48 protein-coding genes and 7 pseudogenes (1 of these 55 only partly in view) are annotated in these 57,401 nt (G+C 70.1%); 24 read left to right on the top strand and 31 right to left on the bottom strand.

Annotation, left to right across the window (positions count from 1 at the left end):
- Positions 1–1,509: the 3' portion of a serine/threonine-protein kinase gene (locus OG259_RS40150; RefSeq protein ID WP_328946767.1), read on the top strand. It extends 204 nt beyond the left edge of the window; only the last 1,509 of its 1,713 coding nucleotides appear in the window; its start codon lies beyond the left edge, outside the window; its stop codon occupies positions 1,507–1,509.
- On the top strand, positions 1,506–2,111 hold the full coding sequence (locus OG259_RS40145; protein ID WP_328946766.1) for a hypothetical protein: 606 nt from the start codon (positions 1,506–1,508) through the stop codon (positions 2,109–2,111). The genes OG259_RS40150 and OG259_RS40145 overlap by 4 nt, the downstream gene beginning before the upstream one ends.
- 178 nt (positions 2,112–2,289) lie before the next feature.
- Here the strand turns inward: OG259_RS40145 and OG259_RS40140 are convergent, their stop codons facing one another.
- The 3 genes and pseudogenes from OG259_RS40140 to OG259_RS40130 form a co-directional block, all read right to left on the bottom strand.
- Positions 2,290–2,727: a hypothetical protein gene (locus tag OG259_RS40140; RefSeq protein ID WP_328946765.1), complete on the bottom strand. Its 438-nt coding sequence runs from the start codon at positions 2,725–2,727 to the stop codon at positions 2,290–2,292.
- Between the two features lie 913 nt (positions 2,728–3,640).
- Positions 3,641–3,997 (bottom strand): annotated as a pseudogene (locus tag OG259_RS40135) (helix-turn-helix domain-containing protein); the annotation flags it as partial.
- A 71-nt stretch (positions 3,998–4,068) separates the two neighbouring features.
- Entirely contained in the window at positions 4,069–4,932 is an 864-nt protein-coding gene (locus OG259_RS40130) for an NAD(P)-dependent oxidoreductase (RefSeq protein WP_328946764.1), read from the bottom strand.
- Positions 4,933–4,985: 53 nt separating this feature from the next.
- On the opposite strand from OG259_RS40130, the gene OG259_RS40125 reads away from it, so the two are divergent.
- Positions 4,986–5,603 (top strand): CGNR zinc finger domain-containing protein, encoded by a 618-nt coding sequence (locus OG259_RS40125; protein ID WP_328946763.1) that lies wholly within the window; start codon positions 4,986–4,988, stop codon positions 5,601–5,603.
- 143 nt (positions 5,604–5,746) lie between these two features.
- Here OG259_RS40125 and OG259_RS40120 read toward each other — a convergent pair.
- The 4 genes and pseudogenes from OG259_RS40120 to OG259_RS40100 all read right to left on the bottom strand — a co-directional run.
- Positions 5,747–6,063 (bottom strand): annotated as a pseudogene (locus tag OG259_RS40120) (transposase); the annotation flags it as partial.
- A gap of 399 nt (positions 6,064–6,462) precedes the next feature.
- A complete protein-coding gene (locus OG259_RS40115) occupies positions 6,463–7,197 on the bottom strand; it encodes an SOS response-associated peptidase (RefSeq protein ID WP_328946762.1) in 735 nt (244 codons plus the stop codon).
- Between the two features lie 224 nt (positions 7,198–7,421).
- Positions 7,422–8,441 (bottom strand): annotated as a pseudogene (locus OG259_RS41910) (IS5 family transposase).
- Positions 8,442–8,504: 63 nt separating this feature from the next.
- Complete coding sequence (locus OG259_RS40100; protein ID WP_328946760.1) at positions 8,505–9,029, bottom strand: NUDIX domain-containing protein; 525 nt, start codon at positions 9,027–9,029, stop codon at positions 8,505–8,507.
- 105 nt (positions 9,030–9,134) lie between these two features.
- On the opposite strand from OG259_RS40100, the pseudogene OG259_RS40095 reads away from it, so the two are divergent.
- Positions 9,135–9,775 (top strand): annotated as a pseudogene (locus OG259_RS40095) (transposase).
- A 106-nt stretch (positions 9,776–9,881) separates the two neighbouring features.
- On the opposite strand, the gene OG259_RS40090 reads toward OG259_RS40095, so the two are convergent.
- The 8 genes and pseudogenes from OG259_RS40090 to OG259_RS40055 all read right to left on the bottom strand — a co-directional run bounded on the left by OG259_RS40090 (position 9,882) and on the right by OG259_RS40055 (position 15,599).
- Positions 9,882–10,331, bottom strand: coding sequence for a hypothetical protein (locus OG259_RS40090; protein WP_328946759.1), 450 nt, complete (start codon positions 10,329–10,331; stop codon positions 9,882–9,884).
- A gap of 228 nt (positions 10,332–10,559) precedes the next feature.
- Positions 10,560–11,210, bottom strand: coding sequence for an IS5 family transposase (locus OG259_RS40085; protein WP_328946758.1), 651 nt, complete (start codon positions 11,208–11,210; stop codon positions 10,560–10,562).
- Between the two features lie 38 nt (positions 11,211–11,248).
- Positions 11,249–11,350 (bottom strand): annotated as a pseudogene (locus tag OG259_RS40080) (IS5 family transposase); the annotation flags it as partial.
- A gap of 433 nt (positions 11,351–11,783) precedes the next feature.
- Positions 11,784–12,584 carry a maleylpyruvate isomerase family mycothiol-dependent enzyme gene (locus tag OG259_RS40075; RefSeq protein WP_328946757.1) on the bottom strand — a complete coding sequence of 267 codons (801 nt, stop codon included), beginning with the start codon at positions 12,582–12,584 and terminating at the stop codon, positions 11,784–11,786.
- Between the two features lie 501 nt (positions 12,585–13,085).
- Positions 13,086–13,313 (bottom strand): hypothetical protein, encoded by a 228-nt coding sequence (locus tag OG259_RS40070; RefSeq protein WP_328946756.1) that lies wholly within the window; start codon positions 13,311–13,313, stop codon positions 13,086–13,088.
- A 317-nt stretch (positions 13,314–13,630) separates the two neighbouring features.
- A complete protein-coding gene (locus OG259_RS40065; RefSeq protein WP_328946755.1) occupies positions 13,631–14,095 on the bottom strand; it encodes a hypothetical protein in 465 nt (154 codons plus the stop codon).
- 337 nt (positions 14,096–14,432) lie between these two features.
- A complete protein-coding gene (locus OG259_RS40060) occupies positions 14,433–15,131 on the bottom strand; it encodes a hypothetical protein (protein ID WP_328946754.1) in 699 nt (232 codons plus the stop codon).
- A gap of 300 nt (positions 15,132–15,431) precedes the next feature.
- Positions 15,432–15,599 carry a hypothetical protein gene (locus tag OG259_RS40055; protein WP_328946753.1) on the bottom strand — a complete coding sequence of 56 codons (168 nt, stop codon included), beginning with the start codon at positions 15,597–15,599 and terminating at the stop codon, positions 15,432–15,434.
- A 272-nt stretch (positions 15,600–15,871) separates the two neighbouring features.
- Here OG259_RS40055 and OG259_RS40050 point away from each other — a divergent pair, with 272 nt between their 5' ends.
- Positions 15,872–17,611 (top strand): helix-turn-helix domain-containing protein, encoded by a 1,740-nt coding sequence (locus OG259_RS40050; RefSeq protein WP_328946752.1) that lies wholly within the window; start codon positions 15,872–15,874, stop codon positions 17,609–17,611.
- A gap of 67 nt (positions 17,612–17,678) precedes the next feature.
- Here the strand turns inward: OG259_RS40050 and OG259_RS40045 are convergent, their stop codons facing one another.
- Complete coding sequence (locus OG259_RS40045) at positions 17,679–18,020, bottom strand: DUF5713 family protein (protein WP_328946751.1); 342 nt, start codon at positions 18,018–18,020, stop codon at positions 17,679–17,681.
- Between the two features lie 378 nt (positions 18,021–18,398).
- Here OG259_RS40045 and OG259_RS40040 point away from each other — a divergent pair, with 378 nt between their 5' ends.
- A complete protein-coding gene (locus OG259_RS40040) occupies positions 18,399–20,060 on the top strand; it encodes a phosphodiester glycosidase family protein (protein ID WP_328946750.1) in 1,662 nt (553 codons plus the stop codon).
- A 141-nt stretch (positions 20,061–20,201) separates the two neighbouring features.
- Here OG259_RS40040 and OG259_RS40035 read toward each other — a convergent pair whose 3' ends face one another.
- Both OG259_RS40035 and OG259_RS40030 read right to left on the bottom strand, forming a co-directional pair.
- Positions 20,202–20,600: a hypothetical protein gene (locus OG259_RS40035; protein WP_328946749.1), complete on the bottom strand. Its 399-nt coding sequence runs from the start codon at positions 20,598–20,600 to the stop codon at positions 20,202–20,204.
- 121 nt (positions 20,601–20,721) lie between these two features.
- On the bottom strand, positions 20,722–23,628 hold the full coding sequence (locus tag OG259_RS40030) for an AfsR/SARP family transcriptional regulator (RefSeq protein ID WP_328946748.1): 2,907 nt from the start codon (positions 23,626–23,628) through the stop codon (positions 20,722–20,724).
- Positions 23,629–23,708: 80 nt separating this feature from the next.
- Between OG259_RS40030 and OG259_RS40025 the strand changes: the two genes are divergently transcribed.
- The 4 genes from OG259_RS40025 to OG259_RS40010 all read left to right on the top strand — a co-directional run bounded on the left by OG259_RS40025 (position 23,709) and on the right by OG259_RS40010 (position 27,429).
- On the top strand, positions 23,709–24,254 hold the full coding sequence (locus OG259_RS40025) for a carboxymuconolactone decarboxylase family protein (protein ID WP_328946747.1): 546 nt from the start codon (positions 23,709–23,711) through the stop codon (positions 24,252–24,254).
- Between the two features lie 28 nt (positions 24,255–24,282).
- Positions 24,283–25,350 (top strand): GNAT family N-acetyltransferase, encoded by a 1,068-nt coding sequence (locus tag OG259_RS40020; RefSeq protein WP_328946746.1) that lies wholly within the window; start codon positions 24,283–24,285, stop codon positions 25,348–25,350.
- Positions 25,351–25,437: 87 nt separating this feature from the next.
- Entirely contained in the window at positions 25,438–26,103 is a 666-nt protein-coding gene (locus OG259_RS40015) for a DUF4097 family beta strand repeat-containing protein (RefSeq protein ID WP_328946745.1), read from the top strand.
- A 108-nt stretch (positions 26,104–26,211) separates the two neighbouring features.
- Entirely contained in the window at positions 26,212–27,429 is a 1,218-nt protein-coding gene (locus OG259_RS40010) for a serine hydrolase domain-containing protein (protein WP_328946744.1), read from the top strand.
- Positions 27,430–27,503: 74 nt separating this feature from the next.
- Here OG259_RS40010 and OG259_RS40005 read toward each other — a convergent pair whose 3' ends face one another.
- The 8 genes from OG259_RS40005 to OG259_RS39970 form a co-directional block, all read right to left on the bottom strand.
- A complete protein-coding gene (locus tag OG259_RS40005) occupies positions 27,504–28,601 on the bottom strand; it encodes a MerR family transcriptional regulator (protein WP_328947320.1) in 1,098 nt (365 codons plus the stop codon).
- Between the two features lie 139 nt (positions 28,602–28,740).
- The gene (locus OG259_RS40000) at positions 28,741–30,633 is read right to left on the bottom strand and encodes a glycoside hydrolase domain-containing protein (protein WP_328946743.1); all 1,893 of its coding nucleotides are present in this window, start codon (positions 30,631–30,633) and stop codon (positions 28,741–28,743) included.
- 189 nt (positions 30,634–30,822) lie between these two features.
- A complete protein-coding gene (locus tag OG259_RS39995; RefSeq protein ID WP_328946742.1) occupies positions 30,823–31,785 on the bottom strand; it encodes an ABC transporter substrate-binding protein in 963 nt (320 codons plus the stop codon).
- 1 nt (position 31,786) lies between these two features.
- A complete protein-coding gene (locus OG259_RS39990; RefSeq protein ID WP_328946741.1) occupies positions 31,787–33,766 on the bottom strand; it encodes an ABC transporter permease in 1,980 nt (659 codons plus the stop codon).
- A complete protein-coding gene (locus tag OG259_RS39985) occupies positions 33,763–34,056 on the bottom strand; it encodes a hypothetical protein (RefSeq protein ID WP_328946740.1) in 294 nt (97 codons plus the stop codon). Before OG259_RS39985 ends, OG259_RS39990 begins: the two co-directional genes overlap by 4 nt.
- Complete coding sequence (locus tag OG259_RS39980) at positions 34,056–35,126, bottom strand: quaternary amine ABC transporter ATP-binding protein (RefSeq protein WP_328946739.1); 1,071 nt, start codon at positions 35,124–35,126, stop codon at positions 34,056–34,058. Before OG259_RS39980 ends, OG259_RS39985 begins: the two co-directional genes overlap by 1 nt.
- Positions 35,123–36,649: a GMC family oxidoreductase gene (locus tag OG259_RS39975; RefSeq protein ID WP_328946738.1), complete on the bottom strand. Its 1,527-nt coding sequence runs from the start codon at positions 36,647–36,649 to the stop codon at positions 35,123–35,125. The genes OG259_RS39980 and OG259_RS39975 overlap by 4 nt, the downstream gene beginning before the upstream one ends.
- A complete protein-coding gene (locus OG259_RS39970) occupies positions 36,646–38,154 on the bottom strand; it encodes an aldehyde dehydrogenase family protein (protein ID WP_328946737.1) in 1,509 nt (502 codons plus the stop codon). The genes OG259_RS39975 and OG259_RS39970 overlap by 4 nt, the downstream gene beginning before the upstream one ends.
- Positions 38,155–38,724: 570 nt before the next feature.
- Here OG259_RS39970 and OG259_RS39965 point away from each other — a divergent pair.
- Both OG259_RS39965 and OG259_RS39960 read left to right on the top strand, forming a co-directional pair.
- On the top strand, positions 38,725–39,213 hold the full coding sequence (locus tag OG259_RS39965) for a carboxymuconolactone decarboxylase family protein (RefSeq protein ID WP_328946064.1): 489 nt from the start codon (positions 38,725–38,727) through the stop codon (positions 39,211–39,213).
- A 248-nt stretch (positions 39,214–39,461) separates the two neighbouring features.
- On the top strand, positions 39,462–39,800 hold the full coding sequence (locus tag OG259_RS39960) for a thioredoxin family protein (protein WP_328946736.1): 339 nt from the start codon (positions 39,462–39,464) through the stop codon (positions 39,798–39,800).
- A 133-nt stretch (positions 39,801–39,933) separates the two neighbouring features.
- Here OG259_RS39960 and OG259_RS39955 read toward each other — a convergent pair whose 3' ends face one another.
- Both OG259_RS39955 and OG259_RS39950 read right to left on the bottom strand, forming a co-directional pair.
- Entirely contained in the window at positions 39,934–40,800 is an 867-nt protein-coding gene (locus OG259_RS39955) for a GNAT family N-acetyltransferase (protein WP_328946735.1), read from the bottom strand.
- Positions 40,801–41,163: 363 nt separating this feature from the next.
- The gene (locus OG259_RS39950) at positions 41,164–41,997 is read right to left on the bottom strand and encodes an NAD(P)H-binding protein (RefSeq protein WP_328946734.1); all 834 of its coding nucleotides are present in this window, start codon (positions 41,995–41,997) and stop codon (positions 41,164–41,166) included.
- A 653-nt stretch (positions 41,998–42,650) separates the two neighbouring features.
- Here OG259_RS39950 and OG259_RS39945 point away from each other — a divergent pair.
- Entirely contained in the window at positions 42,651–43,217 is a 567-nt protein-coding gene (locus OG259_RS39945) for a HutD/Ves family protein (protein WP_328946733.1), read from the top strand.
- 561 nt (positions 43,218–43,778) lie between these two features.
- On the opposite strand, the gene OG259_RS39940 is transcribed toward OG259_RS39945, so the two are convergent.
- A complete protein-coding gene (locus OG259_RS39940) occupies positions 43,779–44,438 on the bottom strand; it encodes an MSMEG_1061 family FMN-dependent PPOX-type flavoprotein (RefSeq protein WP_328946732.1) in 660 nt (219 codons plus the stop codon).
- Between the two features lie 142 nt (positions 44,439–44,580).
- On the opposite strand from OG259_RS39940, the gene OG259_RS39935 reads away from it, so the two are divergent.
- The gene (locus tag OG259_RS39935) at positions 44,581–45,420 is read left to right on the top strand and encodes an aldo/keto reductase (protein WP_328946731.1); all 840 of its coding nucleotides are present in this window, start codon (positions 44,581–44,583) and stop codon (positions 45,418–45,420) included.
- Positions 45,421–45,490: 70 nt separating this feature from the next.
- A pseudogene (locus OG259_RS39930) lies at positions 45,491–45,679 on the top strand (helix-turn-helix domain-containing protein); the annotation flags it as partial.
- Positions 45,680–45,701: 22 nt separating this feature from the next.
- Here OG259_RS39930 and OG259_RS39925 read toward each other — a convergent pair.
- Complete coding sequence (locus tag OG259_RS39925; RefSeq protein WP_328946730.1) at positions 45,702–46,133, bottom strand: hypothetical protein; 432 nt, start codon at positions 46,131–46,133, stop codon at positions 45,702–45,704.
- A 92-nt stretch (positions 46,134–46,225) separates the two neighbouring features.
- Positions 46,226–47,077: a DUF4253 domain-containing protein gene (locus OG259_RS39920; RefSeq protein WP_328946729.1), complete on the bottom strand. Its 852-nt coding sequence runs from the start codon at positions 47,075–47,077 to the stop codon at positions 46,226–46,228.
- A 141-nt stretch (positions 47,078–47,218) separates the two neighbouring features.
- Between OG259_RS39920 and OG259_RS39915 the strand changes: the two are divergent.
- From OG259_RS39915 to OG259_RS39880, 9 genes and pseudogenes are all read left to right on the top strand, one after another.
- Positions 47,219–47,617 (top strand): annotated as a pseudogene (locus OG259_RS39915) (transposase); the annotation flags it as partial.
- Positions 47,618–47,889: 272 nt separating this feature from the next.
- Positions 47,890–48,285: a DUF6924 domain-containing protein gene (locus OG259_RS41905; protein ID WP_443052162.1), complete on the top strand. Its 396-nt coding sequence runs from the start codon at positions 47,890–47,892 to the stop codon at positions 48,283–48,285.
- A gap of 492 nt (positions 48,286–48,777) precedes the next feature.
- Complete coding sequence (locus tag OG259_RS39910) at positions 48,778–48,978, top strand: hypothetical protein (protein ID WP_328946728.1); 201 nt, start codon at positions 48,778–48,780, stop codon at positions 48,976–48,978.
- 112 nt (positions 48,979–49,090) lie between these two features.
- Positions 49,091–50,158 (top strand): radical SAM protein, encoded by a 1,068-nt coding sequence (locus OG259_RS39905; protein ID WP_328946727.1) that lies wholly within the window; start codon positions 49,091–49,093, stop codon positions 50,156–50,158.
- Between the two features lie 297 nt (positions 50,159–50,455).
- Entirely contained in the window at positions 50,456–51,004 is a 549-nt protein-coding gene (locus OG259_RS39900) for a GNAT family N-acetyltransferase (protein ID WP_328946726.1), read from the top strand.
- A 295-nt stretch (positions 51,005–51,299) separates the two neighbouring features.
- The gene (locus tag OG259_RS39895; protein WP_443052096.1) at positions 51,300–54,179 is read left to right on the top strand and encodes an alpha/beta hydrolase family protein; all 2,880 of its coding nucleotides are present in this window, start codon (positions 51,300–51,302) and stop codon (positions 54,177–54,179) included.
- Between the two features lie 341 nt (positions 54,180–54,520).
- Positions 54,521–54,799, top strand: coding sequence for a polyprenyl synthetase (locus OG259_RS39890; protein ID WP_328946724.1), 279 nt, complete (start codon positions 54,521–54,523; stop codon positions 54,797–54,799).
- Complete coding sequence (locus OG259_RS39885; RefSeq protein ID WP_328946723.1) at positions 54,792–55,844, top strand: polyprenyl synthetase family protein; 1,053 nt, start codon at positions 54,792–54,794, stop codon at positions 55,842–55,844. The genes OG259_RS39890 and OG259_RS39885 overlap by 8 nt, the downstream gene beginning before the upstream one ends.
- Positions 55,845–56,040: 196 nt before the next feature.
- Positions 56,041–57,204: an oxygenase MpaB family protein gene (locus OG259_RS39880; protein WP_328946722.1), complete on the top strand. Its 1,164-nt coding sequence runs from the start codon at positions 56,041–56,043 to the stop codon at positions 57,202–57,204.
- Positions 57,205–57,401 lie beyond the last annotated feature (197 nt).

The following is a 57,401-nucleotide window of genomic DNA, read 5'->3' as shown; positions in this document are numbered from 1 at the left end:
GTCGTCGGGTTCTACGAATACGTCGAGGCGCCGCGAGGCGCGGCCATCGTGATGGAGCTCGTCGACGGCGTGGCTTTGCGTGCCCTCATCGCGCGGGAGGGGTCGACGGGTCCCGAGGCCGCCCTCGTCGTGCTCAAGGGCTCGCTCCTGGGCCTCGCCGCCGCTCACCGGTTGGGCGTCGTGCACCGCGACTACAAGCCCGAGAACGTCTTGGTCGCCGCCGACGGGTCCTCCAAGCTCGTCGACTTCGGAATCGCGGCCGGCCGGGGCGCCACACCGGGTGTCGCCGGAACGCCCGCCTACATGGCGCCCGAGCAGTGGAACGGCGCTCCCGCTTCACCGGCGGCCGACGTCTACGCGGCGACCGCGACCTTCTTCGAGTGTCTGACGGGCCGTAAGCCGTTCTCCGGTGACAACTTCGCTGAGCTCGCCCTGCAGCACCTGGACACGCCCGTTCCCGACGGTGAGGCGCCGGAGCCGCTGCGTCCGCTCATCCGGCGGGGCCTGGCCAAGTCCCCGCACGAGCGGCCCGAGAACGCGGCCGCGTTCGTGACCGAGCTCGAATCGGTCGCCACGGCCGCCTACGGACCGGACTGGGAGGAGCGGGGCCGGGGACGACTGGCAGCGTTGGCCGCGCTCCTGCCCCTGCTGTTCCCCTCCGCGGGCGGCGGTGCGTCCGAGGGGACGACCGCCCTCGCCACCACCACCTTGCCGGCCCCGCCGCCGCGGTCCCGGTGGCGTTTCCCTCGCGGGGTGCCGGCGGGTGCCGCCGCGCTGCTCCTGGCGCTCCTGCTCGCCCTCGCCGCGCGGGCCGGCGTCGAGGCAGCGGACGGCGACGAGGCCGCCCAGGCATTCGCGACGACGAGCACCGGGCCGGGCACGCCCCCGCCCGAACCCGGCACGTCACCACCATCGCCATCGCCAACTCCCACGCCGTCGTCCCTGGGCACGGAACTTCCTCCGACAGCAACGACTGCGGCACCCTCCCCGTCCGGGAACACCGGGCCGAGCGCCACCTCCGACGGGTCTCCCACGGACGAGACGACGACGGCGACCGTGGCCCCTCCCCCGACGACCTCCTCCGGCTCGACATCGCCCACCTCGCCCACGTCCACTGCCACTTCCACCGCAACCCCGCCCACCCCGACCGTCACGCCCCCGACCACGACTACCGATCGCCCTCCCGTCGCCGTGACCGCGGTCTCCGTCACGAGTCTGCGCCAGACGGGGCCGACCGCCGCGTCGGGGACCGTCGAGGTCACGACGGACGGAACGGGACCAGTCACGATCTACGTCGAATGGTTCACCGGCGACGAGAAGGGAGCGCCGGGCACGCCCGACGGCTCCGAGACCTATCGGCGCGAGGGAGCCACCAGCTACACCCTCACGCTCGCCCACGACGTCCGGGGCGCCGGATGCTACTGGGGGCTGCGCGCGACCACGTACCCCGCCGCCTCGAACGGCGGTTCCCTGCAGCAGATCTTCATCCGGCGGTGCACGATCTCATGAACGATGACGACTACAGCGCCACCGAACTCGGCAGCCACTGGTTCGAGCGTCCGACGCCGGAGCCAACGCCCGACCGGGTGGAAGGCGAAGTGCTGCGGTTCGGGCCGGGCGTGACCGCGGCAGCCGTCCGCCGTGCCGAGAACAGTCCCACAGTGGTCCAGATCTGGCACGGCACACTCCCAGGAGTCCCCGCGCCACGGCCCGCCCGCTCCCGATGGCCGTGGCGCTACGCGTTCGCCGCCGTCGTACTCGTCGCCGTTCTGGTCTTCCTCGCCTGGCGGCAGTACGGGCCCACCGTCGCGGTGCGGGACGTCACCGTCAGCACCGCCGGGCACAGGCTCGACTGCGACAGCACGGCGGACGTGGTGGGCGTGGTGCGCACGGACGGGCGACCGGGCACCCTGACGTACCGCTGGGAACGCAGCGACGGAACCCGGTCCGGGGCCCTGACCGAGAAGCTGACTCGCGGACAGAAGGAAGCGAGGCTCCACCTCCTGTGGACCTTCCACGGGTCCGGTACGCACCAAGCCGTGGCGCGCCTCGTGATCACTTCCCCGAGCCCCCACTCGTCGGCCGCGACCTTCACGTACCACTGCGGTTGATCTGCAGAGGGGTACGTGAGCGGCTGCGGCGTGCACCGGGCGTCTGAGCGACCGACATCCGCGCCGCTGCTATCCCGACCCCGCCGCCCCGGCGGCTTCCGCTGTCTCCGCGTGGGGTATCCGTACGAGCGTCGCGGACTCGCGCCGGCCGAAGCGTGCCTGGAGGCGCTGCGCGCCCTCACACCGTCGCGGAGTCCTCCGCCTCCCTCGTGATCACAGCGACGGACCGGTTGCGTAGCCCTTCAGCCAGGTACGCGATTTCCACGGATGTGCCGACCATGCCGACGGCCCTGAGTTCGGTGGCCATCAACCGCGCTTCAGCGAGCGAGAGGTGGTGCGTTTCGCGCAGGGCCTGCAGCACGGGAACGAGGCTCGCTTCCTCGCTGGCAAGGCGCAGCCACACGGCACCGTGTCTGGTCAGCAGGGCCTGTCTGATCTCCTCGGGGGCCGGGCCCGTATCCGTCTCGCACCATGCGTTCGGGCAAGCTCGGCATCGCCCTTCGACGCCCCACGAGATCCGACCGCGCTCGATGAACTGACCCACGTCGCGGACCAACTCGCCGCCACAGCTCTCGCAGCGCGATGTGAGCGCAACCCCCTGAGTGGCGGTGATCATTGGTCTCGTTCCCTTCGGCACGGATCCGGCTGATCCTGCCGCACACAGCATGATCCGGCGACCCAGTTGTTCGAAGGCGCGAGGCGACAGCGTGCCGGGGACCGTGAGGCAGTGGTATCGGTGGTGCGGGTGGTAGCACCGCCTGTCTGTCTCGTGTACGTGCACCCAACGGCCTGGAGGGATGTCCCGGGAAGCTGGTCGGTGCTGCGGACCTTGCGATTCCGTCGGCCGGGTCGTCGGCCCTGCGCCGACTGTCCGGTAAGTGAGACGGGCTTCTTCGCTGTGGCCCCACCGTGTGATGATCCCCGGCATGCAGCGGCGTCTCATTATTAGCGCCCGCGTGCCGGCACCGAGGTGACCTGGGGGCGATCCCTCCCAGGCGGCCGCACCGCCCGCACGCAGACCTCTCGCGTTCCGCGAGGGGTCTTTTTGTTTCTCCTCAGCACCCCAGACGCAACGGCCCACCCGGCCTGCCAGACCTGGACAGGAGCAGTCTCATGACAGACGGCAGCTTTCGAATGTTCGGCACGACGCTGCGCAACGGATCGCAGACCGCGCCACTCCAGGCGCAGCGGCCGCCTCAGCCGTGCACTGCAATGCCGAATGACGACGAGGCCTCCCGCCCTGACACGTGCACCATGGTCGTGTCGCTCAGGGACACCCCGGGGGCGCTGGGCCGGATTGCCGCGACTCTCAGCAACACACCAGTGTTGGCAATGTCGTACGTGGTCACAGGCGCGGAACATGCTGTCGCCGAGATCCGAGTGCCGCGGGTCTGCGCGACGCGTGCCAGGAACAAGCTGAGCCGCATGGTCGACACAGTCGCGGTTACGGAACCCCTTGGGAGCCCTTCCCCGGCGCAACCAGGTGTATGAGGCCATGACGTTGGTGACGCTGCTGCAGGCTCGCGCGGCCGGGGGCTGGTTTCCCGCGGTTCACGCTTCATCTCGCCGATGGGGTCGATGGACTTCCGCCGGTTCAGTCCCAGCGCGGCGAGGCGGCGGGTGACCGTCCGACGGGAGATTGGCACGCCGTCGGCGGCGAGCTCGAACGCGATCCGGGCCGCGGGCCACTTGCGCTCGCGCCGCAGCGCCCCGATCGTCGCCACGACCTCGCAAGGGGTTGTTGTCGGTTGGCGGTGCGGTGCGCTGGAGCGGTCGAGCAGGCCCAGTTCCCCGTACCGCCGGTACCGATTGACCCATGTGGAAGCACACGCGCGCGAGATGCCCATCTCCGCGGCGCCGTGTGCGATGGGGCGGTTCTTGCAGCGTCAGCGGCGCGGACAGCACGCGGACCCTCGCGCTGGACGCCGCGCGCCAACGATCGTACGAGCAGTGGTGTTCATCGCGGCTGCTGCTCGGCAATCACAGCCCAGTCGTCCGCTGCGCGGCCGTCTGCGACCGCCTGGTCGAACACGCCTCTGAGCAGTTCGCCGAACGGCAGGGAGACCGCTTGACCGGCTGCTGCCTCAAGGGCGAGGTGGAGGTCCTTGCGTCCGAGTGCTGTGGTGAACCCGGCCGGCTGGTACCTCCGCTCTGCGATCATCGCCCCATAGCCGGAGTAGACGGGTCCGGGAAAGAGCGTCGAGGTCAGCAGTTCGACGAACTGACCGGGGTCGGCGCCGGCCGCGTCGGCGACGCTGACCGCCTCCCCGAGGGACTGGATCGCGCAGGCGATCAGGTAGTTGCCCAGGACCTTGGCGATGTTGGCCTGCTCGGGCCGCTCGCCCAGGCGCCAGGTGCGCGATCCGATCACGTCGAAGAACGGCTGGACCCGGTCGATGAGTTCGGGCTCTCCTGCGGCGAGGATGTTCAGCGCACCGGCCTCCGCGACGCTGACCCGGCCGAACACCGGGGCGGCGACATAGCCGATCCCGTGCGCAGCGTGCGCCTCTGCGGCACGGCGGGCCAGCTCGACGCTCACCGTGGCCACGTTGACGTGGATCGCCCCATGCCGGGCCTCGTCGAGGATCCCGGAGTCGAGAAAGACCTCCGTGACGGAGGCGTCGTCGGACAGGGCCGAGAACACCACCGGGCACTGGAGGGCCTCCGCGAGGCAGGCGCCGCGGAGGGCACCGGCCTCCGCAAGCTCTTCCGCGGGTCCCGCTGAACGGTTCCACACCACAGTCTCGTGTCCTGCCCGCACCAGGTTGCGCGCGATCGCCCGCCCCATCCCGCCCAGACCGATGACTGCAACCTCGCCCATCACGCAACCTCCACACCTGAACCGTCTGAGACGGTTCATTGTGGCTCGGGTCGATGCCTGTGTCGAACTGGCTAAGCTGGTTCGAGCAGCGGTCCATGGTGGTGCGGAAGGTGGTGACCGTGGAGGCCCGTCAACTGTTCCGGCTGGACAACGAGGTGCTGGCGTTCCGCTTCACTGCCACGATGAGCGACCGGGCCAGCGGGGCGCCCCAGGAGCGGCTCTCCAGCCACGGCCGGCTGAAGCTCTGGTTTCATGCCGCGGGGCTCGGCGTCCCCGACGTCTCACCCGCCGAACTTCAGAATGCGCTCAGCCTGAGGGAAGCGATCTACCGTGCCGGGCTGGCCGTCACTGCCACCCAGCGACCCGATCCAGGTGACGCGGCGATCCTGAACAAGGCCGCGACTGCCGGACAGTCCAGGCCGGCGCTCGACGGGAACGGGATCGCAGTCTGGAACCTCAGCAAGGAAGCACCGGTACGGGACGCGCTCGGCGTGCTTGCCGCCGACGCCATCCACGTACTCGGAGGCCCCGACCGCGACCGGATCAAGGCATGCGAAGGCCCCGGCTGCGCCGGCCTGTTCCTCGACACCAGTCGCGGCGCGAACCGCCGCTGGTGCTCCATGAACACCTGCGGCAACAGGGTCAAGAAGGCCCGAATCGCCAACAAGTAGCGGACTACAGGAAACCTCCCCCAAAGCTGTCCTCTGCCGCCTCGCGCTCATGCCACAGGCGGGTCGCCAGCTGCGGACACCGCCAGCACGTTGTCAACGACCTCACGACCCGTAACAACTAGGGCCTGTTGCGAAAGTGCTGGTCACAGCCATTCGTTGATGGCGGCGACCAGCACGGTCGCTTCGAAGCGGACGGCGAGTCTGTCGTAACGAGTGGCGACAGCCCGGTGGCGCTTGAGCCGGTTGATCCCGCACTCCACAACGTGCCGCTGCTTGTAGTCGTCCTTGTCGAGCTTTGGCGGCCGACCTCCGCGCGATCCGCGACCCAGGCGGCCCGGACCCGGTCCGCCGGGACCGGGACGGTGGCCTTAATCCCGCGTCTACGCAGGTAGGAACGGTTACTGCGGGAGTCGTACGCCTTGTCTGCCCGCACCCGGTCCGGCCGCTTGCGCGGCCTGCCGAGCCGGAAGAGGGCTCCGCCCGGGTATACACAGCTGACGTACGCCCGGGAGGTGTACGGCTCGTCTGCGAAGTGGCAGAGCACTTGGTACGCGTCGACGAAATGCCGGTCGTGGCAGCTGGTGCGTGCTGCCACGGTCGTCTGCGCAGGCTCGGCCGAGCTGGGAGTGGCCCGTACTCCCCGCCGAAACCATGGCCAGCGGTGTGGCGGACGTTCTCCAGGATTCGCGTCCGAGTTCGGTGTCGGGTCTGCGCCACGCGCACCCCGTCAGCCGGCCGAAGCCGAGGGTGGGAACGGCCTCGGCGCGGGTGAGTGGCCGGGTGTGGGGCGTGCCGTGCGGCACTCACCGAGGTGGCCGCTGTCCTCGCCCCACGCTCGCCCTGACGCGGGTAGGACCGATCAGGTGGGTGCGTCGAGCAGGTGGGCTCCGTTGTTGCGGACGTTGTTGACGGCAGTGGAGACGGGCCGGGCATTGAGTCGGCCGTCCGCGGGCCTGGTGAGGAGGGCGCGGAGGTCTTCGGTGTCGTGGTGGTGGGGGTCGAGCCAGGCGTCGTAGTGGTCGGGGGTGAGGGCGAGAGGCATGCGGGGGTGTAAGCGGCCGGCCTCGTCGGTGGCCTCGGTGGTGATGATCGTGCAGGTCGTCAGCCAGGCGTCCGGGTCGTCGTCGCCGGTGACGTCGGGGTTGCGCCAGTACTCGTACAGACCCGCCATGGCCATGACCTGACCGTCGTCGGGGTGGATGAAGTAGGGCTGCTTGCGGGTCTTGCCCGTCGCCTCGTCCTTGACCGGTTCCCATTCGTAGAAGCCGTCGGCAGGCAGCAGACAGCGGCGCCTGGCGAACGCACGCCGGTAGGCGGGCTTCTCGTGCACGGTCTCCACCCGCGCGTTGATCATCCGCGCACCGGCCTTCGGGTCCTTCGCCCACGACGGCACCAAGCCCCACCGCAGCGCCCGCAGCTCGCGGCGCGAGTCGTCTCCGCCGTCGCGACCGGCACGTTCGAGAACCGCGTAGACCTTGTCTGTGGGTGCGACGTTCCAGCTCGGCGCCAGCGTCTCCTCGGGACGCCAGACGGTGATCTGGAAGAGCCGGTTCAGGTCCTCAGGACCACGGGTCGAGGTATATCGGCCACACATGCGGCAACTGTGCCACGACACCCGCCGGCATTCCTCACGAAACGGGCTCCGGCTCAACTTCTGTGGTGCGGTGCGGTTGTTACCCGGCACGGCCCAGGCTGCGCGCGGAGGCATCGGCGGCCAGTCGAGCCGGAGCGTGTCCTCGTCCCATCGAGGCGTCTACTCAGCGGCCCGACTCGTTCTGGCCTTGCATCGGCGCACCTAGGGCCTGTTTTGAGTCGTGATCACTGGGCGGGGTCGAGGCTGCGCATCCAGATGATGGATCCGCGCAGTTGAAACCCCGCCATGTAGCTCTCGGGTGTCTTGTCGTAGCGGGTTGCCAGGCCTCGCCATGCCTTGATCTTGTTGATGCAACGCTCCACGGTGCTGCGGTCCTTGTACTGTTCGGCGTCGCGCGAGACCGGTCACCCGAGGGCGCTGCCGCGCTTCTTCGGTTCGCGGCCTGGTCGGCCTTCTCCGGGATCACCGCCTTGATACGGCGTCTGCGTAGGTAGGCACGATTGCCGCGCGACGAGTACGCCTTATCGGCGGCCACCCGCGTCGGGCCTGGCCCGCGGACGACCGACGGGCCCACGCACCTTGACCTCTTCAAGCACGGCGACGAACCGTGGGCTGTCAGCGGCCTGCCCGGGCGTGGGCACGAAGGCCAACGGGCGACAGCGCCGGTCCGCCGCATGATGGACCTTGCTGGTCAGCCCGCCACGCGAGCGCCCGAGCGCCGCTGCGTTGAGCCGGACACGGCGACCCCGACGTAACCTCCGGCGTTCGGTCCGCTCCGTCTCCAGCTCTGGCGATGCCGTGGTTACCGGGGCGGTTTGCCCGGTTCCCGCCGCCCCTTTTCCTCGACAGCGGCCTCTTCCACAGCCGCCAGCACCTCGGGGTCGACCACCCTGCCCGCCGCGTCGTGGGTGCGCGCGAGCCACCGTGGAATCCACGCTGACCAGCGACATCTCCGCCTGACCGCGCCGGGCGGCCTCCGCGATCACCGCCTCCATCAGCGCGCTGAACACGCCCGCGTCACGCCACTGGGCGCAGCGGTCGTAGACGTCTGCCAGTCACCGAACTCCGCAGGCATCTCTCGCCACTGGCCACCGCTGCGGAACCGCCAGAGCACACCCTCGAACTGCTCACGAAGCCGATGCGGGTAGGCCGTATCGGCCGACCGGCAAGAACGGCCCGATCAACTCCCACTCACTGTCGCTCAGTTCGCGTCGCGTCGTCGCGTCACGGCAGCGTTCTACCAGCGTCCGAACCGGCCGCGGCCCGAAGTCCGCAAGACGGCATCACAGAACCAGGCACGGCCACACTCACCAGGCAGAGGAACCCGATCTCAGAAGCTTCACGTACTGTCGGACGCGCAGCACGTCATCGGGGAAGCAACTCTCCCAGCCCTGGTCCAGCCGCATCCAGGCCGCGTGCTGCCCGTCCTCCGCGATCAGCGGCTGTTCCGGGTCGCCGATCGCGGCATAGGAGAGGGACAGCGTCTCCGGCAAACCCGGGCCGAACGACCGCACTGCCACCGCGGCGGGCCGCTCCAACAACCGTGGCCGCAGCCCAGTCTCCTCGGCCAGTTCCCGGGCCGCGCCATCACGCGGACACTCTCCGGGCTCAACCTTGCCACCTGGCGGGACCAGCCCGCGCCACGGATGCCTGACCAGCACGATCTGCTCCAGGGCTGCATCCAGGACCCACACCTCGGCGCCCAACGGCTCCACGGCGCCAACCAGCGCAGAGCGCAACCAGGCCCTGGCCCGGTCGAACTCCAGCGTCGCGCTCCCGGCGTCAGCGACGGCAGCATCAAGCGGACGCTGCTCAAACACACTACGGATCATTGCGACAGGCTATAGACCGCCGCCGACACCAGCGGGCTGCAGCGGTGGGCCCCAGCATTGGCCGTCGCCGCGGCGGCCGCGCACACCGCCACGCCACATCGAACAATCTCCGACACCGATCACAACTCGGATGAAGAGTGGGCTCGACTGGAGCCGCACTTGCCGACGAATCGCGGGCGGGGTGGGCGCTGGCAATCCCACCGCCGTGTGATCAACGGGATTCCGTTCCGGCAGCGGACCGGCATCCCCTGGCGGGACCTGCCTCCCTGCTTCGGTAGCTGGAAGACGGTTCACGATAGTCATCGCAGGTGGTCGGCGGACGGCACGTGGGAGAGGATCCTGCGGGCCGTCCAGGCCGGCCGACGCCGATGCCGAGGACCGGATCGACTGGAGCATGGTCAGCGTCGATTCCACGACTTGCCGCGCACTCGGCCCGACCATATCGGGGAAGATACGGCGTACTCATCACGCCGTAATCGGCGTCACCTGCGCAGACGCCAGATCAGGCACACGATCCCCGAGCCGAGAGACCAGCGGGCCAACCGCCGGCGCCGCGGCAGCCCAGGTGGCCGAGGCCGGCCACAGGCTTCGACAAGACGATCTACCGCCGCCGCAACGAGGTCGAGCGGACCATCAACCGGCTCAAGAACTTCCGAGCCGTCGCCACGCGCTTCGACAAGCGGGCGTACGTCTTCCACGGGACGGTCACCGTGGCTGCTATCCGGCTATGGCTCCGTCCGCAATGAAACGCCTCGTTCGGAGCTTGTCGGCACCTGGGTAGTGGTGGCGCAGTTCGCTGAGTACGCGCGCGTCGACAGCCCCGACGTCCCAAGATGAGCTGTCGAACTCGGTCTACCAGGGTGATCGGGTGTCTCGGCGTGCTTCCGGGGTCTGCTCGGGCAGGGCGCTGTCTTGGTCGGTGCGCAGCAGCATGCCCGGGTCGGGGTCGAAGTCCTCATTGGGCGGTGCCGGCTGGTGGAAACGCTCGGTGCGCGGAATGGTGACTTCCACCAGCCGGCCCTCCTGGAACATCCATAGCCCGAAGCAGTCGTCGTCCTGGTCGCGAAGCAGAACTTGCACCGTATGCGGATGCGGCCACGGCAGCGACTCCAGGTGCCTGAGCAGGCCCTTGCGGGCATGCATTTTCTCGAACTCCAGGGCCCACCCGAACTCGTAGCCCCAGTGCCCCGCTATCGGGACGAAACGGCCTCGCCACGTGCGTTCCGGGTCGTCCTGGGTCAGCGGTTCCATCACCTCGTCCGACCAGCGGGCGAGCACGATGACCTCGGCGTCTCTACTCATGCCGGAGTATCACCGCATCCGCCTGATCCACCGCAACCGAGTTCCTCAATCGGCCGACGCAGGCAGGCGTGGGCGGATGGACGACGAGCTCTCAGTGCCAGTGAGCCCGACGACGGCGCCTTCGGAGAAGCTCATCTGCGCCTGAGAGGTTGTTGTCTTTCCGGGCTTGAGGACTGGCCAAGCGGCTGACGGCGCGCGGCTGGCTGATCGAGCCGGCACCTGGCCGATTCACGCTCGCGAAGGACGTGGCCGGGCAACACGGCGGGTCATGAGCATCGTCATCGACCAGTAGACCATCCCCTCCGCGCTGGCGATGGAACGCTCGAAGTCGCGCGCGAGACGGCGACTTCGCATCAGGTGGGCGAAGAACCGCTCGACGATCCAACGCTTGGGCAGCACGACGAAGCCGCGCATGTTGTCGCTGCGTTTGACGATGGCGAGGACCAGGGCGGGGGCCGCGAGGCAGTACTCGACGAGGCTGCCGGTGTATCCGCCGTCGGCCCAGACCAAGGCCAGCAGATGGTGCGCGGCAGTGACCTGGGTGAGCAGGACCTGGGCCGCGGCGCGGTCGCCCACATCCGCTGCGGTGACCATCACCGCGAGAGGCAGGCCAAGGGTGTCGACCACGACGTGCCGCTTGCGCCCGTTGATCAGCTTGCCGCCGTCGAAGCCGCGGCTGTCAGAGCCGACGACCGCGTCCGCTTTGACCGACTGCGAGTCGATCACGCCCGCGCCCGGCTCCGAGTCCCGCCCGGCCCGCTCGCGGACCAGGCGGCGGAGCCGGTCGTGGAACTCGCGGACCAGATCGTGGTTGCGCCAGCGCCGGAAGAACGCGTAGACCCGGTCCCACGGTGGGAAGTGGCAGGCATGGCCCGCCACTTCGTGCCGTTGTCGACCAGGTAGCGGATCGCGTCCAGCATCGCGCGGTGGCAGTATGCCTCCGGTTGCCCGCCCCGGCCCCGTAGCCAGCCCGGCACCGGCAGCAGTGGCCGGACCACCGCCCACTCGGCGTCCGGCATGTCGGTGGGATACCGACGCTCGCGCGCCTCGTGGTCTCTGGCGTTCCCGAACCTGTGAGCCAGACAGTCACACGCGAGAGTGGCTGAAGTGGGCCTCACTCCCGCGTTGCCGTAGAAATGCGACAACAGGGCCTCCTGGACCGCACGTTGGATTCGACACCCTTCGAGCTACCAAGAGGCCCTGCTCTCATTCGCGGCAGCCGCCGCAGTCACCCGAGCGACTGACTTCTCGACGAGATCGGGACGAACGGCAGTCGCGTCGCTTCTCGTGATCGCTGGGACGGACGAATTCGCACTGCCATCCAGGTAGATGGTCGGCTTGGTGACGCCCCGAGGCCGCCTCGCGGGTTTGAGCCCGGCGCCGCGACTGACGAACCTGGCGAAGAGTCGTGTCCTACCGGCTCGAGGCGCGGCCAACCGCCCCCGCTACGTCCTACTTCTCCTCCGGCTCCCAGGCGCGGAGCAGGTCGAGCAGCCCTGCGTCTCCGTCAACGTGCAAGGAGTCGGCCTGGATCCGGTCGTACAGGTAGAGGACCAGCTCACTGGCGGTTCCGTGGACGGAGGCGCCGGCTGCGTCCGAGTCTTCGCCGGTCGCGGCGGTGGGAGCGGGGATGCGGGTGATGCGTGCGCCGTCGCCGTCGACGGTGAGGCGCCAGGAGCGGCCCTCGGCGGCGTGGAAGTCGAAGGCCGTGGGCTTGTGCGGCCAGGCACTCGGCGTTGCGCAGACGGTGAACAGGAACTCCTCCACACCGTCGAGTGCCAGCTCGACCGGCAGCGGCTGCGGGGAGGCCCCGGCGAGCTGGGCGTCGTAGGTGTGGACCGCGGTCTCCTGGACCCGGTGCCGGGCGGTGCCGCCGGCGGTCTGCGGTGACTGCGACGCGGGCCACCACGTCCAGCAACCGCTCTCCGGTCCCGCCTCGCGCAGGGCGCCCAGCAGAAGCTGCGTCGACGCGTCCAGCCAGGCCAGCAGGGCCTCACGCTCCTGCGGCACTTCCAGCGCGGCGCGCGCGGCGACGGCCTCGGCCGGGGGAGCGTCGGCAGACCCCGCGCCGACGATGGCGGCCCAGAAACGGTCTCCCCCACCCAGGTGCTTCACCAGATCGAACAGCGTCCACCCGGGGCAGGTCGGCACCTGCGCGTCGAGACCGGGCGCGGCGGCGACCACGGCGCGGAAGGCGGTCGACCGTTCATCGATCAGTCGCAACAGGTCAGGGAACTCAAGATTCTTTTCCACACCGGGTGTCTATCACCGTGATCCGGTGATCGGACAGCGATTTTCACAGTCGCCGCCGGTTGGCCATTGCAGACGTCCTCGCCTCCCACCGCTCGGGTGACAAGCTGCGCACTGCTGCGAGGACGCTGGTGGTGGCGGTACGCCAGGCGTCGCGCCTGTGGGTGCTCTGGCCTCGCCGTGCGGCCGGGCACCTCGGCGACGTGACATCCACCCGGTGCGCGCGGTCATGCTGCCGCTCGATGCGATGGACGCGGAGGTCACGATGGCGGGGGAGGACCGGTCGGGTCGGGAGTTCAGGTGACTCCCGTTCGACCAGCACTCCTCAAGTTCGGAACAACAACAGCCACTAAGCCACGGCCCTGATCACCTCACACGACCCATCGGACAGCCCCTAGTCGCGTGGGCGATCGCACTGGGGCCCGGGCCACCCTGTCCCGGCGCTCTGACCGGTTGGCGACCGGCCCGGTGCAGCGTCACCGCCCGCCGGATGTCACCGCACGGTCAGGCGACCTCCTGGCGCTCGGGCGTCTTCCGCGTCTTCACGCCGACGGCGATGAGTGCCAACCCGACGACGACGATGCCGAGGTAAGCGGTGGCCGGAAGGTCGACGACTTTGTGCAACCAGCCCCACTCCGTGCCGAAGAAGGTCTGCGAAGCGAAGCTGACCAGCCCCTGGGCTCCTACGACGTAGCCGATGCTTTCGACGGTGTATCCGATGGTTGTTCGCACGGATCAATCCTGTCCCGGCGGTGTCGCAAGATCCTCCTCCGCAGGGCCGAAATGACAGTAGGCCAAAGGATGCAGTCGCTTGGGGAGAGCACCGGCACAGCACCACACCTCGGCAGAGGAATGGCCGACACCAGGCTGGCTACGTCGGTGAGTTTCGGCTCTGGCTCAACGTCTGTGCTCAGGGGAGAGCCGAGCACGGCCCTCTCGGGCCTGGCCTGTTCTTCTTCGTTGTCGTCGTCGACAACAACGAGGCCGGCGGCAAGGTCCTCAAGGACCTCGCAGATTCAGCCCACGTCGTAGCCAGGCCGTGCCCCGGCTCACTGGGTGAGGCACCGCCATACACGGATGTCGTACTGCTCGGCAGCATCAGATCCGGATACGTCGCGACGCCAGACACTGACCGTGTGCTCCCCCTCCTCTGGCAAGACTAGGACGGGGCCTGGCTCCCTTCCTTCCACGTTGACGAGCGCAAGCTCCCTGTCGGGCACTGTGATGCGGCACGTCCCGAGGAAGGCGCCATCCCCGTGTGGCGCGGCACCTTCCCAGACGGACACGACTGCGGCGATGCGCGTCTCAGACGCCCGCGTCGGAATGCCGACCGCGCCTCCATTGCCCTTGATCGAGTCGCCTTCAGGAACGGCACTCACGATGTCGATGCCCGGTCCGCTGCCGGCGACCAGCCAGAACTCACTGTGTGACACCCACAGGCTGTCATCAACCACGTCCCAGGGCTGAGCGCTCGGGAACAGCTCGTCTTCGGCGGACACCCTCAACGGATCCATGCCCGCCACCGTAGCTCCGGCGACCGGCAGGGACCGACCCGCCGGACACATCGACGTCACCAGGCCTTGGCCCCTGCCCCCTGCCGCTTGACCCCTGACCGTCAACCCCAACGCCCAGTTCTCGCACACCTGCACTCCCCCGACTTCGACTTCGACTTCGACTTCAGGCATCCCTCGTCGGGCCCCGCTGCCACCGATTGGACCGAGCACGGTACCTGGCCAGACCGGACCAGGTACCGCGCTACCGCGCTCAGCCGCAGCCGCTCCGAAGCCGCGTCGCGCACCTCGTCGAGTGCGTTCAGCCGCAGACATCAAAGGCCGGACGGAGCAGGAGCGACTATCGGGTGATCGTCCGCACCGCGTACGTGCCGTCCGAGACAGACTGCGGTGTGACAGGCGCGGATCCGGCCTCCCGGGGCGGAGCCTGGAGCTGCGCGGCGTTGGCCTTGGGGCCGGTGGGGCTGCCCAGGCGTACTTCACCCCGGCGGACGGCCTCGGCCGCGCTGATCGACGGGGCCGGTGGCGGAGCGGTCGGGGCGAAGCCGCTGCGGGGTACCCAGTGGTTGCCCGAAACGACCCACCTGCCACGCCACGCGCCGCCGTCCCAGCCGTACGCAGCTGTGTTCGTGGCGTACCAGACGTCGCCCCCGCAGGCGCGATTGATGTTGCCGTAGAGCTCCACCGCAACAGCGGGGACGGAGTTGCGCGCCGGTCCGTGACCGGCGCACTTCCACCACACGCCCTTCTGCATGTCGAAGGCGAGGATGTGCCGCTCCGACGAGAGCGAGCCGACGGGCTGGTTCGCGACTTGGCAGGCCCCGCTGACCAGGCGGTTGAAGCCGTGCGTTCGGCTCACTGAGTAGCCGCCGCCGTTGGAGCCCGCGCTGGTCTCCGAGTAGCCGCCGATGCACCTGACGGTGTCCACGTGGGTGATCTCGAAATGGGAGATGGCTGCTGCCTGGCCGGTGAAGCCGATGGTCAGGCCTAGGGCAGCTGTCACGGAACCCAGGATGCGGGCGATGGCGGTTCGTCTCACGTGTACTCCTTCGTCGTGTACGCGGTGGCGCGCCCGGATGCACACCAGGCGGCCCCACAAGTCGTCGTGGGGGCCGAGCGTGGCGTGAACAGCGGAAGCGGCCGCGGCAGATGCGAGTGGGGTTGTCGTCCGGCCACAGGGCTCGGTGCGAGGGGCAGGAGGCGGGCTCGGGGCGGCTCACGCCGTGCGTGGCCACCCCGTCGCGTCCCTCGACCTCTCCCTCATGCCAGGGGACTGGTCGCCCGGCCCGCTGTGGACTCGTCCGGAGCCGAGGCCAGCGGGCCGGGGATGGCAGGCGGACTACCAGGTGGGGCCGGAGTGCGGCTTCTCCGCACGTCGGCGGGCCTCCTCCTCCGCGATCCGCGCCTGGCGATCGGCCTCCTGCTTGGCCTGGAACTCCGCGTGCTCGCGCTCGGCACGCCGGCGGCTCTCCTCGATCAGGTGCAACTCGTCGTCGCTCAGCGGCATGACGTTCTCCTGTCTGTGGTGGGTTCGGCCGGCTGGGGCTGATCCGCCCCAGGGGTTGAAGGAGCCTCGGCGGCCGGTTGAGGGCGAGGCCTCCTCACCACGAGTCTTCGTCGGCGGGTAGTTGTTGAGCAGCCCCCTCCCGGCGATGAAACAATTCGCGCGCCGGCCCCTTACGACGCGAAAGCGTCTTGTCGCCGCCGCCCTGGTGCCGCTTGAGTGCATGACCGGCAGGACACCGGTCGGCGGTGCCGCCCGGAGAAGGGGGCGGACCCGTGGGGCGTCAGGAGAAGCCGGTGGATCCGGCGGCCGGACCGGTCGCCGTGTTCGCTCTCGCGTTGCGGCAGCTTCGGAAGGAGGCGGGCAGCCCCACGTACGGGGTGATGGCCCGTCGCGCCGGCGCCTACTCGGTGGCCACCCTCTCCCGGGCGGCCGCAGGCGAGCAGCTCCCGACGCTGCCGGTCCTTCACGCATATGTCGCTGCTTGCGGAGGCGACCCTTCGGAGTGGGAGCGACGTTGGACCCGGGTGTCCGACGAACTGGCGGCCCAGGTCGCGGAGTCCGGGGGCGAGCCGGCTCCCTACCGCGGGCTGTCCCGGTACGAGCCCGGTGACCGCGACATCTACTTCGGCCGCGACCGGCTCGTCCAGGACCTCGTCTCGCTCGCCGGTCGACACCGGGTCGTCGCCGTCTTCGGCCCTTCCGGTATCGGCAAATCGTCCTTGCTGAGGGCCGGTCTCGTCCCCCGGCTGCGTGAGCCCGATGCCGCCCCGGCGGCGATCCGCCTCTTCACTCCCGGCGAGCGGCCCCTGAGCCGGCATCGTGAGGTGCTCCGCCCGGTCGACGGTCCGAGCGACACCTGGCTGATCGTCGACCAGTTCGAGGAGCTCTTCACACTCTGCCAGGACACCGAGGAGAGAAAAGCCTTCCTCGCGGGCCTGCTCGCTGCCCGCAACCCGCACAGTCGCCTGCGCGTCGTCCTCGGTATCCGGGCGGACTTCTACCCCCACTGCCTGGCCCACGCCGAACTCGCCGACGCGATCCGGATGGCCAGTCTCCCCGTGGGCCCGCTGACCCGCGACGAACTGCGTGAGGTCATCACCGGTCCCGCGACGGCCCGTTCCCTGGTCGTGGAGCGGGCTCTGACCGCCTCGCTGATCGACGAGGTCCACGGCCGGGGGGCCGGGCTGCCGTTTCTCTCCCACGTACTGTTGGAGACCTGGCGCCGGCGCCGCGGGCGCACGCTCACCCTGGAAGGCTACGAGCGGGCCGGAGCCATGCGCGGCGCGATCGCCCAGAGCGCCGAGGCCGCGTACGAAGGCATGGACTCGGCTCAGGCCGAGACGGCTCGCCGGGTGATGCTGCGACTCGTCACGCCCGGCGACGGCGCCCCGGACACCCGCCGGCCCACCGGTCGCAGCGAACTCGAATCCGCCGGAATCGGCCACGAGACCAGGACGGTTCTGGACTTGCTGGCACGGGCGCGGCTGATCACCCTTGACGGGGACACCGTCGACCTTGCCCACGAGGCCCTGATCACCGCCTGGCCGCGCCTGCACTCCTGGATCGAGGAGGATCGTGAGAAGCTCCGTCTGCACCGCTGGCTGACGGATGCCGCCGAGGCATGGGAATCCGTGGGACGGGACCCCGGCGTACGCATATCACCGGTCCGCCTCACCCAGCTCGGCGAGTTCTTCATGACGCCCGCCGACCGCCGTCAGCTGACGCCCCTTGAAGCCGATTTCATCGCGGCCGGCAAGGCCACCCACCGGCGCGGCCTTCGTGTCCAATGGACAGCACGAGCCGCGGTGCCCCTGCTGGCGACGATGACCTTCATCGTCGCGCGCCTCGCCTGGGCTCAGAACCGCGACGCACAGCGGCACCAGCTGCCGGTCCTCGCCGCCGTGCGCGACGCGAGTGCGGGCATCGCCCCTCCCGGGCCCCGAAGCCTGCGGCGCTTCGCGGTCTCGCGGTACGGAGCACGGCGCGCGGGCCGGACACGGGGACGGCCCTGAGGCGGTGGAGCCCGCGGTCACGACAGGAGCGGTGGCTCGGACCGGCAGACCACCTGCCGGTCCCCGCTCACCAGTCCCGGCCGGCGATCAGCTCCTCTCCGTCCGCGTCCGTGAACCCGTATGCCGACGCGACGAACCGGAACTCCTCGCCGATCCACTCACGCGCAGCCGTCTCGATCCCGCTCCCAGCTGCGTCGAACTCCGCGTCCAGAAGGTTGAACTCCTCCGTCGCGGCGTGGGTGAGCGCGTACAGGGACTTCAGATCCGACGGCTGATCAGCCTCTATTCGCTCGCACAGCCGCAGCAGGATCGCCGCGCCCCGGTCGACGACGGGATCGGGGAAGTACGGGTCCTCGTACATCTGCCGCAGAAACGTGTGCCCTGCTACCTGCTGGTTTGTGATCGGCATACGCCCTCCAGGAGCTTGACCGGGTCGTCCGGATCCATCTGTTCGAGTAGGTCAACGGCCGAGTCCCGCCATCCCACCACACGCCACTACATCACTCTCCGCAAGCCCCTCCGGAATGTGGTCCAGATCCGCATCTCCCCTACGCAGCACCACACTTCTGCTCTGACCTCGTACTCTGACCTGGCCCGTTCCGAGAGCCTCACCCAGGCATCCCGACCCAGCCAGGCCTTGTGCCCCACCGCGACCGCCACCCGGACCGCCACCCGGACCGTCAGTCGGGCCAAGCCCCCGCCAGGGCGGGGTCGGAGGCATGTCCGCTTCGGGCCACCCGCAGAACCATTTCGTATGTTCGTATGCCCGTTTATCTGAGGAGTTGTCTTGTCCAGACTTCGTCGCGGCCTCGCGGCTGCCATCGCACTGACTTCACTGGCCGTGCTGCCACCCGGCGCATCAGCTGTGGCAGAGGAATCCAGCGGGACAGCAGAGCACATGCCGCTGGGCCCCGCAGACCTACAGGCTGTCGCGGAAGTCGTCGAGACGTTGGCGCCCGGGGTCACCTACCAGAAGTTCAGCCAGGGCCAGGCGTCCGACCTGTGGTCGGTCGAGTTGGAGATCCCGTACCCGAACGGCAAGAGCTGGCGGGTCGGCAACAAGACGTACGCCGACGCCTTGGTGAAGGACCTGGCCGTCCACGGGTTCGCCGGCCGCGTCGACTCCCGGCAGGTGCCCGTCCTGACGGGGAGCGGCAGCCCGTTGTCCGGACACGCGGTTCGTGTCGGGCAGTTCGCCCCCGACGAGCAGGCTCTGGCGAACAGGATGAAGGGCTGGCTGGAGACCTCCGGGTACGGCGCCCGCACCGTCTACACGGCCCAGGACGGCTCCGCCACCACCGGGCCGTGGCAGGTACAGGTCGTCAGGGTGGCTCCCACCGCCGATGTCACCTTCAAGGCCGTACACGGACAGGACGTCAGCACGACGCAGACGGTCCGCGACATGGCCGTGGCGGCCGGCGGCCTGGTCGCGGTCAACGGATCCGAGTTCGACATCGGTTCATCGACCAACAAGGAATTCTCCGGTTACGACGGCGATCCTGAGGGACTGTACGTACAGGGCAACAACCTCCTCAGCGAGGCCAACAACGGCCGAACCGCCCTGCTCCTGGAGGGCGCGGGAGGCCGGGTCCGCGTCGACGAGATCACCTCCAGGACGCAGGTGACCGCGCCCGACGACCAGGTCCGCCAGATCGACGGCGTCAACCGCGTGCCCGGCCGGATCCGGGGCTGCGGCGGAATCGGTGACGACCACCGCCTCGACGGGAAGGGCGCCAACCCCGAAGGCAAGCCGTGGCGGGGCGTCATGTGCGTCGACGACAACGAAGTCGTGATCTTCCGTCCCGAGTGGGGGTCGACGACCCCGCAGCCGCGACCGGAGGTGGGCAACAGCGTTGATGTCGTCATGGACGGGAACTGGACCGTCAAGGAGATACGTCCGGCCGGCGGCCCCATCCCCGCGGGCAGCAGGATCATGCAGGGCATCGGCACCGGGGCGGACTGGCTCCGCGCCCACGCCGTCGTCGGTCAGGCCTTCAAGCCCGGCACCACCATCACCGACTCCCAGGGCAAGTCGGTGACCAGCCCGACCCTCTCCGCGGTCGCAGGCGGCGGCCCCGCCCTGGTCCGCAACGGCGAGGTCCTGGTCAACACGGTTGCCAACGGCATGCACGACGCCGTGTACGGCACCCCGACCAGTGCCATCACCGAGCGCCACCCGCGCACCCTCGCGGGGGTCACCGCCACCGGCGAACTCCTCCTGGTCACCATCGACGGGCGTTCCCCCGCCACCAGCGTCGGCGTCACCGCCCAGGAAGCCGCCGACGTCATGAAGTGGCTCGGCGCCAGGGACGCGCTCAGCCTGGGCATCGGAGGCGACACCTCCCTCGTCGCGAGGGACGCCCTTTACAACCGCCCCATGGACAGCTGGACCGCGAGCGGCTCCACTGAACGCAAGGTCGGCAATGCCGTTGTCGTAGTGAAGAAGTAGGCGGCGGCGCACCAGGGGGCGGTCAGGCGGCACCTTTCCGCTGGGGCGGGCCGCCGTCCACCGCCTGCTCCTGGGCTGCGAGCCCGCGAGGCCTGCTCGTCCCCGCACGATCTGTGCCACCTCACCGCCACCTCCATCTGGTCAGCGAGGTGACTCCGGCCGAGCTGCCTCGATCCATCCTTCGTCGAGGTGGACCGTCCAGGTGTCTCCGACGGCCCGGCGCAGTGTGACCAAGGCCGCGACGTCCGCGATGGCTGCCGGTGCGTCGGACACCCGCAACGGGAGCTCCGGGACACCGTTGCGGGTGTAGGTCGGCAGCTCGCCGTCGCAGCTGAAGACGTGAAGCGGCGGAGGGCCGTCGGCGAACCATGCCGGGCAGTTCTCCTCCGCCCACGCGGCTGCGGCGTCGACGCGATTCACCTGCGCCAGCAGGTGCTCAGGAGCAGGTCCTCCGCTGAACTGCACGAGGAAGCCCTGAGCGTCCACTGCCCACCAATCCCAGGTGAATCCAGGTCGAGGGTGCCGCAGGATCGTCGTCATGCCGGCACCATAACCAAGCCGTACGAGACCGGTGACCGAGCGGTTCCCGCCGTTCACGTTCACGTTCACGTTCGCCTTCCCAGAACGGCCGGCTTGGGGGTGACTGGCGGGTGGTCGGGGTCTACGGTGCCTCGGGGTCGTCCGCGGGCGGCGTCAGGTCGGTGATGAAGGTGCGGAGCTCTTCGGCCTCGGGGACGGCGAGGGCGGTGTAGAGGTCCAGGGCCTGTCGGGCGTGGTCGTGGGCGAGGTCTGTGCGGCCGAAGTCTCGGTGGACGTGTGCCAGGCCCTTGTGGGCTCGCGCCTGTTCGGGGCGGTAGCCGCACTCGCGGGCGAGGATCAGCGCGGTGTCGTGCTCGGTCGCGGCCAGGGGGAGGTCGCCCATGGAACGGGCGGCTTCCGCAAGGGCGTTGAGGGATTCCGCCTCGTCGCCGGGGAAGTCGTGGTTGCGGCTCAGCTCCAGGGCCTGGTGGTGGTGGCGCCGGGCCTCGTCGTAGTGGCCCTGCCGTTGGTACAGCAGTCCGATGTTGTTCAGGACGATGGTTTCGCCGATGCGGGATCCGGATTCGCGGTACACCTGGAGGGCCTGGCGGTGGTGGTCGTGGGCGTCCTCGTATCGGTCCTGGCGCTCGTGGTCGATGCCGAGGCCGGTCAGGCAGCGGGCTTCGCCGGCGCGGTCGCCGAGTTCGCGGAAGAGTGCCAGGGATTCCACGCAGTGGTCGTGGGCCCGGTCGTACTCCCGCCGTCGCCTGGAGACGTCGGCGAGGTTCTGCAGCGCGCGGGCCGCGGCGACTCGGTCGCCGCTCTCGCGCGCGAGGTTCAGGGCGTGCCGGTAGTGCTCGGCCGCTTGCTCGTACGCGCCGTGCCACCAGAAATGGACCTCGCCGAGGTCGATGAGGGTGCGTGCCTCGGCGGTCGTGTCGCCGCTTCGGCGGCTGGCTTGCAGGGCCAGGCCGTGGAGGGTCATGGCGTCGGCCTGGTGGGCGTGGCCCAGCAGGTAGCGGTGCAGGGTGGCGGCCAGTCGGCTGGTGTGCGGGCCCCGGTCGTGCTCGGCGGCGTACTGGCCGGCCGCCATGAGGTTCACGCGTTCGGTGTCCAGCCAGGTGATCGCCTCGGCCTCGTTCCGCGGGGGCCAGGTCGGGGTGTCCGGTGCGGGGATGCGTGGCCTGCGGTTCTTGCCCTCGGGGTAGAGGTGGTCGATGGCCGTGCTCGCGATGTGGAGGTAGTGGTGGAGGAGCCGGCCGAGGGCCTCGTGCTGGGCGTTGGGGGGTTCCTCGGCGGCGGCGGTGGCCAGGGCGTGCTCGCGCAGCAGATCGTGGAAGGTGTAGCGGCCCGGCTGATACTGGATCAGGACGTGGGCGTCGAGGAGGTCTTCGAGGAGCGTCTCGGCCTCCTCGGGCGGGAGCCCGGCCAGCGAGGCGGCCGCCTCCGGGCTGATGTCACGGCCCGGCTGCAGTCCCAGAAGCCGGAACATGCGTTGCTGATCGGGCGTCAGCTGCTCGTACGACAGCGTGAACGCTGCCGCCACGCCCCTCTCCGAGGTGGCCAGCTCGGCCAGTCTGCGGCGCTGGTCGCGCAGCCGGTCCGCCAGGTAGACGACGGTCCAGCGGGGGCGATGGCGCAGGCGGGCGGCGGCGATGCGGACGGCCAGCGGCAGGAAGCCGCACAACTGCAGGACGTCGAGGACGGCCAGGGGCTCGGCCTCCGCCCGTTCGCCCACGATCGCCGTGAACAACTCCACGGCGTCCGCGGCGGGCAGCACATCCACGGACAGGGCGTGTGCCCCGTCCAGGTCGGTCAGGCGTCGGCGGCTCGTGACCAGGAGGAGGGCGCGGGAGGCTCCCGGCAGCAACGGGCGTATCTGCTCGGTGCCGAGGGCGTTGTCCAGTACGGCCAGCACCCGGCGGCCGGAGAGTTCGGATCGCCACAGCGCGGCGCGGTCGGTGACCGACGCAGGGATGTGCTGTGCGGGCACGCCGAGTTGGCCCAGGAGGATCTCTAGCGCGGCACCGGGGTCGAGCGGGGTCTGACCGGCGGTGTGGGCCTGCAGGTCCACGAAGAGCTGCCCGTCGGGGAACTGGTCCGCGAGGCGGTGCGCCGCATGGACCGCGAGCGTCGTCTTGCCGACGCCGGCCATCCCGTCGATCGCCGAGATCGTCACGACTCCGCCGCTGTTGCTCTCCCATCGGCGGGTCAGTCCGTCGAGCTCGTCCTCGCGGCCGGTGAAGTCCGGGACGTCGTACGGCAGGAAGTTGATCCCCTGCGGCTTCGCGGGCGCGGTGGCCGGCGCCCGGAGGTCGGGTGCGTCCCGGAGGATGTCCTGTTCGAGCTTGCTGAAGGCGTGCCCGGGGTCAAGTCCCTGCTCCTCGGCGAGGGTCGACCGGAAGTCTCTGGCCACCTGCAGTGCGTCAGGTTGGCGTCCCGCGCGGTGCAGGGCGAGCATCAGCTGGCAGCACAGCCGCTCCCGCAGGGGGTGGGCCGCCGCGTGGGCGGTGAGTTCGTCGATGAGCTCGTCGTGTCGGCCCAGGGACAGTTCCAGGTCGGCGAGGCGCTCGACGGCGGTGAGCCGCTGCCCGTTCAGGCGTGCTCTGGCGCCCGGGACGTAGTGGGCGGTGATGTCGGCCAGCGGCTCTCCCCGCCACAGCGCCAACGCCTTGCGTATCTGGTCCGCGGTGCCCCGCGGGTCGTCGGAGGTGTCCGGCGCCTTGGCGATCAGGGCGGTGAAGTCGTCCAGGTCGAGTTGTCCCGGCTCGGGAGTGATCACGTACCCGGCCGGCCGAGTGGCCAGCATCCGGTCGGCCTCCGAAGCGCGGAGCATCCGTCGGATCGCGGCGATCGTGGTCTGGATCTGCGCACGGGCGGAGTCCGGCGGCAGTGGCCCCCACATCGCTTCGATCAGGCGGTCCGTGCTGATGGCGACCCCGGCATGCAGGAGCAGGTAGGCGAGCACCGCGCGATGGCGGGGTGCCAGCCCGGGTGACTCGGGGCCGGGAGCCAGGGCCTCCACCGGGCCGAGGATCGTGAACCGCATACCGTCACTCCGGGGGTCGCCAGCGCGTGCATAGAAGAAGCATCGGGAATGTATCAAGATCGACTGGCAGGGTTCCCGTCATGCAAGCACTCCACACGATCGATCCGGAGACGGCGACCGGTGAAACCGCGAGTCTGTTCACCGCCACGCACCAGGCCCTGGGGGTCGTCCCCAACCTGGCGAAGGTGATGGCCAACAGCCCGACCGTGCTGAAGGGGTACGTGGACGTCGTCACGGCCCTGGGCACGCGGGGGACCTTGTCGGCGGATGTGCGCGAGCGCATCGCGTTGCTGGTGGCGCAGGAGAACCGATCCGACTACTGCCTGTCCGTGCACGCGTTCCGCGGGACGAGAGTGGTGGGACTCAGCACGGCCGAGGCGACCCGTGCGCGGCGGGGCGAGGCCGACGAGCCCTGGGCCGCCGCCGTCCTGGACCTGGCCGCCGCGGTGGTCCGGGACCACGGGGTCGTCTCCGAGGCGCAGCTGGCCGCGGCCCGGCACGCCGGCCTCTCCGACGGGCACGTCGTCGAGGTCATCGCCCATGTGGCGCTCAGCGTGTTCACCAACTACCTGGCCACCGCGGCGCGGATCGACATCGACTGGCCGCTCGTGCGCCACACCGACTGAGAAAACGCGGTGACCTGAAACGTACGCGATGACACAGTCGGGGCCGGATCACCCGAACCGGATCACCCCAGCCTTCCCAAGAACAGGAATCAGAGCCATTTCCACCCAGGAGTCCCCCATCATCACCGCCGTCCCCCTCACTCAGGTCTCCACCGAGGACGCCACCGCCTGGCACGCTGTCGTGTCGGCCTCGCTCGCCGTCGATCTGCCCCAGGAGCCCCAGCCCACGTTCGAGCAGATCCATGCCCAACTCGCCGTCACCGGGCGGAACGACCGCCGACTGCGGTGGCTGGCCACCGCCGCGGACGGCTCGGTCGTCGGTGTGGCCGGGCTGCGGTTGTTCACCTCGCCCGGTCAGAGCCACCTCGCGGAGCTGGAGCTGCACGTCAGTCCGGACCGGCGGCGCTCCGGAGTGGGCTCGCATCTGCTGGCCACGGCCGTGAAGGCGGCACAGGCAGAGCAGCGTCGCAGCCTGGTGGCCGCCGCGCCCGGTGACGGCCCGAGCGGCGCCTTCTGCACCGCGCACGGCTTCCGGCGCGTACTGGCACTCGACCACCTGCTGCTCGACGTCGCCGACGCCGACACTGCCGAGGCCGACGCCGAGCACCCCGGCTACGAGCTGGCCGGCTGGACCGGCACGGTTCCCGACGACCTGGCCGAGGCGTTCGCCACGGCCAAGAACTCGATGAACGACATGCCCATGGGCGACATGGACTACGGCAGCATGACCTGGACCGCCGACCGGGTCCGTGCGATGGCCGAGGTGCTGGCCGACCGCGGTGACCTGCTGCTCACGACTGCCGTGCTCGGCAAGGGGGAGATGGCCGGGTACACCGAGATCGTCATCCGGGCCGGGGAGACCCTCCGGGCCCTGCAGTACGACACCGTCGTGGTGCCCGCCCACCGCGGCCACGGGCTCGGACTGTGGGTCAAGGCCGAGATGGTGCGCAGGCTCCGTGCCGAGCACCCCGGGATCGTGGAGATCGAGACCGACAACGCCCAGGAGAACACCCACATGCTCGCCGTGAACCGCCGGCTGGGCTTCCGCTTCCACCGCAGCACTCACGAGTACCAGCTCGACCTGCCCGCCAACTGACCACTCCCCCGCCTGCCTCCTCCCCGTCGTCTCCGCTCCCCTCCCTCACCACTCCACATCCTCACCACTCCACGAGGAGAACGTCCGTTGCAGAAGTTCGAGACCCCCGACCCGATCGCCGCCGTTCTGGAGATACCCGCCGGCCGCATCAGCCTCCTCGCCGCCGACCGCGCCGAGACCACCGTCCAGGTGCGTCCCGCGGACGCCGCCAAGGGACGCGATGTGAAGGCCGCCGAACAGACCACGGTCGAGTACGGCGACGGCGTGCTGCGCGTCATCGCGCCGGAGGCGAGGAACCAGGTGCTGAGCGGCCTCGGATCCGTCGAGGTGACGGTTCACCTGCCCACCGGCTCCCGCGTCGAGGCCACCTCCGCCGCCGCCGAGGTGCGTACCGAGGGCCGGCTCGGCGACGTCGCCGTCCACGGCGCCCACCGCCGCATCGAGATCGCCGATGTGGAGGGCCTGCGCCTCACCGCCGTCGACGGCGACGTCCACGTCGGCCGCCTGGGCGGGCCCGCGGAGATCTCCACCGCCCGGGGCGGCATCACCATCGGCGAGGCGACGCGCGGCACGGTGGTGCTCCGTACTCAGCATGGTGACATCTCGATCGCCACCGCCCCCGGCAGCTCCGCCGCTCTGGACGCCGACGCCCGCCACGGCCGCGTCAGCAACGCCCTGAAGAACGACGGCTCCCCCGTGCTGGACATCCGTGCCACCAGTGGCAACGGTGACATCGCCGCCCGCAGCCTCTGACCCTCTGCGCCGTCACCTCCTCCTCTCTCGGCCCGACCGTTCCCTCGCGACACCCCCACCCCGACCGTTCCACCCCGACACTTCCACCCGACCAGGGAGCACCCCACCATGTCCCACTTCACCGCAGCAGGTCAGCGCAAGATCCGCGACGTGCTGGCCCGGCACGTGGAGTCCGGCAAGATCCCCGGCGTCGTCGCGCTGTTCAGCAAGGGCGACGAGACGCACGTCGAGACGCACGGCACGATGCGGCACGACGGAGGGGCCCCGATGCGCCGGGACACCATCTTCCGGATGGCCTCCGCCTCCAAGCCGCTCTCGATATCGGCGGCGATGGTGCTCCTGGACGAGTGCCGGCTGCGGCTGGACGACCCCGTGGACCAGTGGCTCCCTGAACTGGCCGACCGTCAGGTGCTGAAGGCGTTCGACGGCCCGATCGACGAGACGGTCCCGGCGCGCCGCCCGGTCACCGTCCGGGACGTACTGACCTCCACCTTCGGCCTCGGTATGGACTTGACCTCGATCGGTACGCCGATCATGAACGAGGTCTTCTCGCAGGGGCTGACGCCCAACCTGCCCACTCCGATGCCCGACCAGGACGAGTGGCTGCGCCGCCTCGGCGGGCTCCCGCTGATGCACCAGCCCGGCGACCACTGGCAGTACCACATCGCCAGCGACCTGGCCGGCGTGCTGGTCTCCAGGGTGACGGGCCAGACCTTCGAGGAAGTGCTGCGCGAGCGCGTCCTCGGCCCGCTGGGGATGAAGGACACCGGCTTCCACGTCCCGGACGAGAAGGTCGACCGCATGCCGGTCCTCTACGCGCCCGACCCGGCGTCCGGCGAGTTCCATGTGTGGGACGAGTCCAAGGGCGGCCGGTGGAACAGTCCTCCGGCGTTCCAGGGCGGCGGGGGCGGTCTGGTCTCCACCGCGGACGACTACCACGCCTACTTCAGGATGCTGCTGAACGGCGGCAGGCACGGCGGCGAGCGGATCCTGTCCCGGCAGGCGGTGGAGCTGATGACCACCAACCGCCTCACCCCCGTACAGAACGCCGCCCGCACCCAGCTGGCCACCGACAACGTCCACATCTCCTACGGCCAGGGGCAGCACGGAGGCTGGGGCTTCGGGATGGCGGTACGGACCTACCGCGGCGACTACGCGCCCGTCGGCCAGTTCGGCTGGGACGGCGGCGCCGGCACCTCCACGTACGCCGACCCCGTCAACAATGTCGTCGGCGTCCTCCTCACCCAGGTCGGCAGCTCGGCCCCCAACTCGATCCACCTGATGCACGACTTCTGGACCACCCTCTACCAGGCGATCGAGGAGTAGACGCCCCCGCAGACCGACCCACCGGCGCCCGAACCGCCCTGCAGAGCCGGGGCGGGGCGGCGCGTTCCGGCCCTTCAAGCGACGAGCAGACGGAGGCCGAGATCTGCCGCGTCGAGGTCGGCGAGGTCGCTGTTGCGCTCGGCCCACCGGCCGGACTCGAGGTCGTCGCCGAGGCTTCGCACCGCCCGCTGCTCGGCCTCGGGCCCGACTTTCGTCCACACCGACATCGCACGGCGCACGTGATCCTCCAGATACGCCCCCGGCCGACGCCAGTACGCCTCGAACAGGCCATCGGCGCAGTCCCACGGAACGGGCACCGGCTCAGCGCGGGCGCCGATCGCGTCGGCCATCCCGGCGAGCGAGGGGAATTCCGCGAGGACGGCGGCGAACTCGGGCAGGTAGTCGCGGGTGAGCCAGAAGCGGTCCTGCCATCCGGGCTCGTCGGTGTCGAACGTGAGCACCACCACGCGGCGGCCCACGCGCCGCATCTCGCGCAGCCCCGCCAGCGGGTCTCCCCAGTGGTGAACGGTGGAGACGGCCATCGCGACGTCGAAGGACTGATCCGCGAACGGCAGGCTCTCCGCGGCGGCGGCCACGCACGGCGCCGAACCGGCAGGCCGTTGCGCCCGCATGACCGCCGATGGCTCCACCGCGGTCACGTCGCGGTCGACAGGCTCGTAGGAGCCGGTGCCGGCCCCGACGTTCAGGACCGTCCGCGCGTCTCCGAGCGCGCCCCGGATCTGCGCGGCGATCCGCGGATCGGTACGCCGTGTCGCGGTGTAGGCGCCGCCGATCGCGTCGTACAGCCGTGCACCGAGCACCTCCAGTTGCTCCTCCGGTGTCACCTTCAGTCCCTTCGCCCGTGCCTCGAGTTCCCTGTCGATGGCCGCCACCATGGCGTCGGCGCGATCACGCCGCTCCAGCACCAGGCCGCGCAGTCGGCGCAGGTGCGCGACCGCGTCGGTGGACGGGGAGTCGACCAGTTCCGCCACCTCCCGCAGCCCGAAGCCCAACCGCCGATAGGCCAGCACCTCCCGCAGCCGCTCGACGTCGCCCGCGGAGTAGGCCCGATACCCGGCCGCGGTTCGCGCCGACGGCCGTACGAGCCCGATCTCGTCGTAGTGGTGCAGCGTGCGGACGCTCACGCCGGCGAGCTCGGCCACGCGTCCCACGGTCCAGTGATCTCCCACGGCACCGACTATGCGGCCTGACGTCACGTGAGGGTCAAGAGCCTCGGTCGCGGCGGCGAGTTCCGAACGCGCGGCAGCGGGGTGGGTGTTCGGGCGACCGAGCACCGGACATGACGGTCGGTCAGCCGAGGTCGAGCAGGGTGAGCCGTTCCATCGGGACGTAGTCGAGCAGGGCGGAGTCCCAGTGGGTCGCCCACACCGAGCCGTCGCGTGCCACGGCGAGGACCTCGACGTCCCCGGCGCCCTGGCAGCACGCGGTGACGACGTGGGCGAGTTTCCGCGGCGTCCCGCCGATCCGCCGGAGCGCGGTCCAGACGCCCGTCGCCGTCGTCAGGAACGTGTTGTAGAGCATGCCGTCGCGGCCGATGACGAACACGTCGAGGAACTCGGACGAGCGGCTCGTCGCGGCGATCCGGGACGAGGGCTCCAGCGGTACGGCCCCACCGCCGATCTCGCGCGTGGTGCCCCAGAGCGACGCCGCGGTCCACGGAGTGCTGTAGAGCCGGAGCTTCGGATCGCCGTCGCGGCGCCCGATGAACGGGACCTCGATGAGGTCGGGGCCGGGGCTGCACGGCGCGAGGTTCGTCATCGGGTGAGCGCGGACGAGAGGGTCCCCGATGGCGAAGGAGTCGCTCCAGTTCCCCGGTCCGAGGGAGAAGGACGTACGCGGCACGGAGTCGCTGCTCACCCAGAACAGGTCCAGGAGGCCGGTCCTGCGGCTCAACGCGGCAAGGCCGTTCGTACGGAGCACGAAGGGCGCGACGAGCCCGGCCGGGGCGCGGAGGTGGTCGAGGACGGTCCAGGTCTGCGTGGCCTCTTCCCAGCGGCTGCCCGCGATGTCGGCGGCCTGCCGGTCGTGAGCGAACACCTCCGGCGCCCCTCCCTTGCGCCGGGCGATCACGACACCCGCCAGCGGGTCGATGACCACCGTGTCGCTCTCGGGCACGTTGAACTCCTGCCAGGCCCCGGAAACCGCGTGCCGGAAGGTGTGGACGTGCCAGGTGCGGTCGTCGCCGTTGTCCCAGAGGGCGAGCCCGGCGAGCCAGTCGGTCAGCGCCGACATCGACGCGAAGGGGTTGAGGGAGGCCGTCGAGACCGACCCGTCGAGATCGGCGTCGAGCGTGGCCACGCCCGGCGACCACGTCACCCTGACGGCCTTGCCCCGGCGCACCGCGAACGCCCCGAGCCGGTCGGCCGTGCCGGGCGCGCCGACGACGGGCCCGCCGCGCACTTCGACGGGCTGGTTCCCGCTCTCGGGGAAGGCGGGGTTGCGTACGACGGCGACGTCGGTGTCGATGTTCGGGAACCCGGCGATGGGGCTTCCGGCGGGCCGTTCGACATCGGTCCGCCACTGCCGGGCGATCGCGTCCGGGTCCGGCGGCTCGCCGCCGGTGCTGTCGATGGGCGGCGTCGCGAGCTCCACCTTGCCGTCCACGATCGTGATGGCGCCGGTCCTCCCCGGAAGCACGTTGACGTTCCAGACGTACAGGCCCGGGTAGTCCTCGCGGAAGGCGAACGAGGACGGGGGATGGCAGTAGACGCCGGGCCGGTATCCGAGTTCGGCGAGCCGGTGGAACCACGCGGAGCAGTACCTCCGGCCCTCCTTCACCGGCGGGCTGCCCGCCTCCCAGTCCAGAAAGATCACCGAGCCCTGCGGGAGGCCCGCGCTCGTCGCCTTCACGGCGGCGTCCTCGGCGTTCGCCACGGCGATCTGCACCCGGACGTCGATCGGCCCGTCCCTGTTGGCCGGGGCCTGCTGTCCCCAGTAGATCGGCAGGAGCCCCCACACCGGCCGCAGGTCGAACCATCCGTTCATCCAGCCGCCGACGGGATGGGCGCCGATGCCACCCATCCGGTTGTGGCCGTTCCGCTCCTTCGTGACCCTGATCTCGCCGACGACCGGGGCCGGCGAATCGAGGTACATGCCCGTCCAGTAGATGTTGGAGAGGTCCCAGATCGCTTCCATCACGGGCTTCCCCGGATACGTGCCCGTGTCCATTCCGGCGTAGAGCATGACGGTCCTCTCCCCGGCCGCCCCAGGGCGCGTACGCCCGTGACGCCGGGGCACGTACTGCCTCCTCCTACCAGCATGGTCCCGAAGCTCATGTTCCTGCCACCAGAGGCAGGTCCTGTTGGCGCCTGCGGGTGCAGGCGGGTACGGCGGACCGGCATGTCCTTCCGGTCCGGTCCGCCGCTCCACCCGTCAGGACGGGAGCCACGTCCGCCAGGTGGCCTCGTTCTCCTTCACCCAGCGGCCCGCCGCCTCCTGCGGCGACAGCTTCTGGTCCGCGATCATCAGGGCGACGTCGTTCTGCATGTCGGTCGTCCACCTGAACTTCTTCAGGAAGGCGGCCGCGTCACCTCCGCCGTCCGCGAAGCGGGCGTTGAGGAACTTCTGCAGCGGCGTATGCGGGTACGCGCAGGCCACCTTCTCCGGGTCCGCGTCGCAGCCCTCCTGGTAGGCGGGCAGTTTCACCTCCGTCATCGGGACCTTCTCGAACAGCCACTGGGGCTTGTACCAGTAGCTCAGGAACGGCTTCTTCTCCTTGGCGAACTGCTTGATCTGGGTGATCTGCGCCGCCTCCGAGCCGGCGAACACGACCTGGTAGTCGAGATCCAGGCTGTTCACGAGCGCCTTGTCGTTCGTCACGTAGGACGGGGAGCCGTCAAGGAGCTGGCCCTTGCCGCCGCTCTCCGCGGTGCGGAACTCGTCGGCGTACTTGTTCAGGTTCTTCCAGTCGGTGACGTCCGGGTGCTGCTCGGCGAAGTACGTCGGCACGTACCAGCCGATGTGGCCGGTCACCCCGAGGTCGCCACCGCGCGCGATCGTCCCCTTGTCGTCGATGTACCGCTTCTCCTGCTCCGGGTGGCCCCAGTCCTCCAGGATGGCGTCCACCCGGCCCTGGCTGAGCGCGTCCCAGGCGGGTACCTCGTCGATCTGCACCGTGTCCACCCGGTAGCCGAGCTCATGCTCCAGCAGGTACTGGGCGACGGCGACGTTGGCCTGCGCGCCCACCCACGACTGTACGGAGAGGGTCACCGTACGAGAGCCCTTCGCGTCGGCGTACGGCGAGGACTGGCGGGTCATGTCGGCGGCGCCGCAGCCGGTGAGGCCCACCGCCAGGGCGGCAGCCGTGACGAGGGCGGCGATGCGTGTGCGAGCCATCTCAGGCCCCCCTTCCTACGAGGTCGCGGCGTTCCGTCGGCTGGGTGACGCGGTCGAGCATCAGACCGAGACAGACGATCGCCGCGCCGGCCACCAGTCCCGTCGCCAGGTCGCCCTGGGCGAGGCCGAAGACCGCGTCGTAACCCAGCGCTCCACCGCCGACGAGGCCGCCGATGACGACGACGGCCAGGACGAGCACCACGCCCTGGTTGACGGCGAGCAGCAACGCGGGGCGCGCCAGCGGAAGTTGGACCTGGAACAGCTGCTGCCGCCCGGTCGCGCCCAGGGAGCGCGAGGACTCCATGGCGGCCGGGTCCACCGCGCGTACCCCCTGGGCGGTGATCCGTACGACCGCGGGCAGTGCGTAGACGACGGCGGCCGCGACCGCCGGGGCTCGGCCCACGCCGAACAGGGCGACCACGGGGATCAGGTACACGAACTGCGGCATCGTCTGGAAGACGTCGAGCACCGGTCGCAGCGCACGTCCCAGGCGGGTGCTGCGGGCGGCGGCGACCCCGAGTGCGAAGCCGAGCAGCAGCGTCACGGCGACGGCGGCCAGGACCTGAGACAGGGTGTCGAGGGCCGGGTCCCAGACGCCCAGGACGCCGATCGCGGCCATCGCGAGAACGGCGGTCGCGGCGGTGCGCCAGGTACCGATGAGCAGGGCGAGGACGCCCACGATCAGCAGTACCGCCCACCAGGGCAGCCACTGCAGGCCGTCGCGCAGGGGGTTGAGGACCCATGTGGTGAACCGCCCCGCCCAGTCGGCGGTTCCGCCGATGACGGGCACGCCGGAGTAGAGGTGGGCGGTCATCCAGTCGACCGCCCCGTTGACGGGCTCGGCGATGTCGACCGTCCACGCGTCGGGCCAGGAGAGCCGGTCGGACAGCCGGCCGGCGACGGCGACGACGGCGGTCGCCGCGAGGGCGACGGCCCAGCCGAGCCGTGACCTGGGGGCCGGAGCCGTACCGATCCGCTCTCCGGCCGCGGCGGTGACCCGGTCCAGGACGATGGCGAGCAGCACGATGGGCACGCCGGCGGAGAGCGCGGCACCGACGTCGACGGAGGCCAGGGCCTGGTAGACGCGGTCGCCGAGACCGCCCGCCCCGATGATGGACGCGATCACGGCCATGCCGAGCGCCATCATGATCGACTGGTTGACGCCGAGCAGGAGCTCCTTGCGGGCCAGCGGGAGGCGGGCCGTGAGCAGCCGCTGCCTGCCGGTGGCGCCGAGGGACATGGCGGCCTCCATGACACCGGCGTCCGCGCCGCGCAGTCCGAGCGCGGTGAGCCGGGCCATGGGCGGGGCGGCGTAGACGACCGTCGCGAGGACGGCCGCGGGCACGCCGATGCCGAAGACGAGGACGACGGGCAGGAGGTACGCGAAGGCGGGCAGCACCTGCATGGTGTCGAGGACCGGCCGCAGGACCCGGTCCATACGGTCCGAGAGGCCGGCGGCCAGGCCCAGGAGACCGCCGAGGAACACGGACGCGGCGACGGCGACGACCATCAGGGCGAGCGTCTGCATGGTGGGCACCCACATGCCGAGCAGCCCGCAGGCGCCGAAGGCGGCGACGGAGGTCAGCGCGAGCCGGACGCCCGCGACCCGCCAGGCCAGCAGTCCGGCGCCGGCGGTGACGCCGGCCCAGCCGAGGGCGAGCAGCAGCAGGTACACCGCGCGGACGGACACGACCACGGCGTTGCTGACGTGTCCGAGGAAGTAGAGGAAGAGGGGGTGGCCGTCGCGGTTGTCGATGATCCAGTCGCTGGTGCGCCCGAGCGGACCGGAGAGATCGACGGCGAGCGACGCGGGCCAGCTGCCGCCGCCCAGAAGCACGGCGCCGAGGACGAGTGCGAGGACCGCGCCGACGACGACGCCGATCAGCCGGACGCGGTGGCGCGTGAACGGGCGCAGCGCACCGGGCGCGGTGTCGGAGGCGGCTGTGGGGCGGCGAGGAGCGGGGGTGACGGTGGCGGTCATCGGCCCCACCGCCCCAGGGCGTCGGGGGTTGTCGCGCCGTACGGTGACGGCCGGGTGGCGGCACCGGTCGTGGCGCCACGGCGCGGCCAGGTCACGCCATCGGTCGTGTCACCGCGCCGCGGCCGGGTCGCCGTGTGGGTCGCGGCGCGCTGCGGCGCCGGGTTCGCGGCACCGGTGGTGTCACCGCACCACGGCCAGGAGTTCGCGGCACCGGTGGCACCGTCGGCCGGCGGCCGGGTCGCGGCACCGGTCGTGCCGCCCGGCGGCGGCCAGGTCGTATGGGCGTACATCAGGCCACCGCCTTCCCCGTCGCGGTCGGGACCCCGGCGACGACACCGAGGAGTCCGGCGTGGTCGACCACGCCGAGGCAGCGGCCGTCCTCGACGACCCGCGCGTTCACGCCCGTACGGGCGACGGCCTCGATGGCCTCGTGGACGGTGGCGCTCGGGGCGAGCGCGGGGCCGGCCTCCCGCTCGTCGGCGAGCGCGGGGCGCATCGCCGAGCGGACGGTGAGCACCTGCTCGCGCGGCACGTCCCGGACGAAGTCCCTGACGTACTCGTCGGCGGGGGAACCCACGATCTCCTCCGGCGTGCCGAGCTGCACGATCCGGCCGTCGCGCATCAGCGCGATGCGGTCGCCGAGCCGCAGTGCCTCACTGAGGTCGTGCGTGATGAAGACCATCGTGCGTCCCTCCTCCCGGTGCAGGCGGATGACCTCCTCCTGCATGTCCCGGCGGATGAGCGGGTCGAGCGCGCTGAACGGCTCGTCGAACAGCAGCACTTCGGGGTCGACGGCGAGGGCGCGGGCCAAGCCGACCCGCTGCTGCTGGCCGCCGGACAGCTGGCTCGGCCTGCGGTGCTCCATGCCGTCCAGGCCGACCTTCGTGACGAACTCGGCTGCACGCTCGCGTCGTTCGCCGCGCCCCACACCCTGGATCTCCAGCCCGTACGCGATGTTGTCGAGCACCGTCCGGTGCGGCAGCAGCCCGAAGTGCTGGAAGACCATCGAGGCCCGGTGCCGGCGCAGTTCGCGGAGCCGGCCGCCGTCCATGGACAGCACGTCCTCTCCGTCGATGGAGATCGTGCCCGAGGTCGGCTCGATGAGCCGGGTCAGGCAGCGGACGAGCGTCGACTTGCCCGAGCCCGAGAGTCCCATGACGACGAAGACCTCGCCCTTGCGGACGTCGAAGGAGACGTCTCGGACGGCGGCGGTGCAGCCGGTGCGCTCGCGCAGCTCGGCGGCGCCGAGCGCGGCGAGTTCCTTGTCGGCGGGCACGCGGTCGGCCTTCGGACCGAAGACCTTCCACAGCTCGCGTACGGAGAAGACGGGTTCGGCGGTGTCCTGCGTCGGTTCGTTCATCGTCGGGTGCCTCCCAGCAGGTCCACGCATTTCTCGCCGACCATGAGGACGCCGATCATCGGGTTGACGGCGGTCATGGTCGGGAAGACGGACGCGTCGGCGATCCGGATGCCGTCGAGGCCCCGGATCCTCAGATCGGGTGCGACGACGGCGAGTTCGTCGTCGACGGAGCCCATCCGGCAGGTGCCGGCCGGGTGGTAGACGGTGTGCGCGACATGACGGGCGTACGCGCTCAACTCCTCGTCGGAGGTCACCTCGGGCCCCGGGCAGACCTCGCGCTTCAGCCAGCCGGCCAGCGGTTCGCTCGCGGCGATCTGCCGGGCGATGCGGATGCCGTCGACGAGGGTCCGGCCGTCGTAGTCGTCCTCGTCGGTGAAGTACCGGAAGTCGAGTGCGGGCTTGACCTCGGGGTCGGCGCTCGTCAGGTAGAGCCGACCGCGGCTGCGCGGCTTGGGGATGTTCGGGGTCATCGACACGCCGTGCGCGGGCCGTTCGTAGCCGATCCGCTCCGGGTTGTCGGTGAAGGGGATCTGGTAGAAGTGGAACATCAGGTCCGGCCCCTCGGCCTCCGGGTCGCGGCGGACGAACAGCCCGGCGTCGGAGTCCATCGCGGAGTTCTCGGGGATGGGGCCGTGCGTCTCCCACACGATGACCGACTCGGGGTGGTCGAGCAGGTTCTCCCCCACGCCCGGCAGGTCGTGTACGACGGGGATGCCGAGCTTCTCCAGGTCGGCGCGCGGCCCGATGCCGGAGTGCAGCAGCAGACGCGGGGTGTCCACGGCCCCGGCGCACACCAGGACCTCGCGCCGGGCGCGTACGACATGCTCCGCGCCCTCCTTGGTACGGATGTGCACGCCGGTGGCACGGGTGCCTTCGAGCTCAAGACGGAACGCCCAGGTCTCCAGGGCGATGTGCAGGTTCGGCCGGTCGAGGAAGGGGTGCAGGTAGGCGACCGAGGCGGAGGACCGCTTGTTGTTCTCGGGGTGGTAGGCGAGGTCGAAGAAGCCGACGCCCTCGTGGAAGGGCTGCCGGTTGAAGCCCTCGACGCGGGGAACGCCGAGCGCGGTCTGCGCCGCGTCGACGAAGTCCCGGGCTATCGCGTTCCGGTCGGCCTCGTCGACGGGGACGATGTTGTTGCGCAGCCGGGCGAAGTACGGATCCATGGCTGCCGCGTCCCACCCCTCGGCGCCGGCCTCGGCCCACTCGTCCCAGTCGGAGGGAAGGGGCTTGAACGCGATGAGGGTGTTGTGCGACGAGCAGCCACCGAGGACCCGCGCACGGCTGTGCCGGATGTACGAGTTGCCGCGGGGCTGCTCGGTGGTGGGGTAGTCGTAGTCCAGCTCGCCGCCGAGCAGGCCCATCCAGCGGCGCAGGGTGAGGACGTCGTCGCGGCCGACGTCGCTGGGGCCGCCCTCGATGACGGCGACGGTGACGTCAGGGTCCTCGGTCAGCCGGGAGGCGATCACGGAACCGGCGGTGCCGCCGCCGACGACGACGTAGTCGTACACGTGCTGGTCGTTCATGCCTGGTCCTTCTCCGTCGTGCCCGCGAACCAGCGCACGGGGCGCGGAGCGAGGTTCTGGTAGATGTGCTTGGCCTCGCGGTATTCGGCGAGGCCGCTGGGGCCCAGTTCGCGGCCGATGCCGGACTTCCCGAAGCCGCCCCATTCCGCCTGCGGCAGGTAGGGGTGGAAATCGTTGATCCAGACGGTGCCGTGGCGCAGCCGGGCCGCGACCCGCCGGGCGCGGTCCGCGTCGGAGGTCCACACCGCTCCGGCGAGGCCGTACTCGGTGTCGTTGGCGAGGGCTACGGCCTCCTCCTCGGTGCGGAAGGTCTCCACGGTGAGGACGGGGCCGAAGATCTCCTCGCGGACGACCCGCATGCCGCGGTGGCACCGGTCGAGGACGGTCGGCCGGTAGAAGTAGCCGGGGCCGGGCGGCCTCTCGCCACCCGCACGCAGGACCGCGCCCTCGCCGAGGGCGGAGGCCACGTACTCCTCGGTCCTCGCCACCTGGGCCGCGGAGACCAGCGGCCCGCACTCGACGCCCTCGTCGGTGCCGCGGCCGAGGCGGATCAGTTCGGCCCGGCGGGCGAGCTCGGCGACGAAACGCCCGCGCAGCGACTCCTCGATGATGAGGCGGGAGCCGGCGGAGCAGACCTGGCCGCTGTGGATGAAAGCGGCGTTGAGCGCCTGGTCGACGGCGGTGTCGAACTCCTCGGGCGTCGAACAGGCGTCGGCGAAGACGACGTTGGGGTTCTTGCCGCCCAGTTCGAGGGCGACCTTCTTCACGCTGTCGGCGGCCGCCTTGGCGACCTTCGTGCCGCTGACCAGACCGCCGGTGAACGAGACGAGGTCGACATCGGGATGCTCGGCGAGCCGGGCACCGACGGTGTGACCGGGGCCGGTGACGATGTTGGCCGCGCCGAGCGGCAGTCCGGCCTCCAGGAGCAGCTCGACCAGTACGACGGTGCTCAGCGGGGTGATCTCGCTGGGCTTGATCACGAACGTGTTGCCGGCGGCGAGGGCGGGCGCGATCTTCCAACTCGCCTGGAGCAGCGGATAGTTCCACGGCGTGATCAAGGCGCACACCCCGACGGGCTCGTGCACGACGACACTGCGGATGTCGTCCGAACCCGCGTCGACGACCCGTCCACCGTCCTCCTTCTCCACGAGGTCGGCGAAGTAGAGGAAGGCGTCGCGGACGCAGTCGACGTCGACGCGGCCCTCCTCCAGGGTCTTGCCCGCGTCCTGGCTCTCCAGGGCGCCGATCCGCTCGCGGTCGCGCTCCAGCAGGTCGGCGACCCGCCGCAGCAGGGCGGCTCGATCGGCGACCGCCGTACGCGGCCAGGAACCGTCGTCGAACGCGGCGCGCGCCGCGGTCACGGCGTCGTCGGTGTCCTGGACACCGCCCTCCGCCACGACCGCGAAGGCGGTCGCGTCGACGGGGTCGATGATCTCGCGCGTGGCGCCGGACAGGGCTGCGCGCCACTCTCCGCCCACATGGATGGTCTGCTGTGCTGCCGTCACGTCGCGTATGGCCTTTCGTTCCTCTGAGTCCCCCTGCCGGTAGCACCGGCGGTTCGGCCGCCTGCCCTGGCTTCCGGAATCCATGCGCGATGTATTGCGGAGAGTGTTCTGACTCACGCTTGAAGTCGGGGCAAGTAGGGACATAGGGCACAGCTGCACGGAGGGTGCCACTCCCTCCGGCCGAGTCGGCGGCGGCTCCACAGGTCCTCGCGGGTGACGCCGGCGCACCCCAGGCCTCGCCGCCCGAGAGTTCGACCTGCCGAGTTTTATCTTTCTGACCACAGAAACGCTACGTTGCGTTCAGAGATACAGCATTGACTCCATTGCGCCAAGAGAGTCATTGACGCAGGTGAAAGCGGAAGTATCCCTGCAACACCCGACCAGGTAACCGCCACGCCGCCCACTCCCCCGTTGCGATGGGCTGCACGTGGACGTTGCGCGTGGAGAAAAGATCAGACGGAACGATCCAGCTCCGGTCACATCTTCGTGTGCCGCTCCGTCAGTGCTGTGAAGACGCCAACCAGGCCGACACACAAGCCGCATGCACGTCGCGATACAAGGAGAGCAGCCATGACGAACACCTCTATCTCCCGGATGCCCGACCCTTCCGAGTTCGTGCCCGAGCTGAAGGACGTCAGTGCCGCCCTGTTCCGGGCGACGGGGAACCGCTCGGTGCCGCGCACCACGATGAGTCTCGTCCACCTGCGCGCCGGGCAGATCGTCGGCAACACCTACCTGACGATCCTGAACACCGGTTTCCTGCGCAAGGCCGGGGAGTCCGAGGCGCGCATCACGGCCGTCTCCTCCTGGCAGGACGCCCCGTACTTCACCGACGCCGAGCGCGCCGCCCTCGCTCTCGTGGAGGCCACCCTCCAGCCCGCCCCGCACGGCAGGGAGCGCGTCTCCGACGAGCTGTACGCCGAAGTGGCCAGGCACTACGACGAGAAGGCACTGGCCACCCTCACCATCGCGATCGGCCAGATCAACTTCTTCATCGCCCTGGCCGTCATCGGCAAGCCCCAGCCCGTCGACTCCCTCGCCGACCAGCAGTGGGACTGACCCCCGCCCGTCCCGTCCCCTCGATGCACGCGGATGCCGGCGGGGTCGACAGCGGCCCACCCGCCCTGCCCGTCGCTGGTACGTCACAGCCTGCCGGTACGTCACAGCCTGCCGGTGCGTCACAGCCTGCCGGTGCTCAGGTCCTGGCGGTCCGGCGCAGGTGGGGGGCCTGGTGTCCTGGCCGGCCCGCCGCATCGCGCAGGGGATGATGGGGGCCGGAAAGACGGAACACGAGGTCAGGAGCTTCCATGGCGAAGCGGGTTCACCAGCCACGTGAGGATGCGGAGTTCGATTTCATCCTCAGGATGAGCGGAACCCCGGTCCTCGCGTACTTCACCGGGACATGGCCCAAGGCCATCGAGCCCTGCCGGGCGATGGACCTCGTCGTGGGTGGCATCGCCGACGAGTACGCGGGCCGCCTGACCGCCGTCCGAACCGACATCACGCGCTGCCCGGTGACAACCGAACGGTTCGGGATCACCGGAGCCCCGTCCTGCGTCCTGCTGAAGGAGGGGGAGGCGGTGGCCCACCGTGCGGGGCCTTTGAGCACGGCCGAGCTCCGGGAGTTCTTGGAGGGCCACGTCTGAGACCGACGCCGCGACCGTGGCAAGCAACACGTTCCGCACCCAAGGCGGGCCCACGGGCCGACCGCGAAGCAGGGCCGGGATCCCGGCAGGGCACCCTGGAATCAGACTGCCGCCTTACCAAGCAGCCCCGGCGTCAGGCCGTCCGGATCCGGTCCCGCACCTCCGGCCGCACCTCGAACCCGGCCGCCTTGTACGTGGCGACGCCTCCGACGTTGGAACTCGGCGTGCACACACGTACGCTCGACGAGCCCATCTCCCGCAGCGCGGCCGCCCCGGCCACGGTGATCGCCCGGCCGTAGCCGCGACCACGGTGGTTCTCGTGTACGCCCATCGGCTCGACCAGCCCCGGCTTCCCCGGGCCGGCCGACCACACCGTCACCACCGCCGCCACGCTGCCCTGGTCGTCATAGGCGCCCAGGCAGCGGGCATCGGCGTAGAACGGTCCCGCCGACATCGCGTGCCAGTACTCGCGTGTAGGCCGCGAGGTGTTGAACGCCGACCGTAGGACGTCGGCGAAGTCCTGCGCCTGCTCCGGGCCGATCGACTTGATCCGCACGCCGGGGTCCTCCACCGGCTCGGTGAGGTCGCGGAAGAGCGGCGTCCACGGCTCGTCGACGCCCCAGCCCTCCTTGCTCAGCAGCTCGTGGAGCAGCAGGCCCTGCGGCGCCTCGATGGACACCGTTCCTTCCGGCAGCACGCCGCGCTCGGGCAGCGAGAAGTCCTCGACGAGCCGCCGCGCCAAGTCCTCATCCTGGAAAGCGTCCGGAGCGACCGTCATCCGCACCAGCGTCGGCGAGTCGAGCATCCCGACCGCGAGAATCCGCCCGTCCCGACTCCAGGTCCGGACCACCGCGGCCGTCTCGGCCGTTCCGAACCGGCAGTTCCAGCCGATGTCCCCGGAATGCAACTGCATCGGCGCCACGTCGTACTGCCACTCCCGCAGCGCGGCCATGGCCTCGCGTACCCCGTCGACAGTCGTCGTACCCAGCACAATCGTCATAGCTGGGATCAGACACTCCACCCCGAAGGTCCGCAACCGGATTAACCGGGCCGGCCGCTGCTCGCTCCCGCAGCGGCCCGACCAAGAGCTTCTTCTCCCGTAACTGCCCAGCAGCTTCGGTGCCCCCGTTCCGCGACGGCGCGGTGATCCGCTCGTGCACCTCGGGGTTCTCCGTACGATGACCATCGTGCTGCGTTGCCTCCCAGCAGCCCGACGTCGTGTAAGGCCCCCACTCCCCCGGACGAGCGGGGTGGATCCGGAAGATCCGCAACCAGGGCGCGCGTTCCTCATCGGCCCCTCCACCCCGGCACCCTCGTCGATGACACGGCCAGGTTCAGATGAACGTGCTCAAGCCCAGGCGCTTCAGCGGAAGGCGTCGGCGTTTTCCGAAGCCCATTGCCGGAACGGACGGGCGGGAGTTCCGGTGATCCGTGCAACCGTGTCGCGCACCATCAGCAGCTCGTCGTTCACGTCTCCGCCCGTGACGTCGAGCACCGCTTCCGCCGCGTCCGCGCCGAAGACCGCGGCCATCTGTGCGTGGGCTTGCTGACGGCTGATCTCGGCGAAGGGAATCTCCCGGTCCAGTGCTTCCGCGATGGCCTCGACCTGTTGCCGGGCGGTCACCGGCTCGGGGCCGGTCAACGCATACGTGCGCCCGTGGTGGCCGGGCTCGGTCAGTGCCACCCGTGCCACCGCCGCGATGTCCGCAGGGTGGATGGTCGGCAGCGCGGTCTCGGCGTACGGTGCGCGGACGGTCTCGTGGCCACGGATGGAATCCGCCCACATCAGCGTGTTCGAGGCGAACTGCGTCGGTCGCAGGATCGTCCAGGCCATGCCGCTCGCCTTGAGCAGTTGCTCCACCGTCAGGTTCTCGCCGGCGGGGTCGAGGTGCGGGTGGGTCTGAACGGTGATGGACGACACCAGCACGACGTGCTCCACACCCGCCTGTCGGGCGGCTTCGAGTACGTCGGCGTCCGGGCCCAGGCGCGACACGAGAAACAGCGAACGCACCCCTTGAAGCGCGGGCTTCAACGAAGCCGGCTCCATGAAGTCGCCCTCCACGGCCTCAACCCCGTCGGGGAGGACGGCCCGCGCGGCATCACGCGTGAGCCCCCTCAGCGACCCGACACCACGTGCGTGCAGCTCCTTCAGCAGGGCACTTCCTATGTTTCCGGTAGCTCCGGTCACGAGGATCATGGGTGCGTCTTCCCGTCATCAGATGATCAAGTAGGCAACACACTAGAACCTCAACCAAGATTCAGGTCAAGGAGCGCCCGACCGCTCCCACGGCTGGGCACGTGCATCCGTACGCGACGAGGTCTTGTCGTCAAATGGCCTTCGCTCCTCGGCACAGGTCGCGGCCCGCAAGTGAGGGGGACCGGATGCTGCGGGCGGCCCAGACGAAGGCGGACGCGGCGGGCGGCCTCGACTGGCTGGTGTCAGTCGACTCAACAGGCAACGTCTCCACCGGATCTGCCGAGCACTCGAAACGGCCGCCACACCACTGGGGACACTGCGGCAGGATCCAGAATCAGCGACCCCTGCCGGAACCGGTGGCCGTCACGGACCGACGCGAAGACCTCGCAGGCCTCTCCACTGTTCAAGGCTGCGACGTCCGCCTCGGCGCGATGCCCGAGCGTCCCCAGGTAGTCGGACGAGGAGGTCGGGGGACGGGGACGGGAGTACGGGGAGGGTCGAGGAGGACGCATATAGTGCGTTGGCGGGCACGCCGATGTCGACGGCTCGGCCCTCCTGGACACTGCCGTCGCCCTCCGGCGCACGCTTGCCACCCGCGGGCGCCGCTCAGGGGTGATCCGTACCCGTACCGCACGCAGCTCAGGAGCCCGCCCATGCGCCACTTCGATGTCGAGACGCTGACGCCGGGTCGGTGGCGCAATGGCGGCGGTGCTACCAGGGAGATCGCCTCCTGGTCGACGGGCACCGAGGAGTTCGGGTGGCGCGCGAGCGTCGCCGATATCGATCGGGACGGGCCGTTCTCGGCGTTTCCGGGAGTCGACCGGACACTCACCCTGCTGGCGGGCAACGGTGTTCGGCTGACCTGCCCCGAGGTGTTCGAGCGGCTGCTGTCACGCGCGGGCGAGCCGTTCGCGTTCTCGGGCGACCTCGCGCTCGCCGCCGAACTCCCCAGTGGCCCCTGCCGGGTGCTCAACATCATGGTGCGGCGCGGTCGCTGGACGGCTCGGGTGGAGCGGGTCGCCGCTCGGGTTGTACCGCCGGTCGGGCACGCCGGGGTGTTCTACGTCCTGCGCGGCCGTTGGCAGACAGGTGAGAACGGGCGGGTCCTGGCGTCAGGCCAGGGCGTGTGGTGGGACGACGACAACCCGTCGGGCGAAGGGGTCACACCGCTCTCACCCGACGCATCGGCACTGTGGGCAGATATCGCTCGGGCGGAGTGACGTCTGGTCAAGCGGTCGGGGCCGTCATCGGATTACCATCGCCTTCATCGGATGGCCTTCATCGGATGGCCGTCGTCGGATGACTCCCGTGGGACCGCGGCCCGATGGACACGCGCGACTGGAACAGGACGTTTCCCTGTGTGAAGGCGCGCAAGGCGCCGGACTGACCCACATGGTCGACCCAGCGGATACCCGAGCGGCACCCGAATCGTCGTCCGGCGCGCACGCCCAGGCCCCGCCACCCAACTGCCCCAGTCCGACGTGGACGAAGGCAGCAGCAACGTGAAGTCCGGCACCACTCGCGCGCGCTGGCAGGAGAGTCGGCCATCGCCGAGCCGATGAAGGTCCGCTATTGGCGGCTGCTGCACACAGCTGCTCGACTCACCCACAGTGGACGCCGCCTCCCCCTGTGAATCTCCGCCACCTGGCCTTGGGGCTCCAGCCATGCCCGCACGGCGAGAAGCAACCATCACCTCACGGGCTGCCCCGCCATAGCTTTCTTGGGGCGTACTGGTCTGGGGGTTCGGCGGGCTGGTGGTGCAGCAAGCGCGGGGCGGGCCGCTACTCGTACCGGTACTTCAGCGAATCCGCCTCCGCCTGCTCGATGTCAGCGATCGTCAGCTCCGGCATCCGCAGCTGCGCCAGCGTCACCTCGGCCGAAGTCGGCTGGGCGTCCGCCGGCAGCCACTGCTCCGGCTTCCAGGCCCCGCTGCGCAGGAGCGACTTGGGGCAGTGCGGATAGACCTCCTCGATCCCCACCACCAGCGCACTGGCCGGCGGCTTGCCCACGGCGGTCAGCTGCGACAGCAGGTCCGGGCGGGTGGAGACGCAGGCCCGGCCGTTCACCCTGAGCGTGGTGGTGCGCCCCGGGATGAGGAACAGCAGCCCAGCCCGTCCGGTGGCGATGACGTTCTGCAAGGTGTCCAGACGTTTGTTGCCGGTCGCGTCCGGTATCGCCACCGTCCTTTTGTCGAGGACGGCGACGAACCCGGCGGGGCCGCCGCGCGGGGAGACGTCACAGTTGCCCTCGGCGTCCGCGCTGGCGATCAGGACCAGCGATGAGCAGCCGATCAACCGTTGGGTCTGATCGGTGAGTTCGGTCATCTGCTTGCGCAACGCCGTGTCTTTGGGGAGTTCGTAGACACGGCGCAACGCCTCCTGGTCGGGCACGGCGTCGCGGCGGAGCGAGTCGAAGGCACTGCTGACAAGGGGTGTCGTCATGCATCCGACTTTAGGCCGTGTCTCTTCGATCAGCGGTCTTTGCTCTGATCACGGCGAACGATCGACCTCGCTGGTCGACCGATGTCCATGGCCAACTGCACTGTTAGCGTGACCCCTTGAGCGAGGGGAATGCAGACAGCAGATGGTACCGACAACTTTTCGTATCGGCGGGGACCTGGGTGTACTGCGGCTCGGATTCGGAGCCATGCACCTGCCGACCGAGCCCGCCTCCGATCGCCAGGCGTCCCTTGCGGTTGCCCGGCGGGCTGTCGAGCTGGGCGTCACGTTGATCGACACCGCCCACCTGTACGGCGGGGGCGCAAACGAGGAACTCCTCGCCGAGGCCCTGCACCCCTACCCGGACGAGCTTCTCATCACCACCAAGGTCGGCGTTGCACGGTCGGCCTCCTCAGGTGAGTGGGGACTGGACGGACGGCCGGCCGTCCTGCGCGCTCAGGTCGAACAGGCCCTCCGTCGGCTTCGCGTTGAGCGCATCGAGCTGCTCCAGCTGCACCGCATCGATCCGGAGACAGCTCTCGCCGATCAGCTCGGCACGCTGCGGGACCTTCAGACCGAAGGCAAGATCGGCCGGATCGGACTGTCTGAGGTCACCGTCACCGAGCTGGACCAGGCACGAGAGATCATCAACGTCGCGAGCGTGCAGAACCGCTACAACCTGCTCGACCGCGAGCACGAGCCCGTGCTCACGGCCTGCGAGGCGGCGGGCATCGCGTTCTTGCCGTGGCGGCCCGTCGCGGCAGGGACGTCGGGCGCGCGGGCCGAGATCGCCTCCGTGGCGGCCGAGAGCGGCGCCACGCCCACGCAGGTCGCGCTCGCCTGGCTCCTCGGCCACTCGCCGGTCATCCTCCCGATCCCGGGCACCACCCGGATCGACCATCTGGAGGAGAACCTCGCCGCGGCAGACCTCCATCTCACTCCGGCCCAGCGCGAGCGCCTCGACCGGCTGCCCGCACAGGCGTAGGTTCTTCCTCTTCCTCACGAGCGGAGCCAGATGAGGAGGGCGGCGGCAGTGACGCTGCTTTGGTAGACGCGACGCGGGCCTTCACGACCGTTCCAGCAGGCCCCGCACCATCCCGCACCGGACTCCCGCCGCGGTCGAGAACCGGGTCTGCCGGCTGCGGACCGGCCGCGAACTCGGCCCGGCACGGATCGGCCGGCTCCTGGGCCTTCCCGCCTCGACCGTGCACCGCATCCTTCTCCGGCACGGCACTGAACCTCTCGCCGATCATGCACGGAGCCGGGTCACCAGCACGACCGCGGGTCCTGTACGTGCTCCGGCGAGTGCCGGTCCTCTCCCCGGCCCAGGCCGGTCCGGACCAGGAAGCCGGGGTCCGCGTCCTCCGGCGGGCGGGCGATGTGCACCCGCTGGGTCCCCGGGATGCCCACCTCGACGAGGGCTCCGTCGCGGAACATCCACAGGCTGAACACGTCGTCGTCCTCGTCATGCAGCATGACCTGCACGCAGGCGGGCTCGTTCCACGGCAGAGACTCCAGGTCCTTCAGCACGCCGCGCCGCCGGTGCCGCCGCACGAACTCGATGTGCCAGCCCCCGACGAACCAGGGGATCTGCACGAAACAGCCGTGCCAGGTACGGGACTCGTCCGGCCGCGTCAGCGGCTCCATCACCTCGTCCTCGTACCGCGCCAACACGATGACCTGCGCCATTCTGCTCATGCCCCCATGCCACACCGTGCCGGACGCCGAAGGCAAGGGGTTGGGCCGAGCTGGGCCGGGTTGGAGATGCCGGGGATCCCGAACCGTCCGGCTCAGTCCCACCAGAGGGACCACATCGTCGAGCGGGCCATGCCGTTCCCGGCTCTGACCGCGTCCTGCACAGTGTCGCCGCAGTAGGCGAACAGCTCGGTGGCGGCCTGCGCGGCGCCCCGGGGATCCAGGGGCGGCCGGTCGACCACCAGCTCCAGGTAGGGACCTGCAGCGAAGAACAGCTGTGCGCCCCACTGTTCCTGCCAGCGGCGCAGAAGAGCCGCGTCGTCAAGGGGAGTCAGGCACCGGCTGCCGTGCCCGAACCAGTTCGGATTGGCGTACAGACCGGGAAGGAGTACGGGCAGTTCGTAACCACCCCTAGCAGCCACGAAGTTGACCCAGCGCATGCCGGCGCGGCTTTCGCCGTGGTCGGTGGCCCACCGCGGCACCCCCAGCATCGGCCCCACCACCGCCGGACCCAGCAGTGGTGCCAGACGGTCGGGATCGTGATCGTCCCGCCAGCCCAGGAAGTCCTCGTCGTCGAAAGGGAGGCTCTTGGTCGACCACCGGAAGCTGGAGACCACGACCGACGCGGCCCGGGCGTCGTGATCCTGAAGGACGACCTCGGCGACCGAACGCTCCCACTCGGCCGTGTCGCAACCCCACTCGTCCTGGTAGGCGGCCTCTCCTCCGGGCGAGGCGGACGTGACATAGGGCCACCAGCCGGTCTCTCCGTGCCTGCGCCGCCCGATCTCCCACACGTCCCGAACCCGCTCCATGGGCACGCGCGCTCCGACGATGTCGACGCCCGTGCCCGTCACGGCCCGCGCGATCTCGGCCTCGGGGCACCACTCCCGCAGGAGACGCAGAAGATCATCGGCAGGAAGGGCGGGCGGGCGAAGGAACGGCGTCATGAACCCAGGACCCTAGAGGCGGTCGGCAAGAACCGCGCCACCATTTTCCCCTGACCGCCTTCCCTGACCGCTTCCCCTGACCGACCGGACGGCCGGTGTTTCGCAGGACGGTGGGCCTGTGGGGCCGGTAGTCCTGTGTAGGTGAGATACGCGCAGGGCGGCGGGGTTGACCGATGTCGGGAGGGCTGTGCGGGAACGGCTGCGGTTGCAGACCGTGGAGCGTTTCGAGGGCGGGCAGAAGAACGCGGAGGTCGCCGCCGGGCTACGGGTGAGCGTCCGGTCGGCGGAGCGGTGGCGCCGATCCTGGCGCAAGAGCGGCGCGGCAGGGGTGCGCTCGAAGGGTTCACCGGGCCGGTCGAAACTCGCTCACATCCAGCTCGGAACCCCGATTGTGCCTGTGTGGGACAACGTCGCCTCCACCTGCCCGCCGGCATGAAGGACTTCATCGCTGCGAACGCCGACTGGCTCACCGTCTTCCAGTTGCCGACCTACGCCCCCGACCTGAACCCGACCGAGGGCATCTGGTCACCGGTAGGGAGAAGGTACTCGCCGGTCGCGATCAGTCGTGAGCCGTCGTACAACCTCACGGGAGCCTCGGCACTGAACATGTTCCCGTACTCGTGCCAGAAGACGATCTCGATGTCGACCTCGTAGGCGCGTTCCGGCTGGAACGACTCGATGCCCTCGGCCGACCGGACGACACACGAGGTCAGGACTTCGCCGAGCCGAAGAATCGGCCGAATCCCGCTCATTGCAGGCGTGACCCGCCCCCCGGCCGAGGCCGGAAGGAAGGTCACTCTGGCACGCACAACATGTGGGCCGATAGCGGGGTCAGTAGTCACGTTCGCTCCCGGTGGTGCCGCATACGGAACATCCTGTTCGCCCGGCTGAATGGGTACGACGCCATCCTTCACCCCCACCAACCCCGTCTGCACCCTCACCCCATCAGCCGCGGGTTCCGTCGGGCGGACGTCACCGACATCACGCATTCAACTTCAGTAGCTCTGACGAACATCTGGGAGGACGAGGGCGACCTCGATCCCCTCTACTACCAGGAACTCATCGAGTCGCCGGAGCCGCGGGAGTTCCGTGCCGCGCCTGCCGCAGTGCACGACGTCCACGCGAACCTGACGCTCGGCAACATGGACTTCGCAGAGGTCGCTGCGGCTGCCTCTGCAGCGTCTGATCAGGCGCTCCGGCCTGTTTGACCGGCACAGCGGGCGGCCATGCCCCGGCAGATGCGGGTCGTTCGTCGGGGCATGTCGTTGAGTGATGCGCAGTGGGCGCGGATCGAGCCGCTGCTGCCGGACCGCGTGCCCGGGCGGGGTGGACTGTGGCGGGATGGGATCCGGGCGGTGATCCCCCCCAGCCCACCGACCAGAGCCCCATTTGGTCCGCCCGGTGATCCGGAAGCAGCGGCCTGGCCGCCATGCGGTCCACCCGACGCAAACCGCGACTGCGGTTGTGACTTTCCTGTCCGCGTGACCGCGAACGGGTCTGTAGACGGCGCCGAGACCGACAGAGCCTCGACGGCCCGCAGGGCACGCACGGCGCCCAAGGCACGCACGGCACGCACGGCACGCACGGCACGCACGGCAATCAGTCGCCCCTCCCCCGTCTGGCTGTCGTGAGTGGCGGAGAGAGAGGCTCCACTCGACAGTGGGTGGGACAGGAAGTGGTCACCATCAGAGGAGGCCGTTATGGGTTCCAAGAAGGACACGAAAAAGACCTCAGTCGACGTCCAGGTGGACGATGCAGGCCGCATTGTCGTCAGTGCGCCGGAGCTTTCAGCACAGCTCAGAGATGCGCGCTCAGCCTTGCCCGCCCGGGCGCGAACCGTTGTCAACAATGGTTGCAATCTCGTCGTCGGGTGCGGATCGGGCGGCGGCCCGAAGAAGTAGACAGCGACAGGCCAAGACGCTCGCCTGCGGCCGTGATCGGCCGCAGGCGCTTCCGGCTGCTCTGCTATCGAGCTTCGCCGATCCCATTCGTTAAAGCATCGGAGCATGACTGATGAGCATTTCCGCCGACTCGTCCGGTCACACGAAAGAAGCTTTCCAGGAAGAACTTTTGGCGTCCTTTTCAGATGATTTTCTCCACTTGATCATTCTCCCTACGGAGCAATGCAATTTCCGTTGCACATACTGCTACGAGGACTTCGCGATCGGCCAGATGGATCCGTCTACCGTGCAGGGCATCAAGCGGCTGCTTGACCGGAGGATGGACGGGCTGCAGCGCGTGAGCGTCTCGTGGTTCGGTGGCGAGCCCCTCTTGGGCCGAGGGGTGGTGGAAGACGTGTCGGCCCATATCGCCGAAGCGGCGGCTCGGAGGCCAGGGCTGGGGTACGAGGCCGACATGACCACCAACGGGTACCTCCTCGACCTTGCGATGGCGGAGAAGCTGATGCCCCTGGGCGTCCGCACCTACCAGATTTCCCTGGACGGGCCGGAAACCGTACACAACGCCTCCCGCGTCAGAGCCAACGGCGGCGGCTCGTTTCAGCGCATCTGGAACAATCTGCTGTCGATCCGGGCCAGCAAGCTCACGGTGCGCGTCATCCTCCGCGTTCATCTCGCACCCGACACCTTGCCGTACATGCCGGACTTCCTCGCTCAGGTGCGTGACACATTCCTTGACGATGAACGCTTCTCCGTGAGTCTCAGGCCGATCGAGCGGATGGGTGGACCCAACGACGAGTCCATCGACGTCCTCTCAGCGAGCGAGCGAGTCAGAATCATCGAGGACCTCAAGGCAGTACTGAGTAACGGGCCGTCCACCTCGCGCGAAACCGGAACCATGGATGTCTGCTACGCCGCACGCCCGAACTCGTTCGTCATTCGGGCCAACGGCAACATCGCGAAGTGCACTGTGGCCCTCAACGATCCGGCGAACAGCATCGGACACCTACTGCCGGACGGCACACTCCAGATCGACAACGAGCAGCTGACGCCTTGGGTGCGGGGATGGGCACGTCGAGATGAGGACTCCGTGCGCTGCCCCTATGTCGGTATGCCGCGTTCGGCGCCGCCCCTGCTACAGATCAGCTCGGGCCCTCGATCACGTGCCGACGCGCGGAGTTGACCTCGGCGCCTCGGCGCTTCGGCGCTTCGGCGCTTCGGCGCTTCGGCGCTTCGGATGGGGCCCGTCCGGCTGGTGATGCCACGCCTGGCTGCCCGGCCGGCCGGCCTGGCCGGCTGACCTGGCCGGCTGACCTGTGGGCCCCCTGTCCACCCACGACCCGGACGGCTCGGAGCGCCCGGCCGCAGCGTCGGGATCTCGGCGTGCCGGCAGCTGGAACCGACCTGCCCGCCGCCACCGAGCCAACTGCGGGCTACACCTCACCAACCACAGCTGAATCACCGGGGCTAACGTTGGCCCATGCCCAACAAGCCCTCGCGGATCGAACTGAGCCCGCTCACCCTCGCCGACCAGGACGAGTTCTGCGCCCTCGCGCGAGCCAGCTCCGAGCTGCACATGCCGTGGATGCAACTGCCCGCGACCGCCGAGGAGTTCCAGGTCTGGATGCGTCGCTTTGACGACGGCGCAAACCAGGGCTTTCTGGTCCGCGTCCGGGAGACCGGCGTGGCCGCCGGGATGGTCAACATCAACTCGATCATCCGGGGCCGCTACCAGGGCGCGTCCCTCGGCTATGCGGCCTTCGCCCCGTCCGCAGGGTCCGGGTACATGACCGAAGGGCTCGTCGCCACCCTGCAGTACGCCTTCACCGATCTGCGGCTCCACCGGCTGGAGGCCAGCATTCAGCCGGCGAACAAGGCATCCCTGGCGTTGGTCCAGCGGCTGGGCTTCCGCTACGAAGGGGTCTCGCCCGCCTACCTCTACATCGACGGGGCTTGGCGGGACCACGAACGCTGGTCCATCACCGCACCACAGCCCTGGACTCCCGACCCTTCCCTTCCCCGGGTCTGAGTCCCGCCGATCTCGCCGCGTGCGGCCACAGGGCGGTGGTCAAGTCGCCCTGCACATAGCCCCCTTGAACCCGTCGGCGCGCGCCCGACTGTTTCGGCACATGGTCGAGATCTCTCTCCTGACGCATCGTTCACCTGTCGGCAGGCAACCCACACCCCTTGGTCGCCGTCCTCCGGAAGCAAGAGAGGCACCAGGGAAGCCGGGCGCCCGAGAGACCGGAAGCCCGGAAGCCCCGTCGGCGCGGTCCACCTGCGCTCCTCGGTGTCCGACGAGATCGATCGTGAGGATGACCGTTTTGATACGTGCTACACGCGGCGTGGCCACCGCCGCGGCGTTACTCGCGCTGGCGGCGGTGTCACCCGGGCCGGCGTACGCGCAGCAGTCACCGCCGTCTTCACCCCCGTCTTCACCGCCATCCCCAGCGTCGCCTTCAGCGCCGTCTTCCACGTCCCCGTCACCGGCTCCCGGAACCGCGCCGGCCGCGTCTTCCGGGAGCCGGGTCGGCACCCTCCAGCTCCCCCCGGGATGGAAGATCACCGGAGGTGGGGCCGGGCGCCAGCTGGTCTGGACGTCGCCCGAAGCCGTGCCCATGGGCGATGCCCGGGTCGAGTTCCACGCCGGCGACCGGCTGCTCGGCCGACCGATGGCTCAACAGGACGGCCGTTCCTTCCGGTTGCCCCTTCGTGACGTCCGGCTTGTCGAGGGGGCGCAGCTGCGGGTGACGGCTGCCGGGCGTCGACTCGACGCGCCCGGGCCCGCCCGCTCCGCGCGCATCGATCCCGCCGCCCCGGCCGCTCTTCCGGAGGCCCCGCTTCCCCCGAACCGGGTGGATCCCGGAGTGCCGGGTCGCTACCGGACCGTCAGCGGCGAGTACGGTCTGAAGTCCGTGCGGCTTCCCGGGTTCCCCGAGCCTGTCGAGATGCGTGCCACGGTCGTGGGACCGGCCGATGCGCCGGGGAAGCGGCCCGTAGCCCTTTTCCTGCACGGCCGCCACGAGACCTGTTACACCCCTGGGTCCGACGAGGCGACGGGCGCGTGGCCCTGCCCGGCGGGCTCTCGGCCGATACCGAGCCACGAGGGATACCTGCGGGCGCAGCGCCTCCTGGCCTCCCAGGGGTACGTGACGCTGTCGATAGCTGCCAACGGCATCAACGGCCAGGACTACCGTGCCGAGGACGGCGGCGCCCAGGCCCGTTCCTCCCTGATACGGCTGCACCTCGCCCGCTGGGCCGACTGGTCCTCGAACCGGGCCTCCGCTCCGGCCGCCGTACGCCGCGCCTCGGCCGCGGACCTGTCGCGCGTGCTGCTCGTCGGCCACTCCCGTGGTGGTGAGGGAGTCAACCGGGCCGCGGTCGACAGCCTCTCGCCGCCGCCCGCCGACCAGGACGGCTACCGGGGACCCGTACGGTGGAAGATCCGTGGCACCGTCCCGATAGGGCCCACGATCTTCGGCAACAACCCGGCCCCTGACGTGCCCTCCATGACCATTCTGCCCGGCTGTGACGGCGACGTGTACGACCTCCAGGGCCAGAACTTCGTCGACGGCACACGCGGTGTCAGCCGAGGCGCCGCCCTGCACAGCGCGGTCTACATGGTCGGCGCCAACCACAACTTCTTCAACAGCGAGTGGACCCCCGGGCAGGCGCAGGCGCCGGCCATGGACGACTTCTCGTCCGACGACGGGGTCGACCCGGTCTGCTCCGCCGGCACGAAGACCCGCCTCACCGCCACGCAACAGCAGGCCGCGGGCGCCACCTACATCGCGGCGGCCGCCCGGCTGTTCGTCGCCGGTGACGACCGGGTCCGTCCGCTCCTCGACGGCACCGGCCGCCGCGCCCCGTCGGCCGACCCCGCCCGGGCCCTCGCCCACGCCGTCGGTGCGCACCGCACGCCTGCCTTCGTGCCGGGCTCCTCGGTCACCGTGTCCGGCAGCGGCGGCAGGCTCTGCGCCCAAGTCGACCCGGATCCCGCCCGCGCGTGCCTGTCCCCCGAGGCGGGCGGCATGTCACCGCACTTCGCTTCCTGGGAGGCCTCTCCCGAACCGGGCCGTGACGCCGTCGCACTGGAGTGGGCGACCCCCGGATCCCCGGTCGCTCTGCGCTCGGCCCAGCCGGTCTCCCTCGCGGGTTCCGACGCGCTGGCGCTGCGGTTGATCGTCCCGCCCAACAGCACGGGCACCGAGCTGGACGTCGCCATGAGGGATTCCTCCGGGCGCCGCGTACACCTGGGCCGTACCCGTGTCGACGGGCTGCCGGGCAGTGAGCGGACCGCCTCGTATTGGGCACGCGAGGTCCGTGTGCCGCTGTCGGCCAGTGCCCGGTCCGGCGTGGACCTGAAGGCGATCACCGCGCTGGAACTGACCCCGCGCAGCGGTTCGGGCCGCGCGTGGCTGATGGACGCGTGGGGCTGGCGCCCCGGCACTCCGGCCGTACGAGCGGCCGATCTGGCACGCGTCGACATCGGGCGTCTGACCGTCGCTGAGGGCGACTCCGGGGTCCGCACCTATCGTGTACCGGTGCGGGTGTCCGGGCAGCGCAGCGGACAGGTCCGACTGTTCGTTCCCGCTCCGGACACGGGCGAGTTCACGTCCCGCACGGTGACGGTACGACCGGGTCGGCACGACATCGACGTACCGGTCGCGGTACGGGGCAACACCCGCTTCGGCTACGACGTCCCGCACGACGCGTTCGTCAAGGCCGTGCGTGGCACGGCGGTCGGCTCGCACCGGGGTGGTGTGACCGTGCTGAACGACGACGCCATGCCCACGGTGAGCGTGACGCCGGTCGCGGCCGATGTGACCGAAGGTTCCGCCCTGACCTGGCGGGTGACGCTGTCCGCGGCCGCCGACGCCGAGATCATGGGCGGCGTCGGCTTCCTGCCACCGGCCGGCGGTACGGAGCTGTCCACCGAGGACGTCGACCGGGCGTGGCTGGAGGAGCACCTCGGCGAGGTGCCCGCCACGGCTACGCCGCTCTCCCAGCTCGATCACGGGGGCCTGTACCTGGGCTTCTCCGTACCGGCCGGCGAGACGAGCGCGGAAGTGCGCGTGCCCACCGTCAAGGACGGTGTCAGTGAGACGGTGGAGTCCGTACACGCTCAGCTGACTACGTACGACGGCTCGTGGGAGCCCATCCCTGGGCCGGAGTTCATCGGAACAGTGCGGGACGCGTCGTAGCGTGACGCGCGTTGTGACGTGATGGGTGGCGTGACGTGATGAGTGGCGTGACGTGACGTCCCTTGCCGTGACATGACATGACATGACGGTGTCGGGGCCCCGATCCCATGGGGTCCCCGACTGCCGGAATCCGCGGCGCCCCACAGGGACTCGCCCTGCGCCCCTCAGCACCGCGCACCTCAGCCCTGCGCCCTCAGCCCTGCATCCTCCCTTGATCCGTACGCTCAATCGGTGTGATCACTCGTTCGTGACTTTCCCCCTGGTCGTGACCGACGGGCCGCGAGGCTGGCCCGTGGCGCGTGACCTGCGCCGTGTCGACGTGCTGTGAAGGGGGAGATGTCATGAGTCGGGAAGCGGGGCGCCGTGGAGGGCCCGGCGAGCAGGCTGTGCTGCTGGTGGCTGGGCTGGCCGATGTGGCCGCGGGCACGTTGGGGTCCGCGCTCGGGGTCGTACGGGGGCTGGCGCGGCGCTCGGACGCGGCGGAGTTGGTCGTCGAGGCCGAGCGGGATCTGACGGCGCGTGGGCGTCTTGTGCTGGATCGCTACGCCTCCGTGCCCCCGGCGCATCTGGAGGTGCTCGCCCGGCACGTGCTGGCCGGGCGGGTGGGCGACGGTGACTGAGCGCTGGGAGTCGGCCGCGTTCAAGGCCCGTGTCGACCAGGTGCTGCATCGCTTCGTCGCCGATGAGGCCGATCTGCTTGCGACGGTCGATCCGGCCCTTGGGTCGGTGGCCGAGCAGCTGGAGGCCGCCGTCGCCGTCGGCAAACGGTTACGGGCGGCTTTCTGCTACTGGGGCTGGCGCGCGGCGCGGCAGCCCGACAGCGACGCCTTGGTGCGGGCGGCGGCCTCCATGGAGCTGGTGCACGCGGCCGCCGTCGTCCACGACGACCTCATCGACGACAGTCCGCTGCGCCACGGGCGGCCCACCGCTCACGTGGCCCTCGGCGGTGTCGTACGGCACCATCCCCGGGCTGCGGACGCCGCACGGTCGTTGGCCATGCTCGTCGGCGATCTGCTCATGTCCCTCGCCGGGCAGCTCTTCGCCACCAGTGGTCTGCCCGCCGCCTATCTCGGCCGGGCCCGCCCGCTGTGGGCGGCGCTGGCCCGTGACCTGATCGCCGGCGAGTGTCTGGAGATCCTGCACACCGGTGCCGCCCCGGACACGGCGGCGTCGCTCAAGGTCATCCGCTACAAGACCGCCAAGTACACCGTCGAGCAGCCCCTGTTGATCGGTGGCGCCCTGGCCGGGGCCGGCGAGCGGCTGCGCGAGGGGTACAGCGCCTACGGGCTGCCGCTGGGCGAGGCCTTCCAGCTGCGGGACGATCTACTCGGCCTGTTCGGGGACACACGAAGCACGGGCAAGGCCAACGCCGACGACGTACGCGGCCATCGGCCGACCGCGCTCCTCGCGGAGACCTGGCGCATCGCCGGCTCCGGCGACCGCGAGCAGCTGCGCACCCTGCTCGGGCGGCACGACCTGGACGAAGACGGTCTGGAGGCCGTACGCGAGGTGATGCGGCGGCTCAGGACACCCGACCGGGTCGAGAGCATGATCGCCGCCCGGGTCGAGGAGGCGCTCGGTGCGCTCCACGAGCTGGACCTGCCTTCGCCTGCGGTCCATGCCTTGACCGGTCTCGCCCACTCGGCCGCGGTCCGTCTGTCCTGACCCGGCCCTTCCGGCGTGATCCGATCCGGTCTGAGTCGATCCGGCCTGAGTCGATCCGGCCTGAGTCGATCCAGCCTGATCCGACGTCCGCTCGCCTCGCCCCGCACCCTCCCGTCCAGCTGTCCCTCCCGTCCAGCTGTCCCTTCCGTCCAGCTGTCCCTTCCGCCCGTGGCCGTCACTTTCAAGGAGTCCTGCCGTGTCCGACACCGAGGCATCGATGAACGCCCTTCGACAGAGCGGCGACGAGCTCGCCGATGCCACCGTCGCCGCTCTCTTCGAACGCGGCGAGATGGGTACCTTCAACACGCTCATGCGCTTCTTCTCCACCGCAGGCGCTCCCGTGCCGGACGGGTTGCCCGATGTCGCCAGGGAGTATCTGGAGGCCACGAGCGCCCCACCGGCCTGGGTGGACTGGGACGAGATGGAGCGGGCCCGGCTGTTCTTCATCGACAACAACGTGCACATCGCCACCGCCCTGTCCTTCGCCTCCATGCCGGCCTGCTATCTCGTCCCCCACGTCGCGAAGCTGCTGTCGACGACCCACGGGCTGAACTACCCCTCCACGCGCATGGCGGCGACCGGCCAGTTCACCGTCTACCTGATGCAGCCCGATGCCTTCGAGGCCGGCAGCCGCTTCATCCCCGCCGCGCAGAAGGTCCGGCTGCTCCACGCCTCCATCCGTCACCACCTCAGGCGCGAGGACCGCTGGGACATCGGGGCGTCGGGGGTGCCGATCTGTCAGGAGGACATGATCGGCGGGCAGATGTTCTTCTCGCTGCTCGTGCTGGACAGCCTGCACCGTCTCGGCATCCACATGTCGGAGGAGGGGGCGGAGGCGTACTACTACGCCTGGCGTGTGGTCGGCTCGATGCTGGGGGTCGACCAGGACGCCGTCCCCAAGTCCCTCGACGAGGCACGCCGGTTCCTCGATCTGTACATGATCCGGCACATGGGGCCGTCCCCTGAGGGCGCCCACCTGACCCGGCAGCTCATCCGTCTCTACGAGGACATCGTGCCGGGGACGCTGTTCGACCCGGTCGTGCCCGCTCTCGTCCGGTATCTCGTCGGCGACACCTGCGCCGACTGGCTTGAGGTCCCGAGCACCCCGTGGGACACCGTCGTCAAGGCCGTGCCCCACCTCCTGGGCGTGCTGGAGAGCATCGAGGACCGTTCCCCGCTCGGCGCCTGGGCCCTCGACCGGCTCGGGCACCTCACCACGGTCTTCGAGCTGTCCTCGCTCACCCGTGGGCGCGTCATGCACTACGCCATTCCCGAAAACCTCAGGAAGGAGTACGGCGTCCCCGACGCACCCTCCCGTACCCGTCGCTGGACCCCGCCGGCCGCCACCGTCTCCCCGTGACCCGGGCGGCACCGACCGGCAGGGACCGGTACCAATGGGCAGGGTCCGGCACCGACCGGCATCGCTCGGCGGAGTCCGGCACCGCTCGGGTCCGCGGACGAGACGGGCTGCACCGGTGGTGGCGTGTCAGGGGAGGGCGGTCGCCAGGGCCAGTCGGGTGGCGCGCTGGATGCGGTAGGCGGTGAGGGCGTCGGCGA

Source organism: Streptomyces sp. NBC_00250 (genome assembly GCF_036192275.1).
Classification (GTDB): Bacteria; Actinomycetota; Actinomycetes; order Streptomycetales; family Streptomycetaceae; genus Streptomyces.
The sequence above is the reverse complement of the archived record's forward strand: the minus strand, read 5'-3'. Positions and strand labels throughout refer to the sequence as shown.

Bases quoted from the DNA above. Each gene is read 5' to 3' on its own strand.
- OG259_RS40145 (WP_328946766.1), top strand. From the start codon at position 1,506: ATGAACGATGACGACTACAGCGCCACCGAACTCGGCAGCCACTGGTTC.
- OG259_RS40140 (WP_328946765.1), bottom strand. From the start codon at position 2,727: ATGATCACCGCCACTCAGGGGGTTGCGCTCACATCGCGCTGCGAGAGC.
- OG259_RS40130 (WP_328946764.1), bottom strand. From the start codon at position 4,932: ATGGGCGAGGTTGCAGTCATCGGTCTGGGCGGGATGGGGCGGGCGATC.
- OG259_RS40125 (WP_328946763.1), top strand. From the start codon at position 4,986: ATGCCTGTGTCGAACTGGCTAAGCTGGTTCGAGCAGCGGTCCATGGTG.
- OG259_RS40115 (WP_328946762.1), bottom strand. From the start codon at position 7,197: ATGTGTGGCCGATATACCTCGACCCGTGGTCCTGAGGACCTGAACCGG.
- OG259_RS40100 (WP_328946760.1), bottom strand. From the start codon at position 9,029: ATGATCCGTAGTGTGTTTGAGCAGCGTCCGCTTGATGCTGCCGTCGCT.
- OG259_RS40090 (WP_328946759.1), bottom strand. From the start codon at position 10,331: ATGAGTAGAGACGCCGAGGTCATCGTGCTCGCCCGCTGGTCGGACGAG.
- OG259_RS40065 (WP_328946755.1), bottom strand. From the start codon at position 14,095: ATGGATCCGTTGAGGGTGTCCGCCGAAGACGAGCTGTTCCCGAGCGCT.
- OG259_RS40055 (WP_328946753.1), bottom strand. From the start codon at position 15,599: ATGCCGCTGAGCGACGACGAGTTGCACCTGATCGAGGAGAGCCGCCGG.
- OG259_RS40045 (WP_328946751.1), bottom strand. From the start codon at position 18,020: ATGCCGATCACAAACCAGCAGGTAGCAGGGCACACGTTTCTGCGGCAG.
- OG259_RS40035 (WP_328946749.1), bottom strand. From the start codon at position 20,600: ATGACGACGATCCTGCGGCACCCTCGACCTGGATTCACCTGGGATTGG.
- OG259_RS40030 (WP_328946748.1), bottom strand. From the start codon at position 23,628: ATGCGGTTCACGATCCTCGGCCCGGTGGAGGCCCTGGCTCCCGGCCCC.
- OG259_RS40025 (WP_328946747.1), top strand. From the start codon at position 23,709: ATGCAAGCACTCCACACGATCGATCCGGAGACGGCGACCGGTGAAACC.
- OG259_RS40020 (WP_328946746.1), top strand. From the start codon at position 24,283: ATGACACAGTCGGGGCCGGATCACCCGAACCGGATCACCCCAGCCTTC.
- OG259_RS40010 (WP_328946744.1), top strand. From the start codon at position 26,212: ATGTCCCACTTCACCGCAGCAGGTCAGCGCAAGATCCGCGACGTGCTG.
- OG259_RS40000 (WP_328946743.1), bottom strand. From the start codon at position 30,633: ATGCTCTACGCCGGAATGGACACGGGCACGTATCCGGGGAAGCCCGTG.
- OG259_RS39995 (WP_328946742.1), bottom strand. From the start codon at position 31,785: ATGGCTCGCACACGCATCGCCGCCCTCGTCACGGCTGCCGCCCTGGCG.
- OG259_RS39990 (WP_328946741.1), bottom strand. From the start codon at position 33,766: ATGACCGCCACCGTCACCCCCGCTCCTCGCCGCCCCACAGCCGCCTCC.
- OG259_RS39985 (WP_328946740.1), bottom strand. From the start codon at position 34,056: ATGTACGCCCATACGACCTGGCCGCCGCCGGGCGGCACGACCGGTGCC.
- OG259_RS39980 (WP_328946739.1), bottom strand. From the start codon at position 35,126: ATGAACGAACCGACGCAGGACACCGCCGAACCCGTCTTCTCCGTACGC.
- OG259_RS39975 (WP_328946738.1), bottom strand. From the start codon at position 36,649: ATGAACGACCAGCACGTGTACGACTACGTCGTCGTCGGCGGCGGCACC.
- OG259_RS39965 (WP_328946064.1), top strand. From the start codon at position 38,725: ATGACGAACACCTCTATCTCCCGGATGCCCGACCCTTCCGAGTTCGTG.
- OG259_RS39960 (WP_328946736.1), top strand. From the start codon at position 39,462: ATGGCGAAGCGGGTTCACCAGCCACGTGAGGATGCGGAGTTCGATTTC.
- OG259_RS39955 (WP_328946735.1), bottom strand. From the start codon at position 40,800: ATGACGATTGTGCTGGGTACGACGACTGTCGACGGGGTACGCGAGGCC.
- OG259_RS39950 (WP_328946734.1), bottom strand. From the start codon at position 41,997: ATGATCCTCGTGACCGGAGCTACCGGAAACATAGGAAGTGCCCTGCTG.
- OG259_RS39945 (WP_328946733.1), top strand. From the start codon at position 42,651: ATGCGCCACTTCGATGTCGAGACGCTGACGCCGGGTCGGTGGCGCAAT.
- OG259_RS39940 (WP_328946732.1), bottom strand. From the start codon at position 44,438: ATGACGACACCCCTTGTCAGCAGTGCCTTCGACTCGCTCCGCCGCGAC.
- OG259_RS39935 (WP_328946731.1), top strand. From the start codon at position 44,581: ATGGTACCGACAACTTTTCGTATCGGCGGGGACCTGGGTGTACTGCGG.
- OG259_RS39925 (WP_328946730.1), bottom strand. From the start codon at position 46,133: ATGAGCAGAATGGCGCAGGTCATCGTGTTGGCGCGGTACGAGGACGAG.
- OG259_RS39920 (WP_328946729.1), bottom strand. From the start codon at position 47,077: ATGACGCCGTTCCTTCGCCCGCCCGCCCTTCCTGCCGATGATCTTCTG.
- OG259_RS41905 (WP_443052162.1), top strand. From the start codon at position 47,890: ATGTGGGCCGATAGCGGGGTCAGTAGTCACGTTCGCTCCCGGTGGTGC.
- OG259_RS39910 (WP_328946728.1), top strand. From the start codon at position 48,778: ATGGGTTCCAAGAAGGACACGAAAAAGACCTCAGTCGACGTCCAGGTG.
- OG259_RS39905 (WP_328946727.1), top strand. From the start codon at position 49,091: ATGAGCATTTCCGCCGACTCGTCCGGTCACACGAAAGAAGCTTTCCAG.
- OG259_RS39900 (WP_328946726.1), top strand. From the start codon at position 50,456: ATGCCCAACAAGCCCTCGCGGATCGAACTGAGCCCGCTCACCCTCGCC.
- OG259_RS39890 (WP_328946724.1), top strand. From the start codon at position 54,521: ATGAGTCGGGAAGCGGGGCGCCGTGGAGGGCCCGGCGAGCAGGCTGTG.